At 71.9% G+C, this 55,757-nt stretch carries 54 protein-coding genes, 1 tRNA gene and 1 pseudogene (2 of these 56 only partly in view); 34 read left to right on the forward strand and 22 right to left on the reverse strand.

Annotated elements, in window-relative coordinates; genetic code table 11:
* Positions 1 to 186: the final stretch of a hypothetical protein gene (locus P0Y31_RS15265; protein ID WP_275870881.1), read on the forward strand. It extends 249 nt beyond the left edge of the window; only the last 186 of its 435 coding nucleotides appear in the window; the start codon falls outside the window, past its left edge; its stop codon occupies positions 184 to 186.
* Positions 187 to 298: 112 nt separating this feature from the next.
* On the opposite strand, the gene P0Y31_RS18595 is transcribed toward P0Y31_RS15265, so the two are convergent.
* The 4 genes and pseudogenes from P0Y31_RS18595 to P0Y31_RS15285 form a co-directional block, all read right to left on the reverse strand.
* A complete protein-coding gene (locus P0Y31_RS18595; protein ID WP_345803642.1) occupies positions 299 to 517 on the reverse strand; it encodes a hypothetical protein in 219 nt (72 codons plus the stop codon).
* A 603-nt stretch (positions 518 to 1,120) separates the two neighbouring features.
* A complete protein-coding gene (locus P0Y31_RS15275; RefSeq protein WP_275871295.1) occupies positions 1,121 to 1,405 on the reverse strand; it encodes a DUF664 domain-containing protein in 285 nt (94 codons plus the stop codon).
* A gap of 56 nt (positions 1,406 to 1,461) precedes the next feature.
* A pseudogene (locus P0Y31_RS15280) lies at positions 1,462 to 1,605 on the reverse strand (DUF664 domain-containing protein); the annotation flags it as partial.
* 77 nt (positions 1,606 to 1,682) lie between these two features.
* The gene (locus P0Y31_RS15285; RefSeq protein WP_275870884.1) at positions 1,683 to 2,411 is read right to left on the reverse strand and encodes a hypothetical protein; all 729 of its coding nucleotides are present in this window, start codon (positions 2,409 to 2,411) and stop codon (positions 1,683 to 1,685) included.
* Positions 2,412 to 2,609: 198 nt separating this feature from the next.
* Between P0Y31_RS15285 and P0Y31_RS15290 the strand changes: the two genes are divergently transcribed.
* Positions 2,610 to 3,062, forward strand: a complete 453-nt coding sequence (locus P0Y31_RS15290; RefSeq protein WP_275870886.1) for a hypothetical protein — start codon at positions 2,610 to 2,612, stop codon at positions 3,060 to 3,062.
* Positions 3,063 to 3,065: 3 nt separating this feature from the next.
* Here P0Y31_RS15290 and P0Y31_RS15295 read toward each other — a convergent pair whose 3' ends face one another.
* From P0Y31_RS15295 to P0Y31_RS15310, 4 genes are all read right to left on the reverse strand, one after another.
* Complete coding sequence (locus P0Y31_RS15295) at positions 3,066 to 3,317, reverse strand: hypothetical protein (RefSeq protein ID WP_275870888.1); 252 nt, start codon at positions 3,315 to 3,317, stop codon at positions 3,066 to 3,068.
* 84 nt (positions 3,318 to 3,401) lie between these two features.
* Positions 3,402 to 4,184, reverse strand: coding sequence for a thioesterase family protein (locus P0Y31_RS15300; protein ID WP_275870890.1), 783 nt, complete (start codon positions 4,182 to 4,184; stop codon positions 3,402 to 3,404).
* A gap of 2 nt (positions 4,185 to 4,186) precedes the next feature.
* Positions 4,187 to 4,870: a class I SAM-dependent methyltransferase gene (locus P0Y31_RS15305; RefSeq protein WP_275870892.1), complete on the reverse strand. Its 684-nt coding sequence runs from the start codon at positions 4,868 to 4,870 to the stop codon at positions 4,187 to 4,189.
* A 112-nt stretch (positions 4,871 to 4,982) separates the two neighbouring features.
* The gene (locus tag P0Y31_RS15310) at positions 4,983 to 5,588 is read right to left on the reverse strand and encodes a hypothetical protein (RefSeq protein WP_275870894.1); all 606 of its coding nucleotides are present in this window, start codon (positions 5,586 to 5,588) and stop codon (positions 4,983 to 4,985) included.
* Between the two features lie 676 nt (positions 5,589 to 6,264).
* On the opposite strand from P0Y31_RS15310, the gene P0Y31_RS15315 reads away from it, so the two are divergent.
* From P0Y31_RS15315 to P0Y31_RS15325, 3 genes are all read left to right on the forward strand, one after another.
* The gene (locus P0Y31_RS15315) at positions 6,265 to 7,407 is read left to right on the forward strand and encodes a hypothetical protein (protein ID WP_275870896.1); all 1,143 of its coding nucleotides are present in this window, start codon (positions 6,265 to 6,267) and stop codon (positions 7,405 to 7,407) included.
* 120 nt (positions 7,408 to 7,527) lie between these two features.
* Positions 7,528 to 9,000 carry a bifunctional UDP-N-acetylglucosamine diphosphorylase/glucosamine-1-phosphate N-acetyltransferase GlmU gene (gene glmU / locus P0Y31_RS15320; RefSeq protein ID WP_275870898.1) on the forward strand — a complete coding sequence of 491 codons (1,473 nt, stop codon included), beginning with the start codon at positions 7,528 to 7,530 and terminating at the stop codon, positions 8,998 to 9,000.
* A complete protein-coding gene (locus P0Y31_RS15325; protein ID WP_275870900.1) occupies positions 8,997 to 9,977 on the forward strand; it encodes a ribose-phosphate diphosphokinase in 981 nt (326 codons plus the stop codon). The genes glmU and P0Y31_RS15325 overlap by 4 nt, the downstream gene beginning before the upstream one ends.
* 80 nt (positions 9,978 to 10,057) lie before the next feature.
* Here the strand turns inward: P0Y31_RS15325 and P0Y31_RS15330 are convergent, their stop codons facing one another.
* On the reverse strand, positions 10,058 to 10,609 hold the full coding sequence (locus tag P0Y31_RS15330; protein WP_275870902.1) for a CGNR zinc finger domain-containing protein: 552 nt from the start codon (positions 10,607 to 10,609) through the stop codon (positions 10,058 to 10,060).
* Positions 10,610 to 10,685: 76 nt separating this feature from the next.
* Here P0Y31_RS15330 and P0Y31_RS15335 point away from each other — a divergent pair, with 76 nt between their 5' ends.
* From P0Y31_RS15335 to P0Y31_RS15375, 9 genes are all read left to right on the forward strand, one after another.
* Positions 10,686 to 11,666, forward strand: a complete 981-nt coding sequence (locus tag P0Y31_RS15335; RefSeq protein WP_275870904.1) for a DMT family transporter — start codon at positions 10,686 to 10,688, stop codon at positions 11,664 to 11,666.
* Between the two features lie 141 nt (positions 11,667 to 11,807).
* Entirely contained in the window at positions 11,808 to 12,503 is a 696-nt protein-coding gene (locus P0Y31_RS15340) for a 50S ribosomal protein L25/general stress protein Ctc (RefSeq protein ID WP_275870906.1), read from the forward strand.
* Between the two features lie 67 nt (positions 12,504 to 12,570).
* Positions 12,571 to 13,167, forward strand: a complete 597-nt coding sequence (gene pth, locus P0Y31_RS15345; protein ID WP_275870908.1) for an aminoacyl-tRNA hydrolase — start codon at positions 12,571 to 12,573, stop codon at positions 13,165 to 13,167.
* Positions 13,168 to 13,437: 270 nt separating this feature from the next.
* Complete coding sequence (locus P0Y31_RS15350) at positions 13,438 to 15,015, forward strand: sugar transferase (RefSeq protein WP_275870910.1); 1,578 nt, start codon at positions 13,438 to 13,440, stop codon at positions 15,013 to 15,015.
* Positions 15,016 to 15,026: 11 nt separating this feature from the next.
* A complete protein-coding gene (locus tag P0Y31_RS15355; RefSeq protein WP_275870912.1) occupies positions 15,027 to 15,791 on the forward strand; it encodes a 3'(2'),5'-bisphosphate nucleotidase CysQ in 765 nt (254 codons plus the stop codon).
* Positions 15,791 to 16,708: a sulfate adenylyltransferase subunit CysD gene (gene cysD, locus P0Y31_RS15360; RefSeq protein ID WP_275870914.1), complete on the forward strand. Its 918-nt coding sequence runs from the start codon at positions 15,791 to 15,793 to the stop codon at positions 16,706 to 16,708. Before P0Y31_RS15355 ends, cysD begins: the two co-directional genes overlap by 1 nt.
* Positions 16,709 to 17,962 (forward strand): GTP-binding protein, encoded by a 1,254-nt coding sequence (locus tag P0Y31_RS15365; RefSeq protein ID WP_275870916.1) that lies wholly within the window; start codon positions 16,709 to 16,711, stop codon positions 17,960 to 17,962. It abuts the gene before it with no gap.
* Between the two features lie 8 nt (positions 17,963 to 17,970).
* Entirely contained in the window at positions 17,971 to 19,206 is a 1,236-nt protein-coding gene (locus P0Y31_RS15370) for a glycosyltransferase family 4 protein (RefSeq protein WP_275870918.1), read from the forward strand.
* Positions 19,207 to 19,238: 32 nt separating this feature from the next.
* Positions 19,239 to 21,584 (forward strand): hypothetical protein, encoded by a 2,346-nt coding sequence (locus P0Y31_RS15375; protein ID WP_275870921.1) that lies wholly within the window; start codon positions 19,239 to 19,241, stop codon positions 21,582 to 21,584.
* 77 nt (positions 21,585 to 21,661) lie between these two features.
* Here the strand turns inward: P0Y31_RS15375 and P0Y31_RS15380 are convergent, their stop codons facing one another.
* Together P0Y31_RS15380 and P0Y31_RS15385 are read right to left on the reverse strand one after the other, a co-directional pair.
* Complete coding sequence (locus P0Y31_RS15380) at positions 21,662 to 22,615, reverse strand: sulfotransferase (protein WP_275870923.1); 954 nt, start codon at positions 22,613 to 22,615, stop codon at positions 21,662 to 21,664.
* On the reverse strand, positions 22,612 to 23,877 hold the full coding sequence (locus tag P0Y31_RS15385) for a glycosyltransferase (protein ID WP_275870926.1): 1,266 nt from the start codon (positions 23,875 to 23,877) through the stop codon (positions 22,612 to 22,614). Before P0Y31_RS15385 ends, P0Y31_RS15380 begins: the two co-directional genes overlap by 4 nt.
* A gap of 284 nt (positions 23,878 to 24,161) precedes the next feature.
* Here P0Y31_RS15385 and P0Y31_RS15390 point away from each other — a divergent pair, with 284 nt between their 5' ends.
* From P0Y31_RS15390 to P0Y31_RS15405, 4 genes are read left to right on the forward strand one after another with little or no spacing between them, the layout of a single operon-like run.
* On the forward strand, positions 24,162 to 24,854 hold the full coding sequence (locus P0Y31_RS15390; protein WP_275870928.1) for a hypothetical protein: 693 nt from the start codon (positions 24,162 to 24,164) through the stop codon (positions 24,852 to 24,854).
* The gene (locus P0Y31_RS15395) at positions 24,854 to 25,807 is read left to right on the forward strand and encodes a hypothetical protein (RefSeq protein ID WP_275870930.1); all 954 of its coding nucleotides are present in this window, start codon (positions 24,854 to 24,856) and stop codon (positions 25,805 to 25,807) included. The genes P0Y31_RS15390 and P0Y31_RS15395 overlap by 1 nt, the downstream gene beginning before the upstream one ends.
* Complete coding sequence (locus P0Y31_RS15400; RefSeq protein ID WP_275870932.1) at positions 25,804 to 27,345, forward strand: hypothetical protein; 1,542 nt, start codon at positions 25,804 to 25,806, stop codon at positions 27,343 to 27,345. The genes P0Y31_RS15395 and P0Y31_RS15400 overlap by 4 nt, the downstream gene beginning before the upstream one ends.
* Complete coding sequence (locus tag P0Y31_RS15405; protein ID WP_275870934.1) at positions 27,345 to 28,169, forward strand: sulfotransferase; 825 nt, start codon at positions 27,345 to 27,347, stop codon at positions 28,167 to 28,169. The genes P0Y31_RS15400 and P0Y31_RS15405 overlap by 1 nt, the downstream gene beginning before the upstream one ends.
* A 44-nt stretch (positions 28,170 to 28,213) precedes the next feature.
* On the opposite strand, the gene P0Y31_RS15410 is transcribed toward P0Y31_RS15405, so the two are convergent.
* From P0Y31_RS15410 to P0Y31_RS15420, 3 genes are read right to left on the reverse strand one after another with little or no spacing between them, the layout of a single operon-like run.
* Positions 28,214 to 29,029 (reverse strand): sulfotransferase, encoded by an 816-nt coding sequence (locus P0Y31_RS15410; protein ID WP_275870937.1) that lies wholly within the window; start codon positions 29,027 to 29,029, stop codon positions 28,214 to 28,216.
* A gap of 19 nt (positions 29,030 to 29,048) precedes the next feature.
* Positions 29,049 to 30,137: a Wzz/FepE/Etk N-terminal domain-containing protein gene (locus P0Y31_RS15415; protein ID WP_275870939.1), complete on the reverse strand. Its 1,089-nt coding sequence runs from the start codon at positions 30,135 to 30,137 to the stop codon at positions 29,049 to 29,051.
* Positions 30,124 to 30,912 (reverse strand): sulfotransferase, encoded by a 789-nt coding sequence (locus tag P0Y31_RS15420; protein WP_275870943.1) that lies wholly within the window; start codon positions 30,910 to 30,912, stop codon positions 30,124 to 30,126. Before P0Y31_RS15420 ends, P0Y31_RS15415 begins: the two co-directional genes overlap by 14 nt.
* 430 nt (positions 30,913 to 31,342) lie before the next feature.
* Between P0Y31_RS15420 and P0Y31_RS15425 the strand changes: the two genes are divergently transcribed.
* Complete coding sequence (locus tag P0Y31_RS15425) at positions 31,343 to 31,942, forward strand: hypothetical protein (RefSeq protein ID WP_275870946.1); 600 nt, start codon at positions 31,343 to 31,345, stop codon at positions 31,940 to 31,942.
* Positions 31,943 to 31,966: 24 nt separating this feature from the next.
* Here P0Y31_RS15425 and P0Y31_RS15430 read toward each other — a convergent pair whose 3' ends face one another.
* Genes P0Y31_RS15430 through cysC form a run of 4 tightly spaced genes read right to left on the reverse strand, consistent with a single transcriptional unit; the run spans position 31,967 to position 37,315 of the window.
* Positions 31,967 to 33,499, reverse strand: coding sequence for a flippase (locus P0Y31_RS15430; protein ID WP_275870949.1), 1,533 nt, complete (start codon positions 33,497 to 33,499; stop codon positions 31,967 to 31,969).
* Complete coding sequence (locus tag P0Y31_RS15435; RefSeq protein ID WP_275870952.1) at positions 33,496 to 34,962, reverse strand: O-antigen ligase family protein; 1,467 nt, start codon at positions 34,960 to 34,962, stop codon at positions 33,496 to 33,498. The genes P0Y31_RS15430 and P0Y31_RS15435 overlap by 4 nt, the downstream gene beginning before the upstream one ends.
* A complete protein-coding gene (locus P0Y31_RS15440; protein WP_275870954.1) occupies positions 34,959 to 35,909 on the reverse strand; it encodes a sulfite exporter TauE/SafE family protein in 951 nt (316 codons plus the stop codon). Before P0Y31_RS15440 ends, P0Y31_RS15435 begins: the two co-directional genes overlap by 4 nt.
* Positions 35,906 to 37,315 carry an adenylyl-sulfate kinase gene (gene cysC, locus P0Y31_RS15445; RefSeq protein WP_275870956.1) on the reverse strand — a complete coding sequence of 470 codons (1,410 nt, stop codon included), beginning with the start codon at positions 37,313 to 37,315 and terminating at the stop codon, positions 35,906 to 35,908. Before cysC ends, P0Y31_RS15440 begins: the two co-directional genes overlap by 4 nt.
* 292 nt (positions 37,316 to 37,607) lie before the next feature.
* Between cysC and mfd the strand changes: the two genes are divergently transcribed.
* Genes mfd through P0Y31_RS15460 form a run of 3 tightly spaced genes read left to right on the forward strand, consistent with a single transcriptional unit; the run spans position 37,608 to position 42,784 of the window.
* Entirely contained in the window at positions 37,608 to 41,228 is a 3,621-nt protein-coding gene (mfd, locus tag P0Y31_RS15450) for a transcription-repair coupling factor (protein WP_275870958.1), read from the forward strand.
* 18 nt (positions 41,229 to 41,246) lie between these two features.
* A complete protein-coding gene (locus P0Y31_RS15455; RefSeq protein ID WP_275870960.1) occupies positions 41,247 to 41,747 on the forward strand; it encodes a hypothetical protein in 501 nt (166 codons plus the stop codon).
* A gap of 8 nt (positions 41,748 to 41,755) precedes the next feature.
* Complete coding sequence (locus tag P0Y31_RS15460) at positions 41,756 to 42,784, forward strand: MazG family protein (protein ID WP_275870962.1); 1,029 nt, start codon at positions 41,756 to 41,758, stop codon at positions 42,782 to 42,784.
* Positions 42,785 to 42,793: 9 nt separating this feature from the next.
* Here the strand turns inward: P0Y31_RS15460 and P0Y31_RS15465 are convergent, their stop codons facing one another.
* The gene (locus tag P0Y31_RS15465; RefSeq protein ID WP_275870964.1) at positions 42,794 to 43,318 is read right to left on the reverse strand and encodes a 2'-5' RNA ligase family protein; all 525 of its coding nucleotides are present in this window, start codon (positions 43,316 to 43,318) and stop codon (positions 42,794 to 42,796) included.
* A gap of 81 nt (positions 43,319 to 43,399) precedes the next feature.
* Between P0Y31_RS15465 and P0Y31_RS15470 the strand changes: the two genes are divergently transcribed.
* From P0Y31_RS15470 to P0Y31_RS15495, 6 genes are all read left to right on the forward strand, one after another.
* Positions 43,400 to 44,536, forward strand: a complete 1,137-nt coding sequence (locus tag P0Y31_RS15470) for a carbohydrate kinase family protein (protein ID WP_275870966.1) — start codon at positions 43,400 to 43,402, stop codon at positions 44,534 to 44,536.
* A complete protein-coding gene (locus P0Y31_RS15475; RefSeq protein ID WP_275870967.1) occupies positions 44,533 to 45,477 on the forward strand; it encodes a pseudouridine-5'-phosphate glycosidase in 945 nt (314 codons plus the stop codon). Before P0Y31_RS15470 ends, P0Y31_RS15475 begins: the two co-directional genes overlap by 4 nt.
* Positions 45,478 to 45,571: 94 nt before the next feature.
* On the forward strand, positions 45,572 to 46,864 hold the full coding sequence (eno, locus tag P0Y31_RS15480) for a phosphopyruvate hydratase (protein WP_275870969.1): 1,293 nt from the start codon (positions 45,572 to 45,574) through the stop codon (positions 46,862 to 46,864).
* Between the two features lie 29 nt (positions 46,865 to 46,893).
* Positions 46,894 to 47,568 (forward strand): septum formation initiator family protein, encoded by a 675-nt coding sequence (locus P0Y31_RS15485; RefSeq protein WP_275870971.1) that lies wholly within the window; start codon positions 46,894 to 46,896, stop codon positions 47,566 to 47,568.
* Between the two features lie 6 nt (positions 47,569 to 47,574).
* Positions 47,575 to 48,108 (forward strand): DUF501 domain-containing protein, encoded by a 534-nt coding sequence (locus P0Y31_RS15490; protein WP_275870973.1) that lies wholly within the window; start codon positions 47,575 to 47,577, stop codon positions 48,106 to 48,108.
* Positions 48,105 to 49,052: a Ppx/GppA phosphatase family protein gene (locus P0Y31_RS15495; RefSeq protein WP_275870975.1), complete on the forward strand. Its 948-nt coding sequence runs from the start codon at positions 48,105 to 48,107 to the stop codon at positions 49,050 to 49,052. The genes P0Y31_RS15490 and P0Y31_RS15495 overlap by 4 nt, the downstream gene beginning before the upstream one ends.
* Positions 49,053 to 49,058: 6 nt before the next feature.
* Here the strand turns inward: P0Y31_RS15495 and P0Y31_RS15500 are convergent, their stop codons facing one another.
* Entirely contained in the window at positions 49,059 to 49,766 is a 708-nt protein-coding gene (locus P0Y31_RS15500) for a TetR/AcrR family transcriptional regulator (protein WP_275870977.1), read from the reverse strand.
* 54 nt (positions 49,767 to 49,820) lie between these two features.
* Here P0Y31_RS15500 and P0Y31_RS15505 point away from each other — a divergent pair, with 54 nt between their 5' ends.
* Both P0Y31_RS15505 and P0Y31_RS15510 read left to right on the forward strand, forming a co-directional pair.
* Entirely contained in the window at positions 49,821 to 51,311 is a 1,491-nt protein-coding gene (locus P0Y31_RS15505; RefSeq protein WP_275870978.1) for an NAD(P)/FAD-dependent oxidoreductase, read from the forward strand.
* Entirely contained in the window at positions 51,308 to 52,138 is an 831-nt protein-coding gene (locus P0Y31_RS15510; RefSeq protein WP_275870980.1) for an SDR family oxidoreductase, read from the forward strand. The genes P0Y31_RS15505 and P0Y31_RS15510 overlap by 4 nt, the downstream gene beginning before the upstream one ends.
* Here the strand turns inward: P0Y31_RS15510 and P0Y31_RS15515 are convergent, their stop codons facing one another.
* The gene (locus tag P0Y31_RS15515) at positions 52,139 to 53,383 is read right to left on the reverse strand and encodes a hypothetical protein (RefSeq protein WP_275870982.1); all 1,245 of its coding nucleotides are present in this window, start codon (positions 53,381 to 53,383) and stop codon (positions 52,139 to 52,141) included. It abuts the gene before it with no gap.
* Between the two features lie 87 nt (positions 53,384 to 53,470).
* Between P0Y31_RS15515 and P0Y31_RS15520 the strand changes: the two genes are divergently transcribed.
* From P0Y31_RS15520 to P0Y31_RS15535, 4 genes are all read left to right on the forward strand, one after another.
* On the forward strand, positions 53,471 to 53,767 hold the full coding sequence (locus P0Y31_RS15520; protein ID WP_275870984.1) for a hypothetical protein: 297 nt from the start codon (positions 53,471 to 53,473) through the stop codon (positions 53,765 to 53,767).
* A 10-nt stretch (positions 53,768 to 53,777) separates the two neighbouring features.
* Positions 53,778 to 53,851: transfer RNA gene (locus P0Y31_RS15525), tRNA-Leu, on the forward strand.
* Between the two features lie 91 nt (positions 53,852 to 53,942).
* Positions 53,943 to 54,788, forward strand: coding sequence for a Bax inhibitor-1/YccA family protein (locus tag P0Y31_RS15530; RefSeq protein WP_275870986.1), 846 nt, complete (start codon positions 53,943 to 53,945; stop codon positions 54,786 to 54,788).
* 7 nt (positions 54,789 to 54,795) lie between these two features.
* Complete coding sequence (locus P0Y31_RS15535; RefSeq protein WP_275870988.1) at positions 54,796 to 55,071, forward strand: hypothetical protein; 276 nt, start codon at positions 54,796 to 54,798, stop codon at positions 55,069 to 55,071.
* Between the two features lie 22 nt (positions 55,072 to 55,093).
* Here the strand turns inward: P0Y31_RS15535 and P0Y31_RS15540 are convergent, their stop codons facing one another.
* Positions 55,094 to 55,757, reverse strand: partial view of a DUF695 domain-containing protein gene (locus P0Y31_RS15540; RefSeq protein ID WP_275870989.1) — the 3' portion only. 377 nt of this gene lie beyond the right edge of the window; 664 of the gene's 1,041 nt are visible here — the last part of the coding sequence; its start codon lies off the right edge, out of view; its stop codon occupies positions 55,094 to 55,096.

A 55,757-nucleotide genomic window follows, 5' to 3' on the forward strand; every position in this document is an offset into this window, starting at 1 on the left:
ACCGGACACCCCGTGCGCCGAATGATTGAGCACGGCGTGGATCCGCGACCCTGGGTCGCGGAGGAGAACCTGCCCTACAACATGGCGCTGCTCGGGCCAGGCATGGCCGCCGAGCCCGTTCGAGGTCCAGCGGCCTGCTTGGTCCTCGTCATGCGCCGCTGGCTGCGCGTGGGAGGTCGCTCCTGACGGTGCGCGCACCGTCAGGGTGGTCGTCCGGGACCTACTGCCCGCACCGCGATGAATCCCGCTTTCGGCCACGTCGCCAACATTCGGGCGAGCGCTGACGGCGCGGCTCGGGTCAGGCCGGCTTGCGCCAGACCGAGACGTGGCTCTCGCTGTCGTTTGTGAAGGGACTGCCCTTCCAGTCGGCGACCCGCCGCTCGAGCTCCATCCCGGCGAGCTGGGCCATGAGGTCGCACTCAGCTGGCCAGATGTAGCGGAAGTTGCTGGCGCCGTATGTCACGGTGCCGTCTGCGTGCCGTCGGTAGTGGTGGGACGTGCCCTGCTGGGTGGTCATGTCGTACGTGTCGAAGCCAACGTGTTGCTGCCCGACGTGGAACGGCACAGCGGCCTGACCTGGCGGGAAACGCCGAATGCCGGGGACCCACAGCTCGATGACGGATCTTCCCCCCGGCGCGAGGTGGCGGGCTGCGTTGCGGAAGCAGGCGACCTGTTCGGCTTGAGTTCGCAGGTTTCCGATGCTGTTCCAGACGAGGTACACCAGCGAGAACTGCCCGGCATCGTGCTGGTCGCCATGTCGCCCACCAGAACTGGGATGTCAGTGCGCTTCTTGCGGAGCTGGTCGACCATCGGTTGTGAAAGCTCGATGCCGCTCACCGAGATCCCGCGCTCGACCAGGGGAATGGCCACCCGTCCGGTACCGATCGCGAGCTCGAGCGCGGGGCCATCGTGGGCCAGCCCGGCCAGGAACCGCACGGCAGGCTCCAGGACATCCGGTGCGAACATGAAGGCCGAGGTCTCGTCGTACCGCTCGGCTGTCTCTGCGTCCCACAGGTCGCTGCTGGTCATTGAGTCAGCCTTGCCCATGTGCGGCGCTGCAGCCAGCCATTTGTCAACGCGGTGGGCTGCATCGCCGAAATGACGGCACCCGGCCGGGCCCCTACCCGACCACGAGGTGTTGGCGCCCGTCGATCTGTTCCCGAGCGATGTCGAGATGGCCGGCATGGGTGGCCGTCTCCACCAGAAGCCTGTACACGCAGCCGCGTGCGTCAGCGAACGGTGGAAAGGGAAAGACCTCTTCCGGCGGCCACCAGCGGGGGGACTCGTCGAGATCCACCTCGGCGAGTACAGCGTCGCTCCGCCGCCCCCAGCGGCGGTACTCCGCCACCGCTCCGCGCCGGAGGTGACCGGAACCTTCCAACCGTCTTGGATCAGACCAATGCATTCCTCGTCGCCGCCGAGGACCGCGCCGCCCCAGAAGATCTCGTCGTCGTACGTGAGGTGGTTGAGCAGTTGCGCGATTGACCAGCCGGAAGGGGCGGCCGCGCGGGTCAGGTCCACCTCACTCAGCCCCTCGACCGCGGCCAGCACGTGCCGTCGTTCGGCGTCGAGGTGGGCGAGGAGCTCGGCACGTTCGCGCGTCATGTGTCGGCACCCTAGGCCCCCGCCTCCGGCTCCACTCGCCGTCTGGCCTGTACTGCTTCACCGAGAGGGGCAGCCAGTCACTGCGGCAGTCTCTCCGTGCCGGTGGCGTCGAGTTCGATGACCGTATGTGGGCCGCGCGCCTTGGCCTTCAATGCCTTGACGCTGCGCGACTCGCGCAAGAGCTTCTCCGCCTCCGACGGCGCGAGTGCGGGCAGCGACAACCCTCCCATGGCGTCGATCGGGGCAATGAGGCCACCATCGAGCACCACTGAGTAGAGGGTGGCGTCGTAACCGAAGACGGGGGAGCGCTCGAGGAACAACGCGACAGGGCCCAGGTCCAGAAGGTCCTTCCTGATCGGGTCGAGGTCCGACTCTGCCGGGAAGGCCAGGCCAACCGTGATCTCCTGGCCCGACACGCTGCCAGAGATGACCTGCCCGACGGCGAACCTGGCGTGCATGGTTCGCCACAGGGCGTCGGGACTGTCGAAGCCGATCTCTGTTCCGTCGGGCGCGTCATCGCCCTCGACGGTGAAGGCACGGCCTGGGGCGAGGCCGAGGAAGCGGCCCGTCACAACAGCGACCGTGGCGGGGTGAGGGCGCCGGCCTCCGACGGTGTACCGCGTGTTTTCCAGCAGTTCGGAGAGGTTCTCGTAGGGGCAAATGCGGGCCGCCGCGTCCTGGCGGCTCTGCGCAGCGGGGACGAAGCCTTGGGCGCCGTCCGACCCGGTCGAGCAGGACGACGTCAATGCCACCGCCAGAAGGACCGCCACTGCGCCGCTGCCCCTGATCCGCCCCACTGCAGTCATGCAGACACCCCCGTCACTTGACGGGGGTGTGACGCCTTGGACATGTCGGCGGTTCCCCGTGGCACCCGCGAGCCCCAGACTCGAGGCGGCCCCGATTCCGATCAGGAATCGAGAAGCGTCACTGTCTCGCGCGGGCCTAGCCTTCGACCAGAGGCAGGCAGGAAGCCGAGCCCGATCGTCGAGGAAGGAAGCCCGGGAATGCCCACGAAGGATGCCAAGACCGAGTCGGACGGCTTCAGCGCCGAGGAACGTGCCGCGATGAAGGAGCGCGCCGCTGAGCTGCGCGCCGAGGGCAAGAGGGGCGCCAAGAAGGCCGACGGACTGCAGGCGGTCCTGGACCGGATCGCGGAGATGGCGCCGGAGGATCGCGCGCTGGCCGAGCGTGTGCACGTGGTAGTCACCGCGACCGCACCCGAGCTGTTGCCGAAGACCTGGTACGGGATGCCCGCCTACACCAACGTGGACGGCAAGGTCGTCGTCTTCTTCCAGGACGCCGGCAAGTTCAACTACCGGTACTCCACCCTGGGGTTCCAGGACGCGGCAAACCTCGACGACGGCGACATGTGGCCGGTGTCGTACGCGCTCCTCCAGTGGAGCCCCGTGGTGGAGGAGAAGGTCGTCGAGCTGGTGAAGGCCGCAGTCCACCAGTAGGTCTCAGCGTTGGCTTTGCGCCCTGAGCTGCTGAGCTGCGGCGACGCCGAACAAGACCATGCCGACGGGCGGCAGCAGCACCACCACGAGGAACCAGACCAGGGGCCGGTGCCCACCCCAGGGCTCACCGAGGCCTCCGGACCACATCCTGGCCACGAGCGCGATCGCCAGGGCGGTCACCCCCACGGCCCCCAGTCCCCACCAGTTCACGGAGAACGAGAAGTCACAGATGAGGGACGTGCAGCTCCCGTCCACCGCTCGCCCCCTCTGCTCCTGGCGCACCTTGAGCGGCACACGGTACCCGGCTGGATGTTGACCCGGGGCGAGGAACGCTCAGCCCTACCGGGGCAGCGGGCCGGGACGGACGGTGAGCATCTGGGCCATCGTGCCGACCGGTCCGTGCTCGTCGTGCAGGACGCTGCTGGTGAGGCCGAGAGCCGTCGCACCGAAGGAGACGGTCGTGTCGAAGCCAACCCACGGGCCGCGGGGCTCGGCGAACAGGTGGGCGGTCAGGTCGACGTTGGGGAATGCCACCTGTCGGGGGTCGGCGCGCACCGTCATGCCGTTCGCGATGTCGAGGAGGCCTGCAGCGCTCGCGAGCCGGCTCACCTCCTCGCCCTGAACGAGGTCCAGCGGGGTGCGAACCCAGAAGGAGGCACGCCCCGGCTCGCTCTGCGCCCGGCGGACCTCTGCGGAGGCGATGAACCCACCGGGCCACACCGTGGACGCGTCCCAAGCAGGCATCTCGTCCGGCGGTGGGATGCGCGGCAACGAGGTCGCGCCGAGGTGGCCGGTGTTCCCGGGCCTCATCAGCCACGCCCGGAGCAGCACGGCATCTCGGCCCTCGTGGCTCAGCGTGGCCTCGACGAGCTCGATCGTGCGGCCGGGCCGGACGACGCGCACGCACGTCTCGACCACGTCGACGGGAACGGTGCCCAGGATGTCGAAGGACAGCCGTGCCATCATCAGGCCGTCGTCGCGGCGCGCGTCGCGATCACGCTCGACGTCGTGGACGAGCAGGCCGAGGGCGGGGGCGATGTGCTGCTCTTCGGTGTTCCAGGCGCCGCCGACGTGTCCGGTCGCGCGGTATGACGTCGCGGAGATCCGTTCGAAGTAGGCCACGTTCACACCAGGTTACGAACGGGCTGGCTCGCCTGGGCGGTGACGAAGGCCTGGTCGTCCCGTTCAGGTCCCTGCGGCCGTCGGACCAGCCGGCAGGTCTCCCGGAGGCCTGCCGCCTCGAGCGCGGCGGCCACGTCGTCCGCGGTGTACAGGTGCCGTTCGAGCTCGATGTCGTGCCCGTACCTGCGGTACGCCTCCGACACGTCGCGTGTTCCCGTCCCCGACTGGAAGCCGACCAGCACGTGGCCGCCCGGGCGCAGGACGCGGGCGGTCTCGGCGACGATCCGCGCCACGTGGGCGGGGGGCGTGTGGATGATCGAGTACCACAGCATCACACCGGCGAAGGAGGCGTCCGCGAAAGGCAGGCTCGTCAACGACCCCACCGCGAACGCCAGGTCGGCGTGGTCGCGGCGAGCCAGGGCGACCATGCCGGGGGAGAGGTCGACGCCCTGCACCGAACAGCCGCGGTCCGCCAGGTGCCGGCTCATGCGGCCCGTCCCGCACCCGGCGTCCAGGACCTGCCCGCCAGCGCTGCCACCCACCGCCGCGGCGAAGGCGTCGAGCATGGCGAGGTCCAGGGGCGCCTCCGGTCGCGTGTCCGGGAAGTGCGCGGCGTAGTCCACCGCGACCGCGTCGTAAGCCCTTTGCACAGAGGCGTATGCCGGCACGGACGCGTCGTCGGTCATGGCCCATGTTTGCACGGGGCTCGGGGCTCGGGGCCCGGCGCGTCCGGGCAGAGGAGGTGGGGCCTGCAGGAACTGCAGGCCCCACCTCATGCTCGCGGCCTGGCGGGTGGGTTCAGGTCGTCGACGTCGCGGACTCGGTCGCGGTGGGAGCCGGCTGTTGGCCGTCGCCATGGCGGCCGGGGCCGCCGGTGCGGGTCTCGATGGTCTTGAGGTCCTTGCTGACCTCGAGCATGACCTGGGTGCCGTCCTTGGTCCCGAGGACGTCGTAGGAGCCGTCGGGGTCCTTCCGGACGCTCTGGACGGTGACGGCTGAGTCCTCGGCCTTGACCGCGGCGGTCACCTTGGCGAGCTCGTCGCCGGTGACGGCGGTGTGGGCGTGGCCGCCCGGCCCGCCACCGTGCCCGCCGTGACCGCCGGGGCCGCCGGTGCGGGTCTCGATGGTCTTGAGGTCCTTGCTGACCTCGAGCATGACCCGGGTGCCGTCCTTGGTCCCGAGGACGTCGTAGGAGCCGTCGGGGTCCTTCCGCACGCTCTGGACCGTGACGGCCGAGTCCTCGGCCTTGACCGCGGCGGTCACCTTGGCCAGCTCGTCGCCGGTGACGGCGGTGTGGGCGTGGCCGCCCCGGCCCGTGCCCGCGGCCGACGCCTCGCCCGAGTACCCGCTCTGGGCGACCCGGCTCGTGGTGGAGGCGTTGGACACCGCGGTCACGCCTCCCACCAGGACTCCTGCGGCAGCCACAGCGGCGGCCGTGATAGCGAGCTCTTTCCTGACAGACATGTGTGTGCACCCTTCTCGTGACATCCCTCGGGCATCTGCCCGGTGTCGTGTCCACGGTGGTCCGCCTGCCTGTCCGGACCCGTGCCCCAGGATGTGAAGAGCCTGTGAGGCCCGCCGCTCCACGTCCGGGCTGGCGGGGGCGGGCGAGGCGGGTCAGTGACAAGCCGCCGCACGGGCGGCGCCTCTCGCTCGAGTCGAGCGGGAGGCCGAAGCCCCGTCGTAGCGCGGCCGCTGTGGCTCTCCGCCATTGTGCCGGCCCCTCCTACGCCATCGACCGGGAGTGCGGACCCTTTTGCTTCTGCTTGCATGAGGGCGGGCAAGGGGGCGCCGGCCTCCGCGCACGTCTTTGTGATGAGGAGGGGCCGACGTGCGGCGATCACGTGTGGCTTCAACAGCCCCGACTACCAGCCGGTCGACCGGTGGTGGTGCTGACGAGGGACGAGGGACGAGGGACGAGGGCACGAAGCACCGCGAAGCAGGATCGCGACGCGCTACGACCACTACTCGCTGCTCAAGACGACCGAGAACACGGTGGGCCTCACGACCTACCTGGGGCACGCAGCGGATTCACCACCGGGGACTTCCTGGCCGACTTCGGACTGAAGGAGTGATGAACATGGGACAGTTGTTGAGGGCTTCTGTCGCGGCGACGGCGATCGTCGGTCTAGGGGCGATGTCGGCCCAGGCCTCCGTGGGTGGAAGCCCTCGGGCCTGTGCCCAGACCGATGGACGCGTCAACGCCGTGGTCGTCGACGGAGGGACGACCTACCTCGGCGGTCAGTTCACCCATGTCACCGACCGATATGGGCGTCAGTTCGCTCGCACGCGACTGGCCGCGGTGGACACCGACACGTGTGCGGTGCTGGGCTGGTCACCCGCAGCCAACGCCGACGTCCTGGCCCTGGCTGTCTCGGCGAGAACCGTCTACGCGGGAGGCATCTTCACCACGGTGAATGGTGCGTCCCGTCCGTACCTCGCGGCCCTGGACCGGGGTACCGGGGCGCCGCAGGCCTTGTCGGGCGCACCCAACAACACGGTTCGGGCACTGGCACTGTCCGGCACGAAGCTGTACCTCGGTGGTGACTTCACCCGCGTCGGAGGCGCTGTCCGGAACCGCCTGGCCAGTTTCTCGGTGGGCACGGGGGTGTTGGATACCGTCTGGAAACCCTCCTCCAACGGAAAGGTCTACGCGCTGGCGTCCTCCTCCGGCGGCGACCGGGTCTACGTCGGGGGCACGTTCACGGCCCTGAACGGGACCGCGCAGACCGCCTACCTCGGCGCGGTGGGCGCCACGAGCGGGGCGGTGGACTCCTCGTTCCTGCCGCGCGCCGGCTTCCCGGTGCAGGCAGTGACCGCCGACTCGCGCGGCGTCTACGTCGGAGGCGGTGGTTCCGGCGGGCATCTGGGCATCTGGAACCCCAACGGGTCGCTCCAGCGCCCGATCTATCAGACGGACGGCGGTGTGCAAAGCGTCACGGTGGACGGTGACTCGCTCTACGCCGCCGGGCACTTCACCAACTACTGCGTCGGCAACACGGGCTCCGGCAGCCCGTACGTCTGCGACAAGCCGTTGAGCCGACGCAAGGCGTTTGAGGTCTCCCTCAGCACCGGAAGCCTGACCTCGTGGTCGCCGACCCTGAACAGTGCGCACGGCGTCTTCGCATCAGATGTGGATCCCGCGAACCACGACCTCTGGGTCGGCGGGGACTTCACCAAGGTGAACGGCAAGGCCGTGGCGAGGCTGGCGGTCTTTCCCTGAGCCGGTAACGCCGGTGCGGACCTCACTCAGGGTCCGCACGGCAGCCGGCGGGGGACCAGGGCGGGCACGGCCGGTAGCATGACGGCGTCCTGAGGCACCCGAGCACTGGAGCCCTCACGCGTGAACACCCCCAGCGGCACCGTCCGCCCCGCCGCCGTCATCGTCCTCGCCGCAGGTGAGGGCACCCGGATGAAGTCCGCGACCCCCAAGGTCCTCCACCGCATCGGCGGCCGCACGCTCGTGGGCCACGCGATCGCCGCGGCCCGGGCCACCGGCCCCGAGCACCTCGCCGTCGTCGTCCGCCATGAGCGCGACCTCGTCGCGGCTCACGTGGCCGAGGTCGACCCGAAGGCGATCATCGCCGACCAGGACGAGGTCAAGGGCACGGGCCGGGCGGCCGAGTGCGCGCTCGAGGTGCTCCCCGAGGACCTCGAGGGCACGGTCCTCGTGACCTACGGCGACGTCCCGCTCCTCGCCGGCGAGACGCTGCACCAGCTGGTCGAGCACCACGCCGCCAGCGGCAGCGCCGTCACCGTGATCACCGCGAACCTCGCCGACCCCACCGGCTACGGCCGCATCATCCGGGGCGCCGACGACGCGGTCGAGGGGATCGTCGAGCACAAGGACGCCACCACCGAGCAGCTGGCCCTCACCGAGATCAACTCGGGGATCTACGCCTTCGACGCCGAGGTGCTGCGAGACGCGTTGGCCGAGGTGACCACCGACAACGCGCAGGGCGAGAAGTACCTCACCGACGTCCTGGCGATCGCCCGTGCCGCCGGGCGCCGGGTGAGCGCGCACCTGATCGACGACCTCTGGCAGACCGAGGGCGTCAACGACCGTGTGCAGCTCGCGCGCATGGGCAAGGAGCTCAACCGCCGCACCACCGAGAAGTGGATGCGCGAAGGCGTCACCATCGTCGACCCCGACACCACCTGGATCGACGCCGACGTGACCATCGGCCGTGACGCGACCGTCCTCCCGGGCACGCAGCTGGTCGGCGCCACGAGCATCGGCGCCGACGCCGTCGTCGGCCCCGAGGTCACCCTGGTCGACACCGAGGTCGGGGCGCGCGCCGAGGTGAGGCGAGCAGAGGCCCACGGCGCGGTCATCGGCGAGGGCGCAACGGTCGGTCCGTTCTCCTACCTGCGTCCGGGAACCGTGCTGGGCGCCAAGGGCAAGATCGGCGGCTTCGTCGAGACCAAGAACGCGCGCATCGGTGACGGCGCCAAGGTGCCCCACCTGACCTACTGCGGCGACGCCACCATCGGCGAGGGCGCCAACATCGGCGCCGGCACGATCGTGGCCAACTACGACGGTGTCGCCAAGCACCACACCACGGTGGGGGCCCACTCGTTCGTCGGGTCCGACTCCGTGCTCATCGCTCCCGTGAACATCGCCGACGGCGCCTACGTGGCGGCGGGGTCGGCTGTCACCAGCGACGTCGGGCCGGGCCAGATGGCGGTTGCCCGGGGCATGCAGCGCAACATCGCCGGTTGGGTGGCCCGTCGCCGCGCCGGCACCAAGACGGCGGCCGCCGCAGAGGCGGCCGCACGGCATACCCCTGACGCAGGAGAGGCGGACCAGCCGTGACCGGCATCGTCAAGGCCACCGAGAAGAACCTCATGGTCTTCTCGGGGCGCGCGAACCCCGAGCTCGCCGAGGAGGTCGCCTCGCTGCTCGGCACCCAGCTCGTGCCGACGACGGCCTACGACTTCGCGAACGGCGAGATCTACGTGCGCTACCAGGAGTCCGTGCGCGGCTCGGACGCCTTCGTCATCCAGAGCCACGCCACGCCGATCAACCAGGCGATCATGGAGCAGCTGCTCATGATCGACGCGCTCAAGCGCGCCTCGGCCAAGCGGATCACCGTCGTGCTGCCGTTCTACGGCTACGCCCGCCAGGACAAGAAGCACCGCGGCCGCGAGCCGATCTCCGCGCGGCTCGTCGCCGACATGCTCAAGACGGCCGGCGCCGACCGCCTGATGGCCGTCGACCTGCACACCGCGCAGATCCAGGGCTTCTTCGACGGCCCGGTCGACCACCTGATGGCGCTGCCGATCCTCACCGACTACGTCCGTGAAAAGTACGGCCACGAGGCGCTCGCGGTGGTCTCGCCCGACGCCGGCCGGATCAAGGTGGCCGAGCAGTGGTCGGAGCGGCTCGGGGGAGCGCCGCTGGCGTTCATCCACAAGACCCGTGACATCGACCGGCCCAACGAGATGGTGGCCAACCGCGTCGTCGGTGAGGTCGAGGGCCGCGTCTGCGTGCTCGTCGACGACATGATCGACACCGCCGGCACCATCACCAAGGCGGCCGACGCCCTGATGGCCGACGGCGCCGCCGGCGTGATCATCGCCGCGACGCACGCGATCCTCTCCGGCCCCGCAGTCGACCGCCTCAAGGCGTGCAGCGCCCTCGAGGTGATCGTCACCAACACCCTGCCCATCGGTGACGACCGCCAGTTCGACAAGCTGACGACGCTGTCGATCGCGCCCCTGATCAGCCGCGCGGTGCGCGAGGTCTTCGAGGACGGCTCCGTCACCAGCCTGTTCGACGGCCGCGCCTGACTCCTCGCCCCGGGCTGTTTATCGGGTGACCCGATAGACAGCCAGTCACGCCCTGGTGGCACCTCGGGTGAAGCGCACCTTTATCGGGTGACCCGAGAAAGGCGCGCGCGGCGGGCGCGGTAGGCGGCGACGTGGGTGCGGTTGGCGCACCCCTTCTCGCAGTAGCGCCGTGAGCGGTTCTTCGACAGGTCGATGACCACGTCGTCGCAGTCGTCGGCGGCGCACACGCCGAGCCTGCTGGTCTCGCCGCTGCGCACCACGTCGACCAGGGCCATGGCGGCCTCGACCGCCATGCGTGTGGCGAGGGGCGCCTCCGCGGGTGTCGCGTGCAGGTGCCAGTCCCACTCGTCGTGCCGCACGAGCTGGGGGAGGGCGTGGTGCTCGGCGAGCAGCGCGTTGACGCCGGCGACCGCCTCATCGGTGTCGGCGAGCCAGACCTCGCGCAGCCGGGGTCGCAGGGCCCGCACGGCCTCGAGCTCGGCGGCGTCGCGGGTGCGCGACCCCGTCCAGCCGTAGCGCTCGAGGAAGCGGTCGAGGTCCGCCAGGGTGCGCAGCGAGTCGCCGTCGGTGGCCGTGTTGACCAGGGCGGCCGCCGCGACGAGGGCGACCTCAGTGTCATGGGCAAAAAGCACCTTGACTCCTGTCGTGGGAGGTCCGTAACGTCATCACCATAAACGTCTTTGCCCCTGACGCCCTGAGAAGAGATCCATGGCCCCGCTGACCGTCACCGCATCCCGGTCGCGCGCCGGGCTGGGCCTCGGGCTCGCCCTGGCGTCGGCCGCCACCTTCGGCAGCTCCGGCGCCTTCGCCAAGCCCCTGCTGGGGGCCGGGTGGAGTCCCGGCGCGGTCGTCACGGCCCGCATTGCCGGTGCCGCACTGGTCCTCCTGCCGGCCGTCGTCGTGGTGCTGCGCGGCAGGTGGCACCTGCTGCGCCGCAATGCCCGCTTCGCCGCGGCCTACGGCGTGGTCGCCGTCGCGCTGTGCCAGTTCGCCTACTTCAACGCCGTCGAGCGGCTTTCGGTGGCCGTGGCGCTGCTGCTGGAGTACCTGGCGCCGGTGCTCATCGTCGGCTATCTGTGGGCACGCGGGAAGCGGCCGGGGCGGCTGACCGTCGCCGGCGTCGTCCTCGCCATGGGTGGCCTGCTCCTGGTGCTCGACGTCCTCGGGGGAGTGCGGCTCAGTCTCTCCGGTGTCGCATGGGGCCTGCTGGCCGCCACCGGGCTGGTGGGCTACTTCCTGCTCTCCGAGCACGAGCACGAGGAGTCGCTGCCGCCCCTGGCCCTGGCCTGGGCCGGCCTCGTCGTGGGGTCGCTCGTGCTCGGCACCGCCGGCCTGCTGCAGCTGCTGCCGATGGAGGCGTCCTCCTCGGACGTGGTCGTCGGGGGCGTGCAGGTGGCGTGGTGGGTTCCCATCGCCGAGCTCGCCGTCGTCGCGGCGGCCTTCGCGTATGCCGCGGGCATCGGTGCCGTGCGCCACCTCGGGGCCACGATGGCGTCCTTCCTCATGCTCACCGAGGTGCTCTTCGCGATCGCGCTGGCGTGGCTCCTGCTGGGCGAGCTGCCCCGCGTCGTGCAGCTGGTGGGTGGCCTGCTCATCGTCGCGGGCGTCGTCGCCGTGCGGGTGGAGGAGCTGCGGGTGACGCGGGCCCTGCAGCCGGCGGATTTCGCTGTGCCGACACCTGTCCCCTAAACTTCTCGGGTTGTTGCCTCGGCGAGGGACACTGCACGGCCTCCGGTCGTGCCCGTCCGTGATCGACGCGGTGGAGTCTCCGTGCTGCGCCCCGCGTCGAGGCCTACCGCGTCATTGATCCCCACGTTTCAGGAGAGACCTGTGTCCGAGACCAAGCTCGTCGCCGAGATCCGCACCCAGTTCGGCAAGGGTGCCGCCCGCAAGATCCGTCGCGACCACAAGATCCCCGCCGTCATGTACGGCCACGGCGCCGAGCCGGTGCACATCACGCTCCCCGGTCACGAGACCATGCTGGCACTCAAGGTCGCCAACGCCCTGCTGTCCATCGAGCTCGACGGCAAGGAGCAGCTCGCCCTGGCCAAGGACGTCCAGCGTGACGCCATCAAGCCGGTCATCGAGCACGTCGACCTCGTCGTCGTGAAGCGCGGCGAGAAGGTCACCGTCGACGTGCCGGTGCACGTCGAGGGCGAGGCTGCTGCCGAGACCGTCGTCACCGTCGACACCCAGGCGCTGCAGCTCGAGGTCGAGGCCACCCACATCCCGGAGAACGTCACCGTCTCCGTGGAGGGTCTCGAGGCCGGCACGCAGATCCACGCCAAGGACGTGACCCTGCCGCGCGGCGCCGAGCTCCTCACCGACCCCGAGGCCCTGGTCGTCAACGTCACGCAGCAGATCTCCGCCGAGGCCCTCGAGGCCGAGCTCGCCGAGGCCGAGGCCGAGGCCGGCATCGAGCACGAGGAGGCCGCGCCCGCCGAGGGCGAGGCCGAGGCCGCCGCTCCCGCCGAAGGCGAGGGCGAGGGCGAGCAGGCCGCTCCTGCCGAGGGCGAGCAGGCCTGAGCCTCACCGTCGTCCCCCGAAGGGCCCGGTCCGATGCGGACCGGGCCCTTCGGCATACTTGCCCCCCATGGACACCTGGCTCGTGGTCGGCCTCGGAAACCCGGGGCCCCGGTATGCCGGCAACCGCCACAACGTGGGAGCCATGGTGGTCGACGAGCTCGCCTCGCGGCACGGGAGCCCCCGGCTGAAGGCGCACAAGTCCAGGGCCTCGATCGCCGAGGTGCGCCTCGGGGTGCTGCCCGGCGGTGTGCCCGGTCCGAAGGCGGTGCTCGCCGTCCCTTCGTCGTACATGAACGAGTCCGGCGGGCCGGTCAAGGCCCTGATGCAGTTCTTCAGCATCGACTCCGAGCACCTCGTCGTGATCCACGACGAGCTGGACATCCCCGCCGGCGAGGTACGCCTGAAGAAGGGCGGGGGAGAGGGCGGACACAACGGGCTGCGGTCGATCAGCTCGTCTCTGGGCACCAGGGACTACCTGCGGGTGCGCGTCGGCATCGGGCGCCCTCCCGGCCGGATGGAGCCCGCCGACTACGTGCTCCGCGACTTCTCCGTGACCGAGCGCAAGGACCTGCCGTTCCTCATCGGTGACGCCGCCGACGCCACCGAGCACCTCGTGGCCGAGGGACTGCTGGCAGCGCAGCAGCGCTGGCACAGCCCTCGCTGACCTCGTCCATCTGACCCGGACCGCCTCGCCCAAACCCTCGTCCACGCTACGCCCTGCGCCCCCGTGGGGTAACGGGGAGAAGGGCCGAGTCCCTTACGCCGGTTGACGTAGCACGCGTGGTGGAGCCCGATCTCGCACTCGGTGGGGAGCCGTCGTGCCTTTTGCTGACTTAGCGTTCCGGCAGGGCAGCAGGCCAGGTCCGCAGGGCAAGGTCGGGTGTAGTCACCCCCGGCTGTCCTGCCCCATCGAGCACGACACAAGGGGGGACCGATGGCGACGGCACCGGACTCGACACCGCACGAGGGCCGCTCGGCGCTGACACGGGGGAGGGGCTCGCTCTCGTCCTGGTTCGACAGGTCCAACACCGTCCAGCCCCGGCCGGGGTTCGAGCCGGCCTCCGAGGCAAGCCTGGACCCCAAGTCCACCCAGCTGGAACCGGGGCCACGGGGTGCCTGGTTCAGGCGCTACCGCTCACGGGCCATCGCCCTGGACGTGGCTGCCGCGCTCGGTACCGGCCTCATCCTGGTCCTGGTGCCCGTCGGCGCCGCAGGCACGCAGGTGCGTCTCCTGGTGGCCGCCGTGCTGCCGGCGCTCTGGCTCTCGATGCTCTTCCTCAGCCGGGCCTACGCCCGCCGGTTCGTCGGCTCGACGACGGAGGAGTACCGCAGCATCACGCGCGCCGTCGGGTTCCTCGCCATGCTCACCGCAGCGGCGTCCTACGGCACCAAGTACGAGCTGGCCCGAGGGATCGTCGTCACGGTCATTCCCTCACTGCTCGTCCTGGCCCTGCTCGGTCGCAGGACGTTGCGCAGCTGGCTCTACCGCCAGCGGTTGGCCGGGCGGGAGATGCAGCGCACCGTGGTCATCGGCGACGTGCGCGCGGTCGGCCGGATGGTGCGCCAGATCCGACGGGCCCACAACGAGGGCCTCAGCGTGGTGGCCGCCTGCGTCTCCGGCCTCGAGTCACCGGACGACGTGCCCAACATGGTGGAGGGCGTGCCGGTCTTCGGCTACCCGGCGGAGGCCATGCACGCCATCGACCTCTTCGACGCCGAGGTGGTGGCAGTCTCGAGCGACCCGGACCTCTCCGGCCCCGAGCTGCGCCGGCTCGCCTGGCGGCTCGAAGAGCGAGACGTCGACCTCGTCGTGGCCGCCGGGCTGTTCGAGGTCGCTGGCCCCCGCCTGTCCATCCGCCCCGCAGCGGGCATGCCGATGCTCTACGTGGAGCGCCCGGTGGTGTCCGGGTTCCGCAGGCTCGTCAAGGCAGTGGCCGACAAGGCGCTGACCTTCGCCGCCATCGTCGTCGCCGCCCCTCTGCTCCTGCTCGTCGCGGTCGCCATCTGGATGGACACCGGGGGGCCGATCCTCTTCCGGCAGAGGCGGATCGGTGCGAGCGGAACCGAGTTCGAGATGTATAAGTTCCGCACCATGGTGGTCGACGCCGAGGCACGGCTCGCCCAGGTGCAGCGAACGGCGGACGCCGGCAACACGGTGCTCTTCAAGATGCGCAGCGACCCGCGAGTCACACGGGTCGGCCGCGTCCTGCGTCGCTTCTCACTCGACGAGCTGCCGCAGCTCATCAACGTGATGCGGGGAGAGATGTCCCTGATCGGCCCGCGCCCGCCCCTGCCGGCCGAGGTCGAGCAGTACGAGGACGACGCCGTGCGGCGCCTGCGGGTGAAGCCGGGCCTCACCGGGCTGTGGCAGGTGAGCGGTCGCAGCGACCTCTCCTGGGAGGAGTCGGTGCGGTTGGACCTCTGGTACGTCGACAACTGGTCGCTCGTGCTGGACATGCAGATTCTCGGCCGGACTGCAGCAGCAGTGCTGCGCGGCCGCGGCGCCTACTAAGGGGGAAACAGGTGTTGCGAAGTGACCACGCTCTGGCCGAGCGGCTGGCCGACGAGGCGGGAGCGCTGCTCCTGTCGCTGCGCAGCCGCGCGGCAGACGACGACGCGGGTGCGCTGCGGCGTGAGGGCGACCGCGTGTCGCACGAGTTCCTCACGGAGCAGCTCGCAGTCCTGCGGCCCCACGACGCCGTCCTCAGTGAGGAGGGGGCGGACGACCCCGTGCGCCTGGACGCGGACCGGGTCTGGATCATCGACCCGCTCGACGGGACCCGCGAGTTCGGCGAGGTCCCCCGCGAGGACTGGGCGGTGCACGTGGCCCTGTGGGAGCGTGGCAGCCTCGTCGCGGGAGCCGTGGCCCGACCGGCCATGGGAGCGACGCTCAGCACCGGTGTCATCCCCTTTGTGCCCACACGGCAGGACGGGCCGATCCGCCTCGCCGTGAGCCGGTCCCGCCCGCCCGAGTTCGTCACCCAGCTGGTGGCGGACCTCGGCGCCGTCCCCGTGCCGATGGGGTCGGCGGGCATCAAGGCCTGCTCGGTCATCGACGGCACCACCGACGCCTACGTGCACGCCGGCGGGCAGTACGAGTGGGACTCGGCGGCACCAGCGGCCGTCGCCCGGGCCGCGGGCCTGCACACCAGCCGCATCGACGGGAGCCCGCTGGTCTACAACCGGCGCGACCCGCTGCTGCCGGACCTGCTCATCTGCCGACCCGAGCTCGCCGACTCGCTCCTGTCCGCCCTGGCCGCGCTGGCCGCCTACGAGGAAGCAGTGTGATGAACGCCTTCGCCAACCCGAACTACCAGATGAGCCAGCTCGACATCCTCGAGTCGGAGGCCATCTTCATCCTCCGTGAGGTGATCGCAGAGTTCGAGCGCCCGGTGCTGCTGTTCTCCGGGGGCAAGGACTCCATCGTCATGCTGCGCCTGGCCGAGAAGGCCTTCCACCCGGCGCGGATCCCGTTCCCGGTGATGCACGTCGACACGGGCCACAACTTCCCCGAAGTGCTGCAGTTCCGCGACCACCGGGTCAACCAGCTCGGGGTCCAGCTCATCGTGGCGAGCGTCCAGGAGGCGATCGACAACGGCAGCGTCGTGGAGCCGCCCGACGGGACCCGGAACCGGATCCAGACGCCCGTGCTCCTCTCGGCCCTGGAGAAGTACCGCTTCACCGCGATCTTCGGTGGTGCACGCAGGGACGAGGACAAGGCGCGGGCCAAGGAGCGGATCTTCTCCTTCCGCGACGACTTCGGGCAGTGGGACCCCAAGAACCAGCGCCCCGAGCTCTGGAGCCTCTACAACGGCCGCATCCACCCGGGCGAGAGCATCCGGGTCTTCCCGCTGTCGAACTGGACCGAGCTCGACATCTGGCACTACATCGCCCGTGAGGCGATCGAGCTGCCCTCGATCTACTACGCGCACGACCGGGACGTCGTGGAGCGCGACGGGATGCTCTACGCCGTCAACGAGTTCATCCGTCCCCGCGCCGGGGAGCAGGTCACCACCCGGCGCGTGCGCTACCGCACCGTGGGCGACGCCAGCCTCACCGCCGCGGTCTGCTCCGACGCCGACACCGTGGAGAAGGTCATCGACGAGGTCGCCACGACCCGCATCACCGAGCGCGGTGCGACGAGGGGCGACGACAAGTTCAGCGAAGCCGCAATGGAAGACCGCAAGCGCGAGGGGTATTTCTAAATGGACATTCTCAGGTTCGCCACGGCCGGCTCGGTCGACGACGGCAAGAGCACACTGATCGGGCGGCTTCTCTACGACACCAAGACGGTCTTCGCCGACCAGATCGAGGCGGTCGAGCGCACGAGCCTGGAGCGGGGGGAGGAGCACGTCAACCTCGCGCTGCTCACGGACGGCCTGCGGGCCGAGCGGGAGCAGGGCATCACCATCGACGTGGCCTACCGCTACTTCGCCACACCGAGGCGGAAGTTCATCATCGCCGACACGCCGGGCCACACCCAGTACACGCGCAACATGGTCACCGGCGCCTCGACCGCCGACCTGGCGATCGTGCTGGTGGACGCACGAAAGGGAATCCAGGAGCAGAGCCGTCGCCACGCCTTCCTCACGACGCTGCTCCAGGTGCCCCACCTCGTGCTGTGCGTCAACAAGATGGACCTGGTCGGCTACTCCCAGGACGTGTTCGAGGAGATCAGGGCGGAGTTCACCGCCTTCGCCAGCAAGCTGCGCGTGCCGGACCTGACGGCGGTGCCCATCTCGGCCCTCAAGGGCGACAACGTCGTGACGCGCTCCCCGGCCATGTCGTGGTACGAGGGGCCCAGCCTGCTGCACCACCTCGAGAACGTGCACATCGCCAGCGACCGCAACCTCATCGACGTGCGGTTCCCGGTGCAGTACGTGATCCGGCCCCAGTCCGACGCCTGGCACGACTACCGGGGCTACGCGGGCCAGGTCGCCGGAGGCGTGCTCCGCAAGGGCGACGAGGTGATGGTCCTGCCCTCCGGCTACACCACCACGATCGCGGCCGTGGAGACCGCGGACGGGGAGGTCGAGGAGGCCTACCCGCCGATGTCGGTGACGGTGCGCCTGACCGACAACATCGACGTCTCGCGCGGTGACCTCCTGTGCCGTCCCACGAACCAGCCGCAGGTGAGCCAGGACATCGACGCGATGATCTGCTGGATGGACGAGGCGTCACACCTCCAGGTCGGCGGCAAGTACGCCATCAAGCACACGACCCGGACGGCTCGCACGATCGTCAAGGGCCTGAACTACAAGATCGACGTCAACACCCTGCACCGCGACGAGAGCGCAGCAGGCTTGGCGCTCAACGAGATCGGTCGGGTGCGGCTGCGCACCACGGTGCCGCTGATGTGCGACGACTACGGCCGCAACCGCACCACGGGCGGCTTCGTGCTGGTGGACGAGGCGACCAACAAGACCGTCGCCGCAGGCATGATCAGCGAGCCGGCGTAGGGGACACGGTGGCTGGGGAGGGGATGGCCGCCAGCCCGCTGCGGCGGCCGCTGCACATCGCGATGGTCGGCCAGAAGGGCCTGCCCGCGACGTTCGGCGGCATCGAGCACCACGTCGAGCACCTGAGCCGGCGGCTGGTCCGGCGTGGCCACCGGGTGACGGTGTACTGCCGCAGCAGCTACGGGGAGATCCCGGCGCGCAGCTACCACGGCATCGACCTGGTGCCCGCGGCCACCGTGGGGACCAAGCACCTCGACGCCATCGTCCACAGCGCCACGTCGACGGCCAAGGCCCTGCTGTCCTCGGCCGACGTGGTCCACTACCACGGCATCGGCCCCGGCCTGGTGGCCCCGCTGCCGCGGTACGCCTCACGGGCCAAGGTGGTCATGACCATCCACGGCCTGGACCACCAGCGGTCCAAGTGGGGGCGCGGCGCCCAGGCCGTGCTGGGGGCGGCGCACTGGATGAGCGGGCACGTGCCCGACGAGGTCGTCGTCGTGTCGAGGGCGCTCGAGCAGCACTACTGGGAGCACTTCGACCGCCGCGCCCACCTCATCCAGAACGGTGTCGTGGAGGCGGCCCAGGTGCCGCCCTCGGCCCTGCCCGCGGGCCACGGCCTGGAACCCGGGAAGTACGCCCTCTTCGTCGGCCGGCTGGTGCCGGAGAAGCGACCGGACCTGCTCATCGAGGCCTTTCGCCGGGTGCCGGGCGACCACCGCCTCGCGATCGTGGGCGACTCCTCCTACACCAGCGACTTCACCCGCCGCCTGCACCAGCTCGCGGCCTCGGACCCCCGGGTGGTCTTCACCGGGTTCATGTTCGGCGAGCAGCTCGCGGCGCTCTACCAGCACGCGGGCGTCTTCGTGCAGCCATCGGCGCTCGAGGGACTGCCCCTGACCCTGCTCGAGGCGGTCGCGAACGACGCGCCCGTGCTGGTGTCCGACATCTCGCCCCACCTGGAGGTGGTCGGCGAGGGGTCGGCCCGCCACCAGGTGGTGCCGGTGGACAGCGTCGACTCGCTCGCGGGGGCGGTCAGCCTCATGCTCCAGCACCCGCGCCCGCGTGACGCGGCGTCGCGGTGCCTGCGTGAGGCCATCCTGGCCCGGCACTCCTGGGACGCGTCCGTCGACGCCCTCGAGGCCCTGTACCTGCGCACGGTGAACGGCAGGTCCGCGGAGGACCCACCGAGCGCACCACCGGGACCGCGGTCGCGCGTCCCACACCAACGGGCGGCGTCTGCCTGACGGCGGCTGCTCGACATCCTGAGGGGGATCTGATGAGTCGAACGAGGGCGTTCAGCGCTGCCCTGGCCTTGGCCACGGCAGCGGCGCTGGCAGTCCCTGCCACCACCGGCGCGCAGGACGCGGCAGCGGCGTTGGTCAACCCTGGGCCGCCAGCCCTGTCCTACGTCCCGTCAGCCTCGTGGTGGGGTGCCAACGGTCGAGTGGCGGACATCAAGGTGGTCGGCAGCCGGGTCTACCTCGGCGGGGGCTTCGACTACATCGGGCCGACGACGGGCTACGGCGTGCGGGTCGACCCCGGCAGCGGCGCCCGCCTTGCCGGACCGCTCGTCGACGGCGTCGTCCGGACGGCCGTCCCAGACGGCCAGGGGGGCTGGTTCATCGGCGGCGACTTCCGCAAGGTCGGCGGCAAGGGGCGGGTGACGCTGGCACAGATCACCTCGACCGGGGCCGTCAGCACGTGGAACCCGAAGACCGACGGCGTCGTGAACGCGCTCGCGCTGACGCCGTCCGGACTGGTCGTCGGAGGTGCCTTCACCACGGTGAACGGCCTCTCGGCGCCCAACCTCGCCCTCGTCAACTCCTCGACCGGTGCCCTCGCCCCGGGCTGGAAGCCCACGCCCAACCTGGCCGTCCGCGCGTTGGCGTCCGACGGCGGCAGCGTCTACGTGGGTGGTGACTTCACGAGCATCAACGGAGCGAGCCGGTCGCGGCTCGTGCGCCTGGCTGCGGCCACGGGCGCGACCGAGACGGCTTTCACCGGTACGGCCTCGGGCGGCGTGCGAGCGCTCGCCGTCAGCCGGGCAGCCGGTGTGCTGTACGCCGGTGGGGACTTCACCTCCGCCTCGGGTGCCGGCAGCAGCAGCGCCCGTTCCCGGATCGCGGCATACTCCACCTCGACCGGCGCGGTGACGTCGTTCGCGCCGGCAGCCAACGCGTCCGTGCAGGCGCTGGCCGTCGACAGCAGCGGGCGCGTCTACGCCGGCGGCCTGTTCACCACGGTCAGCGGCACCGCGCGCGGCTACCTCGCCCAGCTGCTGCCCACCGGCGCACTGGGGTCCCTGAACGCCGCCCTGAGCGGCTGTCACGTCAGGCACGAGACGAAGTACGCCCACGGGCTGCCGCCCTGTACGCCCGAGGTGTCGGCACTCAGCGTGACAGGCAACACCCTGTACGTCGGTGGCCGGTTCGGGGCCAGCGGGTCGGCGGAGCGGCACGACGCCGCGGCCTTCGCCCTGACCGACGGCTCCCTCACCGCCTGGAACCCCGTGCCCGGCGACCGTCCCCTGGCCCTGGCCAGCAGCGCCTCGGCGGTGTTTCTCGGTGGTGACTTCACCAGCGTGGGGGGCCTGGTGCGCCGGGGGCTGGCCGCCCTCGATGCGACGACCGGTGCCGGCGTGACGTCGTTCCGGGCCGACGCGAACGAGTACGTGGAGGCGATGATCCGCTCCACCGACGGCACCCGGCTGTTCATCGGCGGCAACTTCACCATGGTGCAGGGGCAGGCCCGCTCGTTCTTCGCCGCCATCGACACCGCCACGGGCCTCGTGGTCGGCACGGTGAAGCCGACCTTCAACCGCAGCATCCTGACCTTGGCCTACAGCTCCGGCGCGGTCTACGCGGGCGGACAGTTCACCAAGGTCAACGGGGTCGCGCGGGGCCACGCCGCGAAGATCAATGCGGCCACCGGTGCGCTCGACACCGCGTGGGTCGCCAACACGACCGGTCCGTCCGGCGCGCTGCGCCAGAACGGGATGGTCATGGGTATCGAGGCCACCCCCGACGGCTCGAAGGTCTTCCTCGGCGGGCCCTTCACCACCGTGAACGGCACCAGCGTCGCCGGGGGCCTGGCCGTCGTCAGCGGCACGACGGGACAGCTCGGGCCGCGGCAGCTCGGCGGCGTGCGGGGCTGCGGCGGCGGACTCGGCCCGTGGGTCAACCGGCTCTACCTCAGCGACGACGGGGAGCGGCTCTACGGCGGGGACGTGTGCCCCGACGACATCTACCAGTGGGATGCCGTGAACCTGTCCACGTCCACGAACCCGACCGGCCTGCGGTGGCGGACCTCGTGCAACGGCGGCATGCAGGGACGCCTCGAGGTGAACGGCCACTTCTACTACGGCACCCACGGCGGCGACCAGGGACAGGGAGGGCACTGCCTCGACCGGCCCGGCGGCACCTGGGTCGAGCAGCAGCGTTATTACGTCTTCAACGGCGTCAACGGCTACCTCTACCCGGATGCCCCGGACTTCAACACCCCCATGGGCGTGTGGTCCTTCGCGGCGACCAGCGGGGGGCTGCTCGTCGGAGGCGACTTCTCGTTCGCGGGCACCGCGCGCAACGTGCAGCAGGGACTGGCCTTCTTCCCGGGTACGCCGTAGCCACCGTGGGATGCCGGGGGTGCCCGACCACGGGCACCCCCGGCATCCCACGGGCCGGGCCCTGCCCCGGGCGAGGGTCAGCGGGTGTGCCGCGGAGGCAGGAGTGGGTAGCCCAGGACCGCCAGCCCGGGAGCGGTGACCAGTGACACCAGCAGGCGGTCGCGCAGCGGCATCGCCCGGGTCCACTCGTCGTCGGGACGCACCTGCACCACGCCGCTGTCGTGCCGGTTGGGGTTGCCCGCGACGGAGTGGTTGGGGGCGAGCCGGACGCTGTCCTCGGTGACGAACGGCAGGTCCTCGGGGGCCGCGCCGAGCAGCCGGGCCACAGGTGCCAGCGCTGCCCGCGGGGAGCGGACGAAGTCCTCGTAGTGCACACGGCACACACGAGGGTCGCCCGCGCGCCAGAGGGCCGCGGTGAGCAGGTTCCAGACCAGCCACAGCGCGGAGCTCTTCCAGCTCTCCTGCCGGTGCATCAGGCCCGAGCCGTCACGGCTGTCCTTGTGCCGCTGCCACGACCACGCCGTGGCCCTGGGGTCGCGCACGACGTGGAGGATGACCACCTCGACGCCGGCCAGCTGCGAGAGCAGCAGGGCGTAGGGCGGCAGCTTCGAGCTGTCGACCACGACGGATGCGCCGGTCTCCTCGGCGATGGAGTGGTAGAGCCTGCCGATGTGCGCGTCGTCGGCGTGGAAGGGCACCGCCGGGCGACCCAGCGCCCGCCGGGCTAGGAACACGGGGACACGCCGGATCCGCAGGCGCCGCAACAGCCTCCGGCCGATGGCGGGCTCGTCGACCGCGGGCGCCTCGTCGCGCACCCGCTTCATGACCGAGGTCCAGACGGGGCACTCGCTGAACGGTCTGCCGCAGCCGCAGAGGTGGTCGTGCTCGACTCCCCGCTCCCACAGGTAGCGCAGCTCGCCCGCGGCGAAGGCGCCCGGGAGCTGGCCGAGCACCGTGGTCATGAGGGTGCTGCCGCTGCGGCCGCTGCCCGCGACGTAGAGCACCCGCACGGGTGCCGGGCTGCTGCTCATGCCGGCGTCACCTCGGACACTCCGGTGACCGGACCGGCTGGAACCTGCTCGCCGCGGTAGACGGCCTCGAGCCGCCGCAGGTGCAGGTCGGGGTCGAACTCGCGGGAGAGCCGGTCTCGGCCCAGGCGCCCCATCTCGGCTGCGCGACCGGGTGCCGTCGCCAGCGAGAGCAGGGCCGCTGCGAGGGCGTCGGGGTCCTCCATCGGCACCACGACGCCGTCGACACCGTCGAGCACCAGCTCCGGCATGCCCCCGAGGCCGGTCACGACGGCCGGCACGCCCGCGGCATACGACTCGAGGATGGTGAGGGGCTGGTTCTCGTTCCACCGCGAGGGCACCACCGACGCCACGCACGACGACACCAGGGCCCGCAGGGAGGCCTTGTCGAGCCTGCCGTGGAAGCGCACCCGCCCGGGGGCGACCTCGGCCGCCAGCGACTCCAGCGCGGCGCGCTCCGGACCCTCTCCCGCGACGTGGAGCACGGTCTCGGGCGGCATCACGGCCATGGCCCGCACGAGGGTGTCGACGCCCTTCTCGTGCGACAGCCGTCCTGCGAAGACGAAGCCGTCCCGGGCGGTGCCCGACGCCGCGGGCTCGGCCATCTCGACGAAGTGGTTGACCACGGTGAGCCGCTCGGGCGGGATCCCGTCCCGGAGCATGACGTCGGCCAGGAACCGGCTCGGGCTGATGAAGACGTCCACGGGGTCGTAGGCGCCGATCCGCTGGTGGATCGAGGACTCGACCGCCAGCAGCGCGCTCGCCGCCAGCGAGCCCGACTTGCACCGGTGCCTCGCGGCGTTGAGTCGGCTGTGGCCCACGCACGCGTCGCAGAGCCTCCCGTGGTCGAGCATCTGGTAGCTGGGGCAGGCCAGCTTGTAGTCGTGGAGCGTCATGACGCAGCGGACTCCCGCGCGCCGCACCGGGCCGAGCACCGAGGGGGAGAGCTGGTGGTAGATGTTGTGGCAGTGCACCACGTCGGGCTGGAACCGCTCGAGGGCCTGGGTCATGCCCCGCGCGCTCGACACGGACCACACCATGCGGGCCCCGGCTGCCAGCCCGGCCAGGCCGCGCGGCGGTGGCTCCAGCTCCACCTCGGGGGGGAAGGTGTCGCGAAGCGACAGGCCGTCGAGGGTGTCGGGGTGGTCCATGCCGAAGAGCTCGACCTCGTGGCCCGCGGCACGCTGCATGGCGGCGACGTCCAGCATGTACCCCTCCGCGCCCCCGCGGCGGTACACGAACTTGTTGACATGCAGGATGCGCACGCGCCAGCTCCCCTCGTGACCGGCACCCCTTCTTCCTGTGAGTGCACCACATCGCGGTCTTCCGTGGGGTCCGAACACCGATATCACAGCAGTGCTTTTCGCTGCAGCACAGGACATTTCGCCCGTCCGAGCGGACATTTCGACGTTCCCCGGACGATGTCTGCGCCGTCGTGGTCGACTAGGTGCGAGGGCGCCGCCGATGGGGGTCGGTGGCGAGGCCAGATGGGTGGAACCTTGTGAGACGACGTGCTAGTGCGACTGTTGCCAGGAGCCTGCGACGGGCGGTGACGTGGAAGCCCAAGCGGGCAGGCGACAGGGCCATCGACATCAGCGAGCTCATCAGCCCCCTGCGCTACGACGTGCTGGTCCGGGCACAGTTCTTCGACTTCCTCTCGTCGCGGCCCGACGGGGAGGCCGACGCCGCGCTGGTGCGGGCGGCCCAGGACGAGCCGTATGCCGTGTGGTTCCGCGAGGTCGCCATGGCGCGGTTCCGGCCGTGGGTCCTGCGCGACCCCGTGGTGATGACCGACAACTTCGCCGAACGGGTGCTCTCCGCCCGGGCCCTGCTCCGCTCGTTCCACGCGCGGGGCTTCGACACCTCCAAGCCGGTGACGCTGCGCCTGACCCGGTGGGTGACGCCGAGCGACACCGGGGCGCCCATGAGCCGCACCGTCCACGTCGGTGACGGCGGGCACCGGCTGGCGATGCTCCTGCAGGCGGGCCTGGCGCTCGAGCCCTCGATGTACCGGCTCGACCCCCGCCCGATGCCCCTGATCGACAACACCGCGGTGCTGCATCGGGCGCTGGGGCTGACGGACGAGCAGTACCTGGCCTTCGTGGCCCGCGGCTACACCCCTGACCCCGTTCCCGACCTGGCCGCGCTGCGCGCGGTCGTGGGGGCGCGGGGACCTGAGGCCGCCGCAGAGCTCGAGGGTGTCCTGACGGCCCACGGCCGAGACCTGAGCACGGTGGGCTGATGGCCGCCACCCCCGCCTCTCAGCAGGGCGCCCTGGCCTACTACGCCGGCAAGGTGGCCCGCCACGTCCGCTGGGCCCGCAGCGAGGGCATCGGCCGCCTCATCGAGGAGGACCGGCTCGACCCGCGCGAGCGGGTGGCCACGGCATACCGCAAGGCCCGCTGGCGGCGCCGGTCCGGGGTGACGCCGGGCACGGCCCGGCCCGTCTACGTCGTGGGGCTGCAGCGCTCGGGCACCAACATGCTCATGCGCGGCATCGACCTCGCGCCCGAGGTGGAGGTGCGCAACGAGAACGACCGCACCGTCTTCCACCGCTTCCAGCTGCGCTCGGACGACGTGCTCAGGCAGACCATCACGTCGAGCCGCCACGCCATCGTGCTCGTCAAGCCGCTCTGCGAGTCGCACCGGGTCGACCAGCTGCTCGACCTTCCGGGCACACCGCCGGGGCGGGCGCTCTGGGTCTTCCGCGAGCCGATGGCGAGGGCCCGCTCGGAGGTCTCCAAGTTCCGGGACGCCAACCTGCGCGCACTGCGTGCCATCGCTGCGGGCGAGGGGGACACGATCTGGCAGGGGCAGCGGTTGCCCACCGAGTCCGTGGAGCTCGTGCGCTCGTTCGACACCGACTCGATGTCACCCGAGTCGGCCGCCGTCCTCTTCTGGGTCGTGCGCAACCAGCTGTACTTCGACCTCGGCCTCGACCGGCGACCGGACGTGCTGCCCGTGGGCTACGACGCCTTCGTGGCAGACCCTGCCGGGCAGATGAGCCGGCTGTGCGCCTTCATCGGGCTGCCCTGCAGGCCTGCCCTCTTCGAGCACGTCGTGGCGCGGGAGAGCCACGGCACGCGGCCGCTGCCGGTCGAGGACCGCGTGGCGGACCTCGCTGCCCGCCTCCACGAGCGGCTGCAGGCGGTGGCCGTGCGCGACCCCGCGCAGAGCCGGGGAGGCGCCTCGTGAGCCGTCCTGGTGGCGCCGGGGCACGGCACACGGCGCGAGGTCGCGCCGTCGCCGTGGTGGCGGCGCTGGCCGCGGTGGCGGGCGTGGCAGGGTGCCAGGGCGGGAGCGACGGCGTGGCCGATGGCCGCTCGGCCACGCCGATCCCCACCCCCAGCTCCGGCAGCGACACGACCGGCCCGGGCAGCACGACCTGGACCCCGGGACCGAGCCAGAGCTCGGGCGGGTCGACAGGGCCGTCGGGCGCGCCCGCTGCCCTCGGCGCGAAGTGGGACTGGGGGCGGTACACCGAGTTCCAGCCGTACCTGCGCACGCTGGCCGGCGGCCGCACCTACTACGAGGTCGTGTGGTGTGACGTCGAGCGCGACCAGGGGCGCCCGGACTGGTCCTCGCTCGACCGCATCGCCGAGCGGAGCCGCACCGTGGGGGTCACGCTCATGCTCAAGCTCCGGGTGGGCACCTGCTGGGCGACCGGCGGCAGCGCGCAGTACGAGCGGGGGAGCAAGGGCAAGACCGAGTCGCTGATGCCCACCGACCTCGCGGCCTACCGTGCCTGGGTGCGGTCCGCCGTGACGCGCTACTCCGCCAAGGGCGTGAACGCGTACGCGATCGAGAACGAGATCAACTCCAAGAGCTTCTGGGGCGGGACGCCCGAGGAGTTCACGACCCTCGCCGAGACGGCCTCGGCCGAGATCCGGGCGGCCAACCCGGACGCCGACGTCGTCGACGCCGGCCTGAGCAGCACCACCTACGGCTACGGGATCGCCGACGCGCTGCTCCGACAGGGGCGTGAGGCCGACGCCATCGCGGCCTACAACCGCTACTACCAGCGCCGGTTCGGCACCCGCGGCGACAAGATCGTCGAAGTGCGCGACCGCGCCGGCCTGGAGAAGGCACTCGCCTCGGAGCAGGGCGCTCGCAACCTGACCTACCTCCGGCTGATGTCGGACCTCGCGCGGCGCAAGGTGGTCGACGTCCGGCAGATCCACTTCTACGAGAGCTACGCGTCGGTGCCGGACCTCTTCGCCTACCTGCGCGCGAGCACCCCCGCCGGTGTGCCCATCGAGGCCTGGGAGGTGGGCAGGTTCGACCGCGACAGCGGGGAGGACGGCACGGAGACCGTCGAGATGCTCAAGACCGTGAGCCTGGTCGTGGGGGAGGGCGCCCGCGCGGCGCTGTGGCTTCCCCTCGCCTTCGACCCCGGCGGCCGCAACTCGGACGAGCCACGGTTCGGCCTCCTCGAGCCCGACGGCTCGGTGCGTGAGGCGGGACGGGTCTTCCAGGAGCTGTTGGCCGCCTCGCGTGGGGCCAAGGCGGTCAGGATCAGCTCCGGGGGCATGACCGGCGTCGGGTTCGAGCGCGGTGGCCGCACCACCGCCTACGTGTGGGCCGGCCAGCCCGTCTCCGTCGACCTCGGCAAGGGGGAGACCGCGCAGTCTCCCGGCGCCACGGCCACACGGACGGGGCGCGTCACCGTCGACGGGACGCCCGTTCGGCTCGTGCTCGACGGAACCGTCAAGGACTTCATGGAGGAGCAGTGATGGCGATCCCCTCGTCCCGGCTGGTGTTCGTCGGAGGCCTGCACCGCAGCGGCACCACGCCGCTCGCCCGGGCCCTGGCGACCCACCCCGACATCAGCGGCCTGTCCGGGACGGGCGTGCGCGAGGACGAGGGCCAGCACCTCCAGCACGTCTACCCCAAGGCCAAGGTCTACGGCGGCTCGGGCCGGTTCGCCTTCGACCGCCGCGCACACCTCACCGAGCAGTCGCCGCTCGTCACGCCCGAGAACGCCCGGGCGCTGCTGGCGGCGTGGGAGCCCTTCTGGGACGAGGACGCCCGGCTGTTCGTGGAGAAGTCGCCCCCCAACCTCGTCATGGGCCGGTTCCTCCAGGCGCTCTTCCCCGGTTCGGCGATGGTCGTGGTGGTCCGGCACCCCGTCGTCGTGGCGCTGTCCAACAAGAAGTGGCGCCGCCTGCTCTCGTCCGACCCCCGGCGCTTCCAGACGATCAGCTCGCTGGTCGAGCACTGGGTGACGGCCCACCGTATCCTGGTGCAGGACATGCCACACCTGCAGCGGCTGCACATCGTGCACTACGAGGACCTCGTGTCGAGGCCGGAGGCCGAGCTGGCGAAGATCGCCGACTTCCTGGGCCTGGACAGCCCCATCCCGGCCGACAGCCTCAAGGCCAGCGCCAGCCGTCAGTACGAGCAGTGGTGGGACGAGTGGGCCCGCTGGTGGCGCCCGGGGCACTGGCAGCGGCGTGCCGTCACGGCGCGGTTCGGCGACGACATCGCGGCCTTCGGCTACGACGTGGACGACCTCTCTCGGCACGGCGCGTGGCGCGAGGGCCTGGTGCGCAGGTAGCAGTCGGGCGCCGGGTCAGGCGGGTCCGGGTCGGGGGGCCGGGGTCAGGCGTAGCCGAGGCTCTTCAGCTCGCGGCTCGCCGTGAGCCTGAACAGCAGGCGCATGGCCGGGTCGAGCTCCTTGCGGTAGGTCCCCACGCGCGAGGTGTACACGGCGGCGCTGGTGCCCTCGTCGGCGCGACGTGACGAGGCCTGCGCGTGGTAGCGGTCAGGGACGTCGTGGCTCTTCTTGTCGAACTCGAGCACCGCCGGGTCCCACTCCTCGCCGAGGAAGTCGAGGAGGCGCCGCAAGGTTCCCTCCTGGTCGGAGACCAGTTCCTCGTAGCGCAGCTCGTGGTACTGCCCCGGCGGCAGCCGGCGGCCGTGCTCGGTCGCCTCGGCGATGTAGCGCGGCCACTTCACCGCGGACTTCACGCACGACCAGTAGCCGAACCGCTTGCGGTGCGAGACGGCGACGTCCCGGCCGTCGCGGATGACGTGGACGACCTGCGCGTCGGGGAACAGCTCCATGATGAACGGCAGCTTCATCGCGTAGCGGGGGCTCTTGTCCGCCCAGCGGGACTTCCCGCGTGAGCGCGCGTAGTCGCCCTGGATGCCGTCGAAGAAGCCCGCGATGCGGCCCAGCCACTCCTCACGCGGAAACCCGTACTGCGACAACCGCTTCCAGTCCGCGCCGACGATGCGCTCCATATCCTCCAGGAAGCGGGTCTCGGGCCCGCAGCTGATCCGTGGGTGGGAGTCCAGGATGAGCCGCAGCATCGTGGTCCCTGAGCGCTGGCAGCCGACGATGAAGATGGGCGAGCTGGGGCCGGCGGCGTGGCTCGCCGGCCCCGGCGCCGGCCCCGTCCCGCGGTTCTCCATCGCTGTGCCTCCGCCCGCCTCAGCGGTGCTTCGCCCGAGCCGGTATGCCGTGGCTCGGGGCGCCGGGGTTCGCCGCCGCTGCAGAGCCCTTCGGTGCCATCCGCCCGGTGGGTGCCGCGTGGGGGAAGGCCTCGCCCGGCGCCGCCTCACCCGCCCCCGGCTCGGCCACCGGGCGCTCGCGACGGCCGCGGGCGATCACCTCGAGCATCGCGACGATGAGCAGTGCGAGGAAGAACGCCGCCACGCCCACCGCGATGACCGTGCGGGTCATGGTCTCCGTGCTGTCGACGAACCGGGCGCCGGAGATGAAGACCGTCTTGGTCGGGTCGGCGGCGTCGAACTGCGACTTCGCGTTGGCGAGCTGCACCTGGGCGGCGGTGACGGCGGACGCAGCCGCCGACCGGTTCTCGACGAGGGTGTTGTACTCGGTCAGGATCGGGCCGAACTTGTCGAGTCCCGCGGCTGCCGAGGCGATGGGCGCCGACAGGGCGGCCGCCCCCACGGCGTTGCCGGCAGCCCGCATGGTGGCCTGCTGCTGGGCCAGCGTGTTCACGCGGTTCAGCTGGGCCTCGTACGCCTTCTGGGGGTCTGCCATGCGGTTCTTGGCCGTGAACGTGCCCACGGCCTCGCTCGCCGACTTCAGCGTCGCCTCCGCGTCGTCCAGCCGCGACTGGGCCGTCGTCACCTGCGAGGAGAACATGGCCCGCAGCGTCTCGGTGCTCGTCGCCTCGACGACCTTCTCGACGTCAGCCTTCACCGGGGAGGTGTAGGTCACGGCGACACTGGCGCTGCCACCCCGCTGGGTGACCAGGAGGTTCTCGAGGAGCTCCGTGGGGTCCACCCCGGTCTGGTCGGACACCTTCTGGCGCACGACCGGGCCAGTGGCGGTCGCCTGGAACGCCGCCACGAACTGGATCACGCCCTGGGATCCGGTGTACTGCGACGTGGGGCTGCCCACGAGGGCGGGCGGGTCCACGGTCGCGGTGGAGATGTAGTCGGGCTTCTGCAGGAACAGCAGCGCCGCTGCACTCCCCGCCGCGACGAGCGGGATGAGGATGATCAGCGCGATGCGGCGCCGTGCGGCCCTGAGGTAGTCAACGATCTCCATGCCAGGTCCTCTGTGTCGGTTGGTCGTTCCAGGTGAAGTCGGCCCCGAGCAGCTGCTGGAGCTTCTCGTTCCAGGGGCGGTAGTGGTCCGTGAGTCGCTCGTGCAGGTCCTTGGGGATCTCGAGCGGTACGTGGGTGGCCTTGTAGCGGTCGAGCCCGTCGAGGTGGACGGGTTCGAGGGCCAAGTGCTTCCAGACCCGCGCGAGCTCCGTCTGCGGGTCCGAGAACATCGACTCGCTGCGCACCACCAGCACCTGCTCCTGCGGGAAGTGCGCGTAGAGCCGTTCCAGCTGTTCGGCGTAGTGCCCGCGCTGGAGGTAGGTGTGGTGTCGGTGCGCGTAGCTCTCGTACCGGGGGTCGGCCCGGATGCGCTCCTCCTCACCGCGCACGCGCTCGTCCTCGAGCTCGATGGCCTCGGCGAAGGGCCGGTCCTCGAACCCCTGCTGGGTCTCGTACTGGTGGTGGGACCAGGCCCGCGCCACCGGCTCGCGCAGGCTGACGATCAGGCGCACGTCCGGCAGTGCCTTGGCGATCCGCTCGACCGCGAGCGGGTGGAACATGTAGTAGGGGCTGGCCTCACCCGTGATGCGTATGCCGTCGCGTGGCGGCTCGAACGCCGAGAGGTACCACTTCCAGCCCCGCTGGTAGTTCACGTCGAAGTAGTGGGTGCCCTTGGTGAACCGGCAGGCCGCGACCTGCGGGTGCTTGGAGAGCCAGTGCGCGATCGACGTCGAGCCACCCCGTTTGGTGCCCACGACGAGGTATCCCGGTGTCATTCCCGGACCTCCCTGGATGCGACTGCGCACCGGGGCCAGCAGGTGCCCCACACGCCTGCGTGTGCTCAACTCCCCTCACCCCCTCTGACTGGAGTTGAACGCCCACACACGAGGTGCGGACAGATCGAGAGTAGAGGCGTGTGAGGGGGCCGTGGGCACTTTCCGAACATCTGGCTGAGACGCGAATCCTTATGTCCTGTATGCCGATTACGCGCCTAGACCCCTCTGCGTCAAATGACGCATGAAGGGTCCAGGTTGCGGGCAAACACCCTCAGGACGCTCACCCTCCGGTGTGAGACTGGGGACACGCAAGGCGAGGGGAGCCGTGGTGAGAAGAGCCGTGGGGGTGTTGGCTGCAGCGGCCGTCGCTGCGTCGGTCGGAGCGTGCTCGGGTGAGGGGAACGGCGCGGGCCAGCCGCTGGTGAGGCCAGTGGCCAACACCTCCACGGCGCCGCCGTCGCCCATGTCGTCGGCGTCACCGAGCTCCACCACGACGTCGCCGCCGGCCGCGGCTGCGCCGGTGCAGAACGTCGCACTCGCCAACGCGCTCAACGGTCTTGCGGCGCGAAGTCGCGCGCTCAAGACCAACACGACGCTGGCAGGAGTGCGGACCACGGTCGCCTCCGGCCTCGCGACGGGCCGCAAGGGGCTGCAGACCACGCGCACGGCGGCATACCAGGTGTCGGTGCGCAACTGCGGAGCCGTGGCCTCAGGCGTGCGCACGACCCGTGCCGGTGCCGCCACCGTGGCCAAGGGGGCTGCCGCCCTCACCGCCGCAGGCGCCACGCGCCAGAAGCAGCTGACCGCCCTGCAGGCCTCGATCACGTTGGTGCGCAGTATCGCTGGCAAGTCCAGCACGAACGCGGCACCGACGCCGGCGGAGGCGGCGGCAGCCGTCAAGGCGGCCCAGGCCCAGCTGACCACCGAGGCCGCGGCCCTCGCCGCGGTGCGCACCTCGACAGCCGAGGGGCTCGCCCGCGCAAGGTCGATGGAGACCTCGGCAGCGGGCATCTACGCCAAGGCCTGCTGACGCGGGGGCCGCGGCCGGTCAGGGTCAGGCAGCGCCGGCGCGCGTCACCCTGGCCCTGCGCCGTGCCAGCGAGGCCACCAGGGCGCGGTCCTCGGGCTGGACGCCCAGGGCGACCAGCACTCCGAAGAACACCACCGCCACCAGCGGGGCCGCGACGAGCACCACGCCGGCCCAGTGGTGCACCCACTGGGTCAGCAGCGCCGCCGTCGCGGCCGCCGGCACTGCGGCCAGCAGGATCCGGCCCAGGCGCGCGCCGGCGGCGGGTACGCCCACGACGTAACGGGCCTGGATCACCTTGGCCGAGTTGGCCGCCACGAGCGAGGCGCTCCACGCGACAGCGGCGCCCACGATGCCGTAGGAGGGGATGAGGACCAGGTTGAGCACGACGCCGAGTGCCAGCGCGCCGATGTTGTCGAGCATCGACAGGCGCACCCGTCCAGACATGTTGAGCACGGTGCCGCACGGACCGGCGGCGGCACTCACGAGCTGCCCGAAGGCGAGGATCACCGTGACAGCCGCGGCAGTGGTGTAGACCTCGCCGAAGTAGCCGAGCAGCTGGGTGGGGAAGGCGATGAGCACGATGAACGCCGGCATCGACAGCGTCAGGATCCAGCGCGTCGCACTGCCGTAGGCCCGGGCCGACTCCTCCACCTGCCCGGTGTGGAACAGGTGGGCCATGTGCGGCGTGAAGGCCGCGTTGATCGGGGCCATCACGAAGACGGCCAGCATGACCAGCCGGGTGGCGACGTTGAAGGTGCCGACCTCGGCCTGGCCCTCCATCGCGCCCAGCAGAAGGGTGCCCACCCAGATCAGGCCCGTCGCAGCCAGGGCCGCGAGCCAGCTCACCATCGAGAAGCTGAAGATCTCGCGGATCTCGTAGACCGCGTCTGCCCCCGGTGTGCCGCGCAGCTGTGCCTTCAGCGCGAGTCCGGCCAGGGCGGCCGCTGCCCACGCCGCCGCCACGATCGACCACATCGCACCCTCGAAGGCGAGGCCGACCGCGAGCGCGCCTGCGGTGAGCGCGAACTTCAGTCCGGGCTCGAAGATCCGGCCGATCAGCGTGAAGGGCCGCTGGGTCCGCCAGCCCTGGGTGGCCGCGAGCGCTGCGTCGGAGAAGGTGACCGCCGGCAGGCTGAGGGCCACGAGCCGCACGCCCGTGGCCATGGCGGGGTCGTCGGTCATGGCGGGGCCGCTGAGGGTGCGGGCGACCCACGGAGCGAGCGCCGCCAGCAGGCCACCGATCACCAGGGACGCCAGCACGGTCAGGCCGAGCCCCATGCGCAGGGTGCCCCGCAGCCGGCTGGCGTCGCCGTCGGCGACGTGCATGGCGACGAACCGGGTCATGGCGGAACGGAACCCGGCCAGCGACAGCAGTCCCAGCAACGAGAGCAGGGCGTAGCAGGAGGCGTAGCGTCCGACGTCGTCCTCACCCAGCTGGGCTGCCAGCAGCGAGATGATCCCGAAGAGGGCGACCTGGTTCCAGACGGCGCCGACGAGGTTGAGGCCGCCGCCGCGCCCCATGCGGTTGATGTCGCGCGAGGCCGTCGAGCTGCTCACTGCGAGAGGTTCCACCGGCCGCCGGGGCCGGGGGCGTTGGTGCGCGCGACGTAGGCGCCGGCGGCCGAGAACGCCACGAGGTACCAGAGGCTGACCACGTTGGACATCATGTTGGAGCCGAGGCTGGCGACGAGGAAGCACACGGCAACGCCCAGCGCGCCCGCGGCCACACCGTGCTCGAGGGTGCCGCGGGCTGTCCGCTGCACCGCGAGGATGGCGTTGCGCAGCAGCAGGAAGTGCATCGCGACGTAGGCGATCAGGCCGAACAGCCCCGTCTCGACGTAGGCCCGGATGAAGTCGCTGTGCGGCTGCTTCTTGGCCGAGGTCTGGTACTGCGTCATGTTGAGCCCGATCCCGGTCACCGGGTTCTCGTTGGCCAGCGGGATGACCTTGGTCCAGTAGTCGTACCGCCACTGCAGGCTGTTGCCGGTCTCCGGTCGCCCGACCACCTGTTCCTCGGCGGTGAGGGTCGCGAAGCGGGCCGTGAGCCCGGGCACCAGCGCGGCGGCCAGGAGTGCGCTGGCGGCGAACCCCACCAGCAGCGAGGTGCGTCGCTGGACGAGGGCGATGATGACGACGGCCAGCACCGCGGCGATGATCGCCGACCGGGTCAGGGTGAGGAGCAGGAAGGCCGTCGACAGCCCGAGGATGGGCAGCATCGCCAGCTTCTGCTTCTTGCGCAGGGCCGGAAAGACCGCGACGCCGAAGACGATGAGGAAGGCCAGGTAGCGGGCGAAGGTGTTGGACTGCGCGAACGGCCCGGTGAGCCTGGTGAAGCTGCCCTTCGCCTCGGAGGCCGGGTCGCCGATGGCGAGGCCGAACAGGGTGTACGCCAAGGGGAACAGCACGCTGGCGTAGGCCGCGTAGAGGACCTTCATCATCGTCTCGCGGTTCGTGATGAGCTGCTCGAGCACCACGAACATCATGACGACCGAGAGGATGCGGGCCACCTCGAGGAACGCCGCCTCCCACGGGTTGGCTCCGATGACGCTGACGGCGCCCGCGACGACGAACACGATGAGGGCCGTGCGCAGCGGGGAGCCGCGCAGCTGTCGCCCGCTGGAGTACTGCGCGAGCAGCCAGAACACCGACGCGACGATGAACAGCATCGACAGCATCGACGCCGGGTCCAGGCCGCGGGCGGCCGCGGAGTTGGTGTCGGTGTTGCCTGCGGAGACGCCGCTCAGCTTGACGAGGTCGAGGCTGGCACGGACGGCCAGCAGCATGAGGACGAAGGCGGCGTAGCGCGTGAAGGCCAGTGCCGCCAGCGCGACCCCGACCGCAACGGCGAGCGGGATGACGACCATGCGCTTGTCACCGCTGCCCCCGAACGCGAGGCCGGAGATGACCGCGGCGGCACACGCGGCCGCCCCGAGCACCGCCAGGGCGAGCCACGTCCGCACCGGGCGGGGCCTCGCGTGCTTGGGCGCGTGCGGGGCTTGCGGTGTCAGGACCGAGGTCATCGCGTCACCTGTTCGACGAGGGCGGGCCGGCGCACGCGGCGGGCGGCGAGGGCGGGGAAGCCGTGGCGGCGCCGGACGACCATCCAGGCCACCGGAGCGGCGAGGGCCATGACGGCCAGCACGACGCCGGTCTGCACGGTCGGCAGGCCCAGCAGCTTGAGGGCGGAGGCCAGGAGGACGAACGCCAGCACCCGCCGCACGACCCCGCCGGGTGCGCGCGAGGACAGCCGTGCGCCGAGCCACGCGCCCGGGACGCTGCCGATGATGAGCGAGAGCGTGAGGTCGAGCCTGAAGTCGCCGAAGAGGATGTGGCCCAGGGCGGCCGACGCGACGAGGGGCACCGCCTGCACGAGGTCGGTCCCGACCAGCGAGCTGGCCTTGAGCAGCGGGTAGAGCGCCATCAGCGAGATGATCACGAGCGAGCCGGAGCCCACCGACGTCATGCCGACGACCAGGCCCCCGATGACACCCACGAGCACCGTCGGCAGCACCCGGACGGTGACCTCGGGCCGGCCCTGGGGCAGGGGGTCGGCGCTGCCGTCGCGGCGGCGGGCCCGCTCGAGCAGCCGCATGTAGGCCCGCACCGCCAGACCCGTGGCGGCGATGAGCAGCGCTATCCCCAGGGAGACCTGTACCACGTCCTGGATCCGCTGGCCGTCGCCGAGGGCGCGCATGAGCAGCACGCCGCCGAACGCGGCCGGGACGGAGCCGATGCACAGCCACTTGACCAGGCCCAGGTTGACGGTGCCGCGGCGCAGGTGCACGGCGCCGCCGACCGGCTTCATGACGGCAGCGGCGACCAGGTCGCTCGAGACGGCCGTGAGCGGCGGGATGTTGAAGAACAGCACGAGGACCGGCGTCATCAGGGCCCCGCCGCCCATCCCGGTCAGCCCGACGACGATGCCGATGCCGAAGCAGGCGGCGACCAGGCCCGGGTCGAGGTTCACGGTGCCTTCCCCTCCACCCAGCCGCCGCGGGTGAGGTGGTCGATGACCTGCTGGGCGGCCTCCTCGCGTCCGAGGGCCGAGGTGTCCACCCGCAGGTCGGCGTCCACCGGGACGTCGTAGGGCGAGGAGATGCCGGTGAAGTCGGGGATCTGCCCCTGTCGCGCCTTGGCGTAGAGCCCCTTGAGGTCGCGCCGCTCGCACTCCTCGAGGGGGGTGCTCACGTGCACGAGGACGAAGTCGCCGGCCTGCTCGACCATGTGCCGCACCTCGGCCCGGGTGTGGGCGAACGGGGCGATCGGCGAGCAGATCGCGATGCCGCCGTGGCGGGCGATCTCCGCCGCGACGTAGCCGATCCGGCGCACGTTGAGCTCTCGCGAGGCCTGGTCGAAGCCGAGCCCCGCCGACAGCATCTGCCGCACCCGGTCGCCGTCGAGCAGGGTGGCGGTGCGCGACGTCGTGGCGCCGATCCAGGCGGCCACGTCACGCGCCAGCGTCGACTTCCCGGAGCCGGACAGGCCGGAGAACATCAGCGCGACCCCGCGCTCGTCGCGCCGGGGGAGCCAGGAGCGCAGCGTCCGCTCGGTGTCGGGGTCCAGGCCGGGCAGGGCACCGGCCCCGCGCCCGTCGACCAGCGCCGCGTGGGCCTGCGCCCAGACGCCCGCGGTGCCCCCCGGCTCGGTGTCGCTGAGGCTGCGGACCGCGGTTGCCCCGAGACGCGCGGCGATGCGGTCGACCAGTGCCGAGTCGCTGCGCGGGTCGTGCGGCTCCAGCGGCACGGTGCGCACCGTCGCGCCACTCGCCCCGATGGCCGTCACGAGGTCGTCGGCCAGGCGGAGCAGCAGCCGGGTGGGCACCCAGGCCCGCCCGTCGCTGTGCTCCGGGACCAGCACCACGGGGGCCGCGCCGGCGGAGGAGGCCCAGGCCCGCAGCAGCGGCAGGTCCGCCTCCAGGGCAGGGCGCTCGAGCAGCAGGAGCGGCCGTCCGCGCAGCGACGGGTCGTCGAAGTCCACCGTGGTCCGTGCCCCCACGCCCGACTCCCGGGCCCGCAACCGCCGGGGTATGCCGTGCACGAGCCGGGGCTGCCCCGGCGCCACCCGCGCCTGTTCCAGTGCCGCGAGCGGCGTGTGCTCCTCGTCGCGGAGCACGAGGCCGCCGGCCACGAGCGCGGCCCGGGCCGCCTCCACCGTGGGCAGCGCCACGCCGATCTCGGGGCCGACCCCGAGGTCCTCCACGACCTCCTGCACGGCCGCACCGAGCACCTGGCCCGGTGGCAGCACGCCCGCTAGGGCCAGCATGAGGTCGGCCGTGGCCAGGGGGCTGAGGGTCAGGTCAGGAAGGGCGTGGTCCAGCACGAGCTCCGGCGGTGCCGACCCCAGGCGCACCGGTCCGTCCTCCACCAGGCTCATCCGCCCACCCCGGGTCGAACCCGCGCAACTCTCATCGTCCTCGTCCCCTCTGCACTGTGCGGTCGGCACCGTCACGTCGTGCTCCGGCCGCCTCCCCGTCGAGTCTGTCGGCCGGTCTGGTCCGTCAGTAGGCACGTTTGCTCTAGAACATTGGACGTAGGCCACGTGGCCGAACACCTGAGTGGCGGCGCGCCGTGGTGTCCGCCGCGAGGGGGCTTAGGCTTGGTGGCGACCCCCGCTGCCCGCCGCAGCGGGGCGCTCGTGCTGTCTACCCCCGCCAGGAGCCGTCTCCATGACCCTCAGCCCGCTGCTGGACGTCCTCCACGGCGACCCCGGCATCGCCGCGGCCATGGGCGTGGCGAGGCGCGACGAGGCCACCGCCGAGGTGTCCGTCGCAGCCGGCGCCCGGCCCGCCCTGCTCGCGAGTCTGGTGTCCCGTGGCGCCGCCACGGAGGGGCGGCGCCGCCCGCTGCTCGCCATCACGGCGACCACCCGTGAGGCCGAGGACCTCGCAGCCGCCCTGCGCTGCTTCCTCGACCCCGACACCATCGCCGACTTCCCCGCGTGGGAGACCCTCCCGCACGAGCGGCTGAGCCCGCGCAGCGACACGGTCGGCAAGCGTCTGGCCGTGCTGCGGCGCCTCGCGCACCCGGACCTCGCCGACCCGGCATACGGGCCGTTGGACGTCGTGGTGGCCCCGGTGCGCGCCGTGCTGCAGCCGGTGGTCAAGGGCCTCGGCGAGCTCACCCCGGTGGCGCTCAAGGCCGGCGACGAGGCACCGCTCGAGCAGGTGGTCGAGGACCTCGCCGCTGCGGCCTACACGCGCACCGACCTCGTCGAGCGGCGCGGCGAGTTCGCCGTGCGCGGCGGCATCCTCGACGTCTTCCCGCCGACCGAGGACCACCCGGTGCGCGTGGAGTTCTGGGGCGACACGGTGGAGGAGATCCGCTGGTTCAAGGTCGCCGACCAGCGCAGCCTCGAGGTCGCCGAGCACGGCCTGTGGGCGCCGCCCTGCCGTGAGGTGCTGCTCACCGACTCGGTCCGCGAGCGCGCCAAGGACCTCGTCGACCAGCTGCCCGGCGCCGTCGACCTGCTCGGCAAGCTCGCCGAGGGCATCGCGGTCGAGGGCATGGAGTCCCTCGCCCCCGCCCTCGTCGACGGCATGGAGAGCGTGCTCGACACCCTCCGCGACGACACGATGGTCGTGCTGTGCGACCCGGAGCGCGTGCGCACCCGCGCCCACGACCTCGTCGCGACCTCCCAGGAGTTCCTCGACGCAGGCTGGGCCAACGCCGCCGCCGGCAACACCGTGCCCATCGACCTCCAGGGCATCCTCGGCACCGCGTCGTTCTGGAGCCTCGCCGACCTGCGCGCACACGCCCGCGAGGCCGGCCTGTCGTGGTGGGACCTCAACCCGTTCACCGCCGACGAGGAGCTCGCCGAGGAGGTCGACGGCGACGCGGCCGTCGTCAACACCGGGCTCACCGAGACCCCCCGCTACCGGGGCAGCACCCCGGAGGCCGTCGGCGACCTGCGCCAGTGGACCGGGGACGGCTGGCGCGTGCTCGTCGTCACCGAGGGCCACGGTCTCGCCAAGCGGGTCCACGAGGTCCTCGGCGGCGAGGAGGTGCCCAGCAGGCTCGACGCCGACCTCGGCGACCTGGCGCCCGGGATGGTGCACCTCACCACCGGTTCGCTCGGGAGCGGCTTCCTCGCGCCGGCCAGCCGGCTGGCGGTGGTCACCGAGACCGACCTGACGGGCACCCCCGGCCAGGGCGGCTCCACCAAGGACATGCGCCGTATGCCGTCGCGGCGCCGCAACCAGGTCGACCCCCTCCAGCTCCAGCCGGGCGACTTCGTCGTCCACGAGCAGCACGGTGTGGGCAAGTTCGTCGAGATGGTCCAGCGCACGGTCGGCGGCGCCACCCGCGAGTACCTCGTGCTCGAGTACGCCGCCTCCAAACGCGGCCAGCCGGGCGACCGGCTCTACGTGCCGACCGACCAGCTCGACCAGGTCACCCGCTACGTCGGGGGCGAGCAGCCCACCCTCAACAAGATGGGCGGCTCCGACTGGCACAAGACCAAGACCAAGGCCCGTCGCTACGTCAAGCAGATCGCGAGCGAGCTCATCCAGCTCTACAGCGCGCGCATGGCGACGTCGGGGCACGCGTTCGGCCCCGACACCCCGTGGCAGCGTGAGCTCGAGGACGCCTTCGCCTACGTCGAGACCCCCGACCAGCTGAGCTCCATCGACGAGGTCAAGGCCGACATGGAGCGCTCGGTGCCGATGGACCGGCTCATCTGCGGAGACGTCGGCTACGGCAAGACCGAGATCGCGGTGCGCGCGGCGTTCAAGGCGATCCAGGACGGCAAGCAGGTCGCCGTGCTCGTGCCGACCACCCTGCTGGTCCAGCAGCACCTGCAGACCTTCACCGAGCGCTACGCGCAGTTCCCGGTGGTGGTGAAGGCGCTGTCGCGCTTCCAGAGCGACAAGGAGGCGCGCGAGGTCGTCGCCGGCCTCGCGGACGGCAGCGTCGACCTCGTGATCGGCACCCACCGCCTGTTGTCCAAGGACATCCGCTACAAGGACCTCGGCCTCGTGATCGTCGACGAGGAGCAGCGGTTCGGCGTCGAGCACAAGGAACAGCTCAAGACCCTGCGCACCGCCGTCGACGTGCTCGCCATGTCGGCCACCCCGATCCCGCGCACCCTCGAGATGGCGGTCACCGGCATCCGCGAGATGTCGACGCTCGCGACGCCGCCGGAGGAGCGGCACCCGGTGCTCACCTATGTCGGCGCCTACGACGAGAAGCAGATCACCGCGGCCATCCGTCGCGAGCTGCTCCGCGAGGGCCAGGTCTTCCTCGTGCACAACAAGGTCAGCACCATCGAGCGCGCCGCGTCCCGCATCCGCGAGCTCGTGCCCGAGGCCCGCGTCGCGACCGCGCACGGCCAGATGGGCGAGCACAAGCTCGAGCAGGTGGTGCTCGACTTCTGGGACAAGAAGTTCGACGTGCTCGTCTGCACCACCATCGTCGAGACCGGCCTGGACATCTCCAACGCCAACACCCTCATCGTCGAGCGGGCCGACGTGCTCGGCCTGAGCCAGCTCCACCAGCTGCGAGGACGGGTCGGCCGCGGGCGCGAGCGGGCCTACTGCTACTTCCTCTACCCGCCCGAGAAGCCGATGACCGAGACGGCCCACGACCGGCTGCAGACCATGGCCAGCCACACCGACCTCGGCGCCGGCATCCAGATCGCCATGAAGGACCTCGAGATCCGCGGCGCCGGCAACCTGCTCGGCGGTGAGCAGTCCGGACACATCGCCGGCGTCGGCTTCGACCTCTACGTCCGCCTCGTCGGGGAGGCCGTGGCCAGCTTCCGCGGCGAGGGCGAGAGCGCCCCCGTCGAGATCAAGATCGACCTCCCGGTCGACGCGCACCTGCCCCACGACTACGTGCCGGGCGAGCGGCTGCGGCTCGAGGCCTACAAGAAGCTCGCCAGCGTCGTCGACGAGGCGCAGCTCAGCGAGATCGAGGCGGAGCTCGTCGACCGCTACGGGGCTCCTCCGGAGCCCGTCCGCAACCTCATCGAGGTGGCGCGGCTGCGCACCGTCGCCCGCCAGGCCGGGATCTCGGACATCAGCGTGCAGGGCAACCACGTCCGCTTCGGGCCCGTCGAGCTGCCGGAGTCGGCGCAGCTGCGGCTGCAGAGGTTGTACCCGAAGTCGCTCGTCAAGGACGCGGTCCGTACGATTCTCGTGCCCAAGCCGATGACGGCCAGGGTGGGTGGCAGGCCGCTGCGGGACACCGCGGTGCTCCAGTGGGCCAGCGACCTCATCCGGGCTGTCATGCTCGACGGCATCGGGGACGCCGCCCGCGTCGCCGCGCAGTCAGGGGCCGGGGCCCGTTAAGCAACGAGAGGATTGTCAGTGAAGGCACTTCGGACCCTGCGTGGGCCGCTCGCCGCGGCGGCACTCGCCGCCGCCCTGTCCGTGTCCGCCTGCGGCACCGCCGACACCGCTGCCGTCGTCAACGGCGACGTGATCAGCGAGAGCGAGGCCCAGCTGGCCGCGCAGCAGATCAACGAGGCCTTCGCGCCGGAGACGCCGTTCACCACCCCGATGGCGGTCAGCCAGCTGATCACCGCGCAGAGCATCAACGACGTCGCCAAGAGCGTGGGCAAGGGCGAGTCCGACTCCTCTGCACGCACCGCGATGGCCAACGTCTCGGAGCCCTCGCAGGCGACCCTCGACCTGGTGAAGGCCAACTTCGCCCTGCAGAAGCTGAGCGACGCCGAGAAGCAGATGGTGCTCGAACACCTGGCGAAGGCCGAGATCACCGTCAACCCGCGCTACGGGGTCTTCGACCGCGACGGAGCCCAGCTCGAGTCGGCGCGCAGCAACTGGCTCAAGGTCACGGAAGAGGGCTGACGACGGCCGTGCCCGGCCGTCTCGCCCTGGTGACCGGCAGCCCCCGCATCGCCGCGGGGCTGCTGACGCGGGCTGCCTGGCAGGCCCTCGAGGACGCAGGGGCGGTGCTCGCGCGGGACGCCGACGAGCCCCTCGCCGAGGCCGTGCGGGAGGCCGGTGTGCCGGTGCGGCACCTCGGCGTCGTCGCGGCGCCGGAGCTGGCCCGGACCCTCGTCGCCGAGGCGAGCGCTGCCGGGGACCGGGGAGTCGCGTGGGTGGTCTCGGCCGACGGCGACCCGGGCCTCACCGACGCCATCGCCTCCGAGGTCTCCCGGCTTCCCGACCCGCCCGAGGTCGAGGTGGTCGTGGGGTCCTGGGACGTGCCAGGCGCCCGGCTGCTCGACCTCGTCGCGGTGATGGACCGGCTGCGCTCGCCGGGCGGCTGCCCGTGGGACGCCGAGCAGACCCACGAGTCGCTGGTGAAGTACCTCATCGAGGAGGCCCACGAGGCGGCTGAGGCGATCCGCTCCGGCGACCGGGACCACATGGTCGAAGAGCTCGGCGACGTCCTGCTGCAGGTCGCCTTCCAGTCCCGGGTGGGGGAGGAGGACCCCGAGCGGCCCTTCGACATCGACGAGGTCGCGGGCGCGATCGTCGAGAAGCTGCTGCGCCGCCACCCGCACGTCTTCGCGGACGGGGACGCCACGACCCCCGAGGAGGTCGAGCGCGCCTGGGAGGTCATCAAGGCCGAGGAGAAGGCCGTGAAGGCCGCGCAGGCCGGGCACGCCGGAGGCGAGGCCGGGCACACCGGCCTGCTGCACGGCATACCGGCCTCCCTCCCGACGCTGCTCGCCGCAGAGAAGGCCCTGGCGCGGTGGGAGCGCACCGGGGGCGACCTGGCCGCCCTGCGCGACGATGAGGCAGACCTGGGCAACCGCCTGCTCGCCCTCGTCGCGCGCGCCCGCCAGCAGGGCCGGTCGGCCGACGACCTCCTGCGCGAGGCCCTCCAGCGCTTTGCCGGGCAGGTGTCGCCCGGGGCGTCGCAGACCGACGGCTGACGCCGTCGCTCACGGTATGCCGCCGAGCGGCCAGCGCTCGCCGGTGCTGCTGTCGATGAGCGCGGCCCGGTCGGCGAGCGCCTCCAGTGGCAGGGTCCCGTAGACCTCGACCGCCAGGGCGGCGAGGGACTCCCGCCGCACCCGGGGCGCCACGGTGCAGTGCGGCACCCAGTAGCCCGGCCGGTAGTGCCGGTGGAGGTCGGCGCCCGTGCCGAGGGCGGCGGCGACCACCCGCTCCTGGCGGGCGTGGACGTCGGCGCCGATGCCCGGGATCAGCCAGGCCCGCCCGCGCCGGAAGAGGCCCAGGCCGTCGAAGTGGAGCCGGACCGGCCCGCCGTCGGGCAGCGCGCCCACCGCGGCGGCCACGGCGTCGACGTCGTACGTGCGCAGCACGGCATACGACAGGTGGGGCACGTGGTGGCCGTGGGTGTGGGAGAGGAGCGTGGCGACGCCCGCGGCCTCGAGCCGTTGCCACAGCTGTCGCAGGGCATGGTCGGTGCGCTCGTCGAAGAGCAGGCAGACGGCCAGGGCCACCACCTCACGATGGCAGACCGGCACCACGGCGCGCAGCCGAAGGTGTTGCTTAAGATAATTAAGACGCTTTATGATTTCAAGGTGACCCTGACGCAACGTGAGCGCGAGATCGTCGACCTGCTCCGGCTCGACCCGTTGCTCGACGCCGCCGCCCTGGCCGACCGGCTCGGCACGACGAAGGCGTCGGTGGCCGTGCACCTCTCGAACCTGGCGAAGAAGGGGGTCATCCTCGGCCGGGGCTACGTGCTGCGGCCGGACCGCCGGTCCGTCGTGGTGGTGGGTGGCGCCAACATGGACATCAAGGCGCACTCGCGCGAGCCGGTGGTGCTGAGGACCTCCAACCCGGGCGCAGCGGTGACCACCCCCGGTGGGGTCGGTCGCAACATCGCCGAGAACCTGGCGCGTCTCGGCTCGCCCACCCACCTCGTCGCCCCGGTCGGGCGGGACCCGTTCGGCGAGGAGCTCGTGGCCGCCACGCGGGCGGCCGGCGTCGTGGTCGACCACATGGTCACCAGCGACCAGCCCACCGGCACCTACCTCGCCGTGATGGACGCCGACGGCGAGCTGCTCGTCGCGGTCTCCAACATGTCGTGCACCGACAGCCTCACCGTCCGGCAGCTCTCCGGGGCCCGCGACCTCGTCGCGCACTGTGACCTGCTCGTGGTGGAGGGCAACATCCCCCCGGCGCCGGCCGTCTGGCTGCTCGACTACGCGGCTGCGTGCCGGGTGCCCGTCGTCGTCGACCCGGTCAGCGTCGCCAAGGCGGCGGCGCTGGCGCCTGCCCTGAGCCCCGAGCGGCCGCTGCTGGCGCTGACCCCCAACAACGACGAGCTCGCCGCCATCGTCGGCCGCGCCGTCCCCCACACCGCCGCGAGCGTGGCGAAGGCGGCGCGAGAGGTGCACGACTTCGGCGTCCGCCACGTGTGGGTGCGCCGGGGCCTTGCCGGCAGCACGCTCAGCTCCCTCGACGACGACGGCCGCGTCCACGTCACCCACCTGCCGGCACCGCGCACCCAGGCCGTCGACGTCACTGGCGCGGGTGACTCGATGACCGCGGCCTTCGTCCACGCCCTGCTGCGCGGCGACTCCGCCGCCGACGCCGCCGCCTTCGGCCAGATGGCCGCGGCCCTCACCGTCGCCAGCCCCGACACCGTCCGCCCCGACATCAGCGCGCGCCTCGTCGACGCCGAGCTGCGCGCCGCCAAGGAGACCGCATGACCACCACCGCCCCCAATGCCACCGCCACCCCCCACCCCATGCTCGCCCTCTCCGACGAGGTTGCGGCCGCCCTGCGTGACGGCGCCCCCCTCGTGGCGCTGGAGTCGACGATCATCAGCCACGGGATGCCCTACCCCCGCAACGTCGAGATGGCCGTGGAGGTGGAGGGCATCGTCCGCGACGGTGGCGCCGTGCCGGCCACCATCGCGATCCTCGACGGCGTCCCCCGCATCGGCCTGTCCCGCGACGAGCTCGAGGTGCTGGCCAGCCACGGCGACGTCGCCAAGGTGAGCCTGCGCGACCTGCCCTACGTCGTCGCCACACACGCCCACGGGGCCACCACGGTGGCCTCGACCATGCGCCTCGCGGCCCTGGCCGGCATACGCGTCTTCGTCACCGGCGGCCTCGGCGGTGTGCACCGCGGGGCCGAGACCAGCTTCGACGTCTCCGCCGACCTGACCGAGCTCGGCCAGACCGACGTCGCCGTCGTCAGTGCCGGCGTGAAGTCGATCCTCGACATCGGCCTGACCCTGGAGTCGCTCGAGACCCTCGGTGTGCCCGTCGTCGGCTTCGGCACCGACGAGTTCCCCTCGTTCTACTCGCGCAGCTCGGGTCACCGCGCACCCATGCGGGTCGACTCGGTCGAGCAGCTCGCGGCGATGATGCGCGCCAAGTGGGACCTCGGCCTCTCCGGCGGGATCGCGGTGGCCAACCCGGTGCCGGCCGACGAGGAGATGCCCGCCGAGGAGATCGGCGCGCTCATCGAGCAGGCCTTGGGCGAGTGCGCGGAGCGGGGGATCCACGGCAAGGACATCACGCCGTTCCTGCTCGGCCGGATCGTCGAGCTCTCCGGCGGCCGCAGCCTCGAGACCAACATCGCCCTCGTGCGCAGCAACGCCCGGCTCGGCGCCGCCCTCGCCGTCGCCTGGCTGCAGGCCTGATCGCACGCGGGTCGGTCGCCTCGGGGTGCGGGGCCAGCGGCTAGGCTCGTGCCGTACGACTTTGCACCCCGTCCGGCACCGCGCAGGAGATGTTGTGGCCACGATTGAGGCAGTAGGCGCCCGCGAGATCCTCGACTCCCGAGGCAACCCCACCGTCGAGGTCGAGGTCGCCCTCGACGACGGCACCATCGCCCGGGCGGCGGTTCCCTCGGGAGCCTCCACCGGCGCGTTCGAGGCGGTAGAGCGCCGCGACGGCGACAAGGGCCGCTACCTCGGCAAGGGCGTGGAGAAGGCGGTCGACGCCGTGCTCGACGAGATCGGCCCCAAGCTCCTCGGCTTCGAGGCCAGCGAGCAGCGGCTCGTCGACGCCGAGATGCTGGCCCTCGACGGCACCGCCAACAAGGGCAAGATCGGCGCCAACGCCATCCTCGGGGTCTCCCTCGCGGTCGCCCGCGCCGCCGCGGACTCCTCGGGCCTGCCGCTGTTCCGCTACGTCGGCGGCCCCAACGCGCACGTCCTGCCCGTGCCGATGATGAACATCCTCAACGGCGGCAGCCACGCCGACTCCAACGTCGACATCCAGGAGTTCATGATCGCGCCGATCGGCGCCGACTCCTTCCGCGAGGCGCTGCGCTGGGGCGCCGAGGTCTACCACGAGCTCAAGTCCGTGCTGAAGGAGAAGGGCCTGGCCACCGGCCTCGGCGACGAGGGTGGCTTCGCGCCGAACCTCGGCTCCAACCGCGAGGCGCTCGACCTCATCCTCGAGGCGATCACCCGCGCCGGCTACGAGCCCGGCACCCAGATCGCCCTGGCCCTCGACGTGGCCGCCAGCGAGTTCCACGACGACGGCGCCTACACCTTCGAGGGCGTCTCCAAGACGGCCGAGCAGATGGTCGACTACTACGCCGACCTCGTCGACTCCTACCCTCTCGTCTCGATCGAGGACCCCTTGAACGAGGACGACTGGGACGGCTGGAAGACCATGACCGACCGACTGGGCGACCGGGTCCAGATCGTGGGTGACGACCTGTTCGTCACCAACCCCGAGCGCCTCCAGCGCGGCATCGACAGCCGCACCGCCAACGCGCTGCTGGTCAAGGTCAACCAGATCGGCTCGCTCACCGAGACCATGGACGCCGTCGAACTGGCCCACCGCAACGGCTACCGCTGCATGATGAGCCACCGCTCCGGCGAGACCGAGGACACCACCATCGCCGACCTCGCCGTGGCCACCAACTGCGGCCAGATCAAGACCGGCGCCCCGGCCCGCTCCGAGCGGGTGGCCAAGTACAACCAGCTGCTGCGCATCGAGGAGGAGCTCGACGAGGCCGCCGTGTATGCCGGCGCCGCGGCCTTCCCGCGCTTCTCGCCGCAGCCCCAGGGCTGAGCGCACGCGACAGGGCCGAAGAGCGCTCGATGCCCACGAACAGCGGGGGACAGGGAGGCACGCCGCGCAGGCCCGCGCGGCGCGCCTCCTCGGCACGCCCCGGCGCCAAGTCGGCGGCGTCCCGGCCCAGCCCCCGCACGGGCGGCGCCCGGTCGTCGGCGCGGACCAGCGGGGCCCTGCGGCAGGCGGCAGCCGCCGCGCGCTCGGCCAAGGACCGCAAGGCCACCCGCTCGCTGCGGCGCATCCTCGTGCTGGCCTCGATCTTCGTGCTGCTCGCCATCACCCTCGTGCCCACCCTTCGCTCCTACCTGCGCCAGCAGGGCGACATCGACGCCATGCGCGAGCAGGTGGCCGGGCAGCGGGTGAAGGTCGAGCAGCTCCAGAAGGAGCAGGCCCGCTGGAACGACGACGCCTACGTCGAGCAGCAGGCCCGTGAGCGGCTGAAGTTCGTCAAGGTGGGCGACCGCTCCTACACCGTCATCGACGGCGACCCGGAGCAGCCAGAGACGCCCGGGGTGGCCGCCGCTCCGACGTCCAAGCAGGACAGCCCGTGGTACGGCCGGGTCTGGGAGTCCGCGAAGGTCGCCGACCGCGGAGCGCCCGACGCCGGCTCCCGCAGCCCTGCCACCACCCCCGGCGCGACCCCCGGCACGACTCCCGGCACGACCCCCGACGCCCCCGCCCCGACACCGACGAAGCAGTAGGACAGCATGAACGCCAGCCGCCCTGAGCCCCCCACCCAGGCGGACCTCGACGCCGTCCACGCCCAGCTCGGCCGGGTGCCCCGAGGGGTGGCCGCCGTCGCGCACCGCTGCCCCTGCGGGCATCCCGACGTGCTGACGACGGAGCCGAGGCTGCCGGACGGCACGCCGTTCCCCACCACCTTCTACGCCACCTGCCCCAAGCTGACCGGCGCCATCAGCACCCTCGAGAACGGTGGGCTGATGCGCGAGATGACCGAGCGCCTGGCAGAGGACGACGACCTCGCGGCCCGCTACGCCGCCGCCCACGAGGACTACCTGCGCCGTCGGTCGGCCCTGGGCGAGGTGTCCGAGATCGAGGGCATCTCCGCCGGTGGCATGCCCACCCGCGTGAAGTGCCTGCACGTGCTGGTGGCGCACTCCCTGGCCGCGGGCCCCGGCGTCAACCCCCTCGGCGACGAGGCCCTCGCGCTGCTCGGCGAGTGGTGGGCGGCGGGCTCGTGCGTGCCCGAGGAGCCGGCTCCCCCCGGGGACCCGTCGTGACCCGCGTCGGCGCCATCGACTGCGGCACCAACTCGATCCGCCTGCTGATCGCCGACGTCGACGCCGCAGCCGGCAAGCTCACCGACCTGGTCCGCCGCATGGAGGTGGTGCGGCTCGGTTACGGGGTCGACCGCACCGGGGTCATCGACCCCGAGGCCATGCGGCGCACCGTCGCGATGGCCGCCGAGTATGCCGCCCAGTGCCGGGAGGAGGGCGCGCAGGCCGTGCGGTTCGTGGCGACGTCGGCCTCGCGGGACGCCGGGAACGCGGGCGAGTTCGTGGCCGGGGTGCGCGAGGCGTTCTCCCACTTCGGCACCTCGCCCGAGGTGATCTCGGGCGCCGAGGAAGCCGCCCTGTCGTTCCGGGGCGCCACCGGCGAGCTGCGTGCCCTCGGCATCGAGGGGCCCAGCCTGGTCGTCGACCTCGGTGGCGGCTCGACCGAGTTCGTGCGCGGCACCGACCACGTCGAGGCGGCGCGCTCGGTCGACATCGGCTGCGTGCGGATGACCGAGCGGCACCTACGCAGCGACCCACCCACCGCAGAAGAGATCGCGGCCGCCACCCGTGACATCGATGGGGCGATCGACGCCGCTGCCGAGGCCGTCGACTTCCGGGGGGTGACCGCCCTGGTCGGCCTCGCCGGCAGCATCACCACGGTGACCGCGCACGCGCTGGGCCTGCCCGCCTACGACGCCTCGCGCATCCACCTCACGACGCTGGCACCCGGGGCGGTGCTGGCGGCCTGCGAGTCGCTGCTGCACATGAGCCGCGCCGACCGGGCGGCGCTGCCGTTCATGCACCCCGGTCGGGTCGACGTCATCGGCGCCGGCGCGCTGGTGTGGCACGAGGTCGTGCAGCGGGTGGCGGCCGCGTCGGGCACCACCACGGTCATCACCTCCGAGCACGACATCCTCGACGGCATCGCCTTCTCCTGCGCCGACTGACGCCCCTCACCGCGCTAGGGAGGCCAGCCCGCGCCACACCCCGGCCATGACCAGGTCGGTGGCGTCCTGGGCGGTGACCTCGGGCCGGCCGAGGCTCCAGACCGCCACCCGCTCGCAGGCCCCGATGACGACCTCGGAGTAGCCCTCGAGCAGCTCTGCGGGGACGCTGTCGAGGCCGGGTACGCGACCGAGCGCCTCGGCGACCACGGCCGACTGCTGGGTGCGGATCCGCTCGATGTCACTGCTGGTGGAGGCCGCCACGGCGGCCTCCTGCTGGATCAGGGCGAAGGCCGACGCGTGCTCGTCGATGAAGTCGAAGAAGGCCCGGATGCCGCTCTCGAAGACCGCCTCGAGCGGCGCGTCCTCGGGCACGGCCTCCCACGCGGCGACCGTCGCCTCACGCAGCTGGGCCCGGGCCCGGTCGACACAGGCCGAGAGCAGGCCCTCCTTGGAGCCGAAGTAGCCGTAGATGAGCGGCTTGGTCACCCCGACCAGCTCGGCGACCTCCTCCATCGTGGTGGCCTGGTAGCCGCGCTCGGCGAACACCGCCTCCGCCACGCTGAGGATCTGCTCCTCGCGCTGCGCCCGCGGCATACGGGCCCCCCGACCAACTCGGCCAGCCCGGCCAGCACGGCCAGCACGGCCGGCACGGCCGGCACGGGTCGCCGCCCGGGCGACCGGGTCGGCGCTGTCGGGCACGGCGGGCTGGCTCACGCGGCCGATGCTACCGGTACCGCCGGTAACTTACTGCTGGTAAGTTCTGCGCCCATGGAGCCGGAGACCCCGCCCGCGCCACACCACCGCGTCGCCGTCGTCGGCACCGGGTTCTCGGGCCTGGGCATGGCGGTCCAGCTGGCCGAGCGCGGGGAGGACTTCGTCGTCCTCGAGAAGGCCGACGAGGTGGGCGGCACCTGGCGCGACAACCGCTACCCCGGCTGCGCCTGCGACGTCCCCTCGCGGCTGTACTCCTTCTCCTTCGACCTCAAGCCCGACTGGAGCCGGGACTTCGCCACGGCGGGGGAGATCTGGGACTACCTGCGCGACGTCACCGACCGGCACGGCCTGCGCAGGCACATCGCCTTCGGCGCCGACCTCGTCTCCGCCGAGTGGGACGACGCCGCCCGGCGCTGGTCGCTCCGGGCCGCGGACGGCCGCGAGTGGACCGCCGACGCCCTCGTGCTCGGTGTCGGCGCCCTGCACGAGCCGCGCCTGCCCGACGTCGAGGGCCTCGAGCGCTTCGGTGGCCCGGTGCTGCACTCGGCTCGCTGGCCCGAGGACGACGGCCTCGCCGGACGCCGGGTCGCCGTGGTCGGCACGGGCGCGAGCGCGGTGCAGATGGTGCCCGAGCTGGCCACCCGCGTCGCCGAGCTGACCGTCTTCCAGCGCACCCCGGCGTGGATCCTGCCCAAGAGCGACCGGCCCTGGAGCGCGCGTCGCCAACGACTGTTCCGCCGGTGGCCGGCCCTGCAGCGGGCGGTGCGCTGGGCCACGTTCTGGGAGCTCGAGGCGCGCGTGCCACTGTTCACCCGCTACCCGGCCGTGGCCCGACTCGCCGAACGGCTGGCGCTGCGCAACCTCCACCGAGCGGTCAGCGACCCGGAGGTCCGTCGCGGGCTCACGCCCCACTACACGCTGGGCTGCAAGCGGGTGCTGCTCTCCAACGACTACTGGCCGGCGTTCGAGCGGCCCAACGTCCACCTCGTGACCGAGCCCGTCGCCCGGGTCGAGCCGGGTGCGGTCGTCACGGCTGGGGGCGCGCGCCACGAGGTCGACGCCCTGGTGCTGGGCACGGGCTTCGACGTCACCGGCTCGTTCGAGCGGCTCGACGTCCGGGGGCCGGGCGGCCGCAGCCTGGCGCAGGCGTGGGCCGGTGGCATGCACACCCACCTCGGCATCACGGTCGCGGGCTTCCCCGAGTTCTACCTCCTCCTCGGGCCCAACACCGGCCTCGGCCACAACTCGGTGGTGCTCATGATCGAGGCGGCGACACGGTACGTGCTCGAATGCCTCGACCGCGGTCGGTCCGGCCCCAGCGTCACCACGGTGGACGCGCAGCGCCGGTTCATGGAGGAGGTACGGCGGCGCAGCCGGCGCACCGTCTGGGCCACGGGCTGCCGCAGCTGGTACCTCGACCGGTTCGGCAACAACACGACGCTGTGGCCGGGCTCGGTCGTGGGCTACTGGTGGCGGACGCGCCGCGTCGACGAGGCGGCCTTCGAGCCGGTGAGGCAGCGAGAGCTCGTGGAGGAGAACGCATGAGGGGCAAGGACTTCCGGCCCACGGTCTCGATCGTCACCGGCGGTGGCTCGGGCATCGGCCGAGCCATCTCCGCCGAGCTGGCGCGGCGGGGCAGCCACGTGGTCGTGGCCGACCTCGACCGCGGTCGGGCCGAGGAGGTGGCAGCCGGCCTCGGTGACCGCGGCAGTGCGGCCGAGGTCGACGTCGTCGACGCGGAGGCGGTGCGCGAGCTCGTCGCGACGACCACCGAGCGCCACGGCCGGCTCGACGTCATGGTCAACAACGCCGGCGTCGCCATCGGCGGCCTGCTCGAGGAGCTCGACGAGCGGCACTGGACCAGGGCCCTCGACGTGAACCTGCGCGGCGTGATCAACGGCGTCACCGCGGCATACCCCGTCATGAGCGCGCAGCGCTCCGGCCACATCCTCAACACGGCCTCGCTCGCGGGCCTCATCCCGGCCCCCGCGATGCTGCCGTACACGACCACCAAGCACGCCGTCGTGGGCCTCTCCACCGCCCTGCGGGCGGAGGCGGCGAGCCGCGGAGTGCGGGTGAGCGTGCTCTGCCCCGCCTTCGTCGACACCCCGCTGCTCGACGACGTGTATGCCGCCCCGGCCTCCTTCGGGGGCGGCACCAGCGTCCGGTCGCGGGTGCGCCTGGTGCAGCCGAGGTTCCTCACCCCGGAGGTGGTGGCCACCCGCGCGGTCGACGGCCTCGCCGCCAACAAGGCGGTCATCCCGGTGGGCTGGCTGGCCCACACCCTGTGGCGGGTCAACCGGTTCGCGCCGGCCGTGGCCCGCGGGCTGGTGCAGGCGCAGGTCGGTGCGCACCGCAGGCTCAGCCGCTAGCTAGTTGTACGGGCTCGTCAGGCAGGTCTCGCGGGGGAACGGCGTGCCGTTGCTCGGGTGCGGCGTGATGGTCACGACGGTGCGGGTGGCGCACGGGGTGGTCGACCGCACGGGAGGTGTCGGCTGGGCGGGCGTCGTCCGGGAGGGGCGCGTGGGCGTGGGCGTCGGGTCCAGCGGTGTGAACAGCTCGTCGGGGTCGGGGGTCGGAGGAGTCCCCGCGGTGCGGCTGATGTCGTCGTCGGTCTGTCGGGTCCAGGTTCCGTCGCCGTCGCGCAGGAGCAGCCCCGCCCGCCCCGAGGCGACGGCCACGACGGGGCCACGCGGGGTGTCGAGGACGGAGATGTCTCTCGGAGCCACGGGCAGCGGCTCGTCGTCGCACGTGTCACCCCCCTCTTGGCGCACCTGCTCCAGCTCTGCCGCCGGCATCCGGTAGTCGGTGGTCCACGTGGTTCCACCGTCGGTCGTGGCCTCGACCCACGGTTCACGGGTTCCGGGGGTGCGCCGCCAGCAGTGCTGGGGCTGCGCGGTCGAGCACGCCTCCTCGAGTGGCGGACCGAGGTCGGACACCCGGGCCTGGTCCACGCCACTCAGGCGGCCGAGCCGGCCATCGGCGTCGATGGAGACGCTCCGGTAGCTCAGGGAGACGACGAGGCGGTTCTCCGCACCGGCGGGTGGGCCGCTGAAGTCACCGCGGACCACCCCCACGTCCCGGAGGCCCTCGGGCGTGTAGCAGGGAGAGGTGGCCGCGGTGGCCACAACCGCGAACGGCAGGGCCAGCGACCCCAGGGCGAGGCCGAGGCTGTGGCGGCCGGGTGACGTGGGCCGCCGCAGGGCCCCGGCCACCCAGGCTGCGAGGAGGAGGGCGGGGAGGGCGACCAGGTCGGTGGGATCGCGCAGGATCCGCGTCGGCCAGAGCAGTGACCAGAGCGCGTTCGCCGCGTCGACGCCACCCTCTGTGGTCTTCACGAGCACGAACCCGACGCCGGTCGCGACGAGGGAGACCCCCGCGGGCCGCGGCACCCGCAGCAGCGCGAGGCCCACGGCCAGCAGTGGCGGTGCCACCACCAGCCCGGCCACGTCGCTCAGCTTGCCCGTGACCACGCTCGGGGCCGCCTGCTTGAGCACGTGGTCGTTGAGCGCGAGCACGGCCAGCGCGAGCAGGGTCGGGGGCGCGCCAAGCCACCTCAGCGCCTGGCGAGTCTCATCCGCAGACGGGCGACTGCCCCCACCCCCGTGTGTGCCCACGACGAGGATCATGGCGGCTCGAGGTCTCGCGGCGGCGGCTTTTTCACAACGCTGCGGTACCGGTCGTGGCGGACCTACCATGCGGATATGGCCCTCGCCGCCACGAGCTGGTCGCCCCAGCCGCTCCCGGCACGCACCCCGGCGCCCCCCGGGCGCCCTGCTCCTGCGCTCGGTCGCGCGGTGCCTGCGGCCGCGGCTGCGGCGCTCGCGGCTCCTCTGGTGGCCGCCGTGCTGATGCTGCTCGCCACGGGCTCGCCGTCGGCGACCACCACCGAGCCGGAGCCGGCCCCCGTGCCGACGACGACGATCGTGCCGACGCCGGGCCGGGAGCCTGCCCCCGCGCCGACCGCGTCGCTGTCTGGCGTGGAGGCGGTCGCCCCCTAGGCTTGCGCCTGTCCCCGTGGCCCAACTGGCAGAGGCAGGCGACTTAAAATCGCTGTGTTGCGGGTTCGACTCCCGTCGGGGGCACGAGGGTCTCGGGAACATTTGTCAGGTCCCGAGCAATTACTGTGTGTGAGACGGCCCCAGCAGGCCGACCAAGCCCCCGAGGAGGGACTTCATGGCCAGTAACCCGGTGTTCAACCGGATCGAGCGCGAGGCCGAGCAGGGCTACGCCGGCTTCCGCGACCGCGGACCCCAGCCGCCGCAGCCCGCGGCGCCAGCACCGTCGTGGGGCCAGCCCACGATGAGCGACCAGCAGCTCCAGGAGATGTACAACCAGCCGCCGGCCAGCGCGGTCCAGGCAGGCCGGGTCACCCTCGACGACGTGGTCATGAAGACCGCCGGGCTCTTCGTCCTGCTGCTCGTGTTCGCGGGCCTCGGCTGGGCGCTCGCGCCGCAGTTCGGACCCGTCATCGTGCTGGGCGGCATCGCCCTCACCCTGGTGCTGGGTCTGGTCATCGCCTTCAAGAAGACCGTCAGCGTGCCGCTCATCGTCGGCTACGCCGTCGTCGAGGGCCTGCTCGTGGGTGCCGTCAGCGCGGTCTACGCCGACTTCTACGAGGGGATCGTCACCCAGGCGGTGCTGGCCACGCTGTCCGTCTTCGCGGGCATGCTCCTGGCCTACAAGGTCGGCCTGATCAAGGTCACCGACAAGTTCCGCCGCATCATGACCATGGCGATCATGGGCTACGCGATCTTCGCGGTGGTCAACCTCGGCTACGCCCTGATCACCAACACGCCGTTCGGCTTCGGCGGCACCGGCGCCCTCGGCATCGGCATCTCCGTCTTCGCGGTGGGCCTGGCCTCGCTGTCGCTCGCCGTCGACTTCGACTCGATCGAGCGCGCCATCGCGGCCGGAGCCCCGCAGAAGTACTCCTGGCTGCTGGCCCACGGCCTCATCGTGACGCTGGTCTGGCTGTACCTCGAGATCCTGCGCCTGCTCGGACGCCTGCGCAGCGAGTGACCAGCCGGTGACCGTCCCTGCAACCTCCCCGGTTCCGCAGGGCGTGGCCGACGAGCTGCGGCGCGTGGTCCGGCGGTGGCAACAGCTGCCGCTGGACCACGCGCTTCGCTGTGTGCCGGCCGTGCGGGAGGTCCTCGCCGACCTCACTCCCGAGGACGTGCCCGACCTCGGACCCGCGGTCGTGATGGACCAGCTGACCGTCCTGGTCTACGACGCCTGCCGGGCGGGGCGGGCCGACGGCATGGAGGCCGTGCTGGCTGGCCTTCGCCGCCGGCTCGCCTGAGGCCCTGCCCGGCCGGTGCCGCCTAGGCCCGCAGGTGGGCGACGTTGTGCCACCCGGGGTCGGACGTGACCTGGACGCGGATCCGCCCCTGCTCCCAGGCGTCCACCGCCGCCCGCATCTGCTCCACCGCCGGCGTGGTCGAGTCGACGTAGATGTGCAGCACGCGCATCCCCCGGTGCGACTGGTGGGCGACGATGCGCCCGCTGCCGGAGATCCGCTCGGTGAGGTGCTCCTCCAGTGCCCGCAGCGGCCCCAGGGACCCCGGCCCGGGGTAGCCCTGCTCGGTCAGGTCGGTGTAGGGCACCAGCACGGCCACATGGGTGTCCAGGGTGGGCGCGGTCACCGGCGACAGGGGCACCTGCGCGAGCGCCATGACCGGCCCCTCGTCGCCCTGCGCCTCCATCACCACCCAGTTGGGGGTCCCGTCGTCGGCGGTGTTGTCGTCGCGCAGGTCGCTCACCACGCTGCGCAGCCCGGTGAGCGGGAAGCCGTCGAGCGGCGGTTCGGTGGCGCAGGTGATCTCGCCGACCCAGGCCTCGACGTCGTCCTCGCCGAGCGCGGCGTCGAGGGCCAGGAAGGCGACCTGGCCGCGGAGTTGCTCGTCGAGGTCGGCGAAGAGCGGGTGGTACACGCTGACCTCGAGGTGCAGCCCCTCGCGCCGCGCCCCCACGCGGATGTCGTTGAAG

The organism is Knoellia sp. 3-2P3, assembly GCF_029223115.1.
Taxonomy (GTDB): domain Bacteria; phylum Actinomycetota; class Actinomycetes; order Actinomycetales; family Dermatophilaceae; genus Pedococcus_A.

Excerpts from the sequence above, each read along its gene's own strand:
- P0Y31_RS15415 (WP_275870939.1), bottom strand. The coding sequence starts at position 30,137 with ATGGAGATCGTTGACTACCTCAGGGCCGCACGGCGCCGCATCGCGCTG.
- cysC (WP_275870956.1), bottom strand. The coding sequence starts at position 37,315 with ATGAGCCTGGTGGAGGACGGACCGGTGCGCCTGGGGTCGGCACCGCCG.
- P0Y31_RS18595 (WP_345803642.1), bottom strand. The coding sequence starts at position 517 with ATGACCACCCAGCAGGGCACGTCCCACCACTACCGACGGCACGCAGAC.
- P0Y31_RS15405 (WP_275870934.1), top strand. The coding sequence starts at position 27,345 with ATGGCGATCCCCTCGTCCCGGCTGGTGTTCGTCGGAGGCCTGCACCGC.
- P0Y31_RS15350 (WP_275870910.1), top strand. The coding sequence starts at position 13,438 with ATGGCGACGGCACCGGACTCGACACCGCACGAGGGCCGCTCGGCGCTG.
- P0Y31_RS15290 (WP_275870886.1), top strand. The coding sequence starts at position 2,610 with ATGCCCACGAAGGATGCCAAGACCGAGTCGGACGGCTTCAGCGCCGAG.
- P0Y31_RS15395 (WP_275870930.1), top strand. The coding sequence starts at position 24,854 with ATGGCCGCCACCCCCGCCTCTCAGCAGGGCGCCCTGGCCTACTACGCC.
- P0Y31_RS15420 (WP_275870943.1), bottom strand. The coding sequence starts at position 30,912 with ATGACACCGGGATACCTCGTCGTGGGCACCAAACGGGGTGGCTCGACG.
- P0Y31_RS15490 (WP_275870973.1), top strand. The coding sequence starts at position 47,575 with ATGAACGCCAGCCGCCCTGAGCCCCCCACCCAGGCGGACCTCGACGCC.
- P0Y31_RS15285 (WP_275870884.1), bottom strand. The coding sequence starts at position 2,411 with ATGACTGCAGTGGGGCGGATCAGGGGCAGCGGCGCAGTGGCGGTCCTT.
- P0Y31_RS15335 (WP_275870904.1), top strand. The coding sequence starts at position 10,686 with ATGGCCCCGCTGACCGTCACCGCATCCCGGTCGCGCGCCGGGCTGGGC.
- cysD (WP_275870914.1), top strand. The coding sequence starts at position 15,791 with ATGAACGCCTTCGCCAACCCGAACTACCAGATGAGCCAGCTCGACATC.
- P0Y31_RS15530 (WP_275870986.1), top strand. The coding sequence starts at position 53,943 with ATGGCCAGTAACCCGGTGTTCAACCGGATCGAGCGCGAGGCCGAGCAG.
- P0Y31_RS15305 (WP_275870892.1), bottom strand. The coding sequence starts at position 4,870 with ATGACCGACGACGCGTCCGTGCCGGCATACGCCTCTGTGCAAAGGGCT.
- P0Y31_RS15520 (WP_275870984.1), top strand. The coding sequence starts at position 53,471 with ATGGCCCTCGCCGCCACGAGCTGGTCGCCCCAGCCGCTCCCGGCACGC.
- P0Y31_RS15315 (WP_275870896.1), top strand. The coding sequence starts at position 6,265 with ATGGGACAGTTGTTGAGGGCTTCTGTCGCGGCGACGGCGATCGTCGGT.
- P0Y31_RS15475 (WP_275870967.1), top strand. The coding sequence starts at position 44,533 with ATGACCACCACCGCCCCCAATGCCACCGCCACCCCCCACCCCATGCTC.
- mfd (WP_275870958.1), top strand. The coding sequence starts at position 37,608 with ATGACCCTCAGCCCGCTGCTGGACGTCCTCCACGGCGACCCCGGCATC.
- P0Y31_RS15275 (WP_275871295.1), bottom strand. The coding sequence starts at position 1,405 with ATGCATTGGTCTGATCCAAGACGGTTGGAAGGTTCCGGTCACCTCCGG.
- P0Y31_RS15410 (WP_275870937.1), bottom strand. The coding sequence starts at position 29,029 with ATGGAGAACCGCGGGACGGGGCCGGCGCCGGGGCCGGCGAGCCACGCC.
- P0Y31_RS15375 (WP_275870921.1), top strand. The coding sequence starts at position 19,239 with ATGAGTCGAACGAGGGCGTTCAGCGCTGCCCTGGCCTTGGCCACGGCA.
- P0Y31_RS15505 (WP_275870978.1), top strand. The coding sequence starts at position 49,821 with ATGGAGCCGGAGACCCCGCCCGCGCCACACCACCGCGTCGCCGTCGTC.
- P0Y31_RS15435 (WP_275870952.1), bottom strand. The coding sequence starts at position 34,962 with ATGACCTCGGTCCTGACACCGCAAGCCCCGCACGCGCCCAAGCACGCG.
- P0Y31_RS15365 (WP_275870916.1), top strand. The coding sequence starts at position 16,709 with ATGGACATTCTCAGGTTCGCCACGGCCGGCTCGGTCGACGACGGCAAG.
- P0Y31_RS15485 (WP_275870971.1), top strand. The coding sequence starts at position 46,894 with ATGCCCACGAACAGCGGGGGACAGGGAGGCACGCCGCGCAGGCCCGCG.
- P0Y31_RS15380 (WP_275870923.1), bottom strand. The coding sequence starts at position 22,615 with ATGAGCAGCAGCCCGGCACCCGTGCGGGTGCTCTACGTCGCGGGCAGC.
- pth (WP_275870908.1), top strand. The coding sequence starts at position 12,571 with ATGGACACCTGGCTCGTGGTCGGCCTCGGAAACCCGGGGCCCCGGTAT.
- P0Y31_RS15510 (WP_275870980.1), top strand. The coding sequence starts at position 51,308 with ATGAGGGGCAAGGACTTCCGGCCCACGGTCTCGATCGTCACCGGCGGT.